The sequence below is a fragment of the Streptomyces sp. NPDC058650 genome (assembly GCF_042717315.1).
Taxonomy (GTDB): domain Bacteria; phylum Actinomycetota; class Actinomycetes; order Streptomycetales; family Streptomycetaceae; genus Streptomyces.
In genome coordinates this window covers 1-57,671 of record NZ_JBHXRL010000029.1, presented here as the reverse complement: position 1 = coordinate 57,671, position 57,671 = coordinate 1, and the positions used below count along the sequence as shown (strand labels likewise).

Sequence of the window (57,671 nt, the reverse complement as noted above, 5' to 3'; positions counted from 1 at the left end):
TACGCCTCCGCCAGAGAGCGGAAGTCCGACGGCAGCGCCGTGCCGAGGTCCGCCTCCAGGACGGCCCAGTCGACGCTACGTCCGCCTGCGACGCGCCACCGCGTCATCGAAGGAAGCGCTGCTTCCAGCTCTTCGACCCTCAGCACGTCGTCTGCCAATCCGTGATGTTCTTGACCACAATGTTCTCGAACAGTACTCCGTCCTCGGTGTAGGCGGACATCGTGATGCTGTCCGGTATACCCGTGGTGTGGCTGTAGTTGACCTTTCCTGTGTACATGACCCATTTCTGGGCGGCCAGCTGCTTCTCCATCTTGATCTCGCAACGCCGCATGCCACTCTTGTTCATGCGCGAGAACCCGGTGAACAGGTTCTCGTCGACCCAGTCGCCGCCCACCTTGTCGCCGACGATATGGGTGCGGTCGAAGATGTTCCCCTTGCCCGACCTGGGGGTGTTCTGCGCGCCGTCCGGGAATCCGTACACATTCACCGAGCCGGTGTCCCTGTCCGCGAGAGGGGCCTTGAGGTCGCTCGGGCAGATCAGCGCAGTCGCTCCCTGGGCCCGCCCGGCGCCGTCGAGCGGCTGGTACTGGAAGCGGGACGACTTCGGGTCGGAGTCACACCGCTGCTTGTTGTCCGTGTCCGTGCCCGAGCCGTCACCCGGCCGGGGTCCGGGACGCGGTTGCGTTGTCGGAGCAGGAGCCGGAGCCGCCTCGTCGTCGGCTTCCTCCATGGCTTCGTCGATGGCGTCACCGATGGCGTCGATGGTGGCCTCGACCGCGACGGTCACGGCTGCGGCCACGATGGCCGCCCCGATCGCGGCGCCCACGACGGCGGCTACCGGCACCAGAACGGCGAACCAGACGATATGACCGTCCAGTTCGACCAGGCTGGTCGGATTGCCGCCGGTGAAGGCGTACCTGTTCCCGGTGTACGGGTCCATGCCGAGGTTCATGTCGGCGAGGGCGCCGGTGTACATGTCCCGGGTGGTGAAGCGGTTCAGGCCCGGGCTGTAGTCGCGGAAGCCCATGTCGTACGTGCCGGACTGGGTGTCCCAGCGCTTGGAGTTGTACCGGTAGGGGTTGTACTCCTCCTTGCCGGGGTTTCCGGCGTCCGGCTTGTCGACGCCGGTGAACTCGGACGTGTCGTCGCTGCCGTAGGCGGTGTAGCCGTACGTGGACTTGGTGTTCCCGTTCGCGTCGGTCACCGCGTCGACGTCCGTGCGACGGTTGTAGCTGTAGTAGGCGTCCTCGGTCGTGCCGTCCGTGTTGCGCTTGACCTGGGAGAGCCGCTCGCCCCACGGGCTGTACTGGTAGGAAGCGGTCAGTTGGCCCGCGACCTCCTCACCGAGCACCTCGCTCGACAGACCGAGGTAGCTGAAGCTGGTCGTCTTGCCGTCGGCGGTCTTGGACTGCGTGCGGCCGAGGGGGTCGAAGGCGTACTTCGTCGACTGCATCGCGCCGGTCCCGTCCATCTTCTGGGACTCGACGACGTGGTCGAAGCCGTCGTACACGCTGCGTCCGACGACCTTGCCCGCACTCGTGACCGTTTCCTGGCGGCCGAACGGGTCGTAGTTGTACTGGAACGACGTGCCGGCCACCGACGCGCTCAGCAGTCGGTTGCGGTCGTAGGTGAACGTCGTGGGTGTGCCCTTGACGTTCTGGCTGACGACGTTGGCGTTGTCGTCGTGGACATAGGTGTCCGTGCCCGCGCCGTTGCCCGTCTTGACCGACTTGGCGAGGCGGTCGACGGGGTCGTAGGTGTAGTCGGTGGTGGAGTCGAGGTACGCCGCGTGGTTGTCGGCGTTCATCTTCTTCGCCACGTCCTGCGCCACGTTGCCGTGGGCGTCGTAGGAGTAGGAGTGCGAGGCGACCAGAGAGCCGGCGGCCTTCTTCTCCGTGGTGCTCCTGACCGCGCCGTCGAGGTAGTAGGCGTAGTCGACGGTGTTGTCGTTGGCCTTGGTCTCCCGCAGGACCTGACCGCGGTCCGTGTACGTGTACGACGTGACCTTGGGGGCGGGGTCCGTGGGCGTGTTGCCGATCGAGACCGTCTTGGTCAGATCACGTATGTCGTACGTGTACTGCGAGAACTGGTCGGGATGGGTGACCGAGAGCGGCTGGCCGGTGGAGTCGTAGGTGTAGGCGGTGCTCTTCTTCTCCTGGCCCGACAGCGACTCGGTGACCTTCTGGATCTGGTCCAGGCCCGTGTACGCGATGGCGTACGTGTCGATCTTGGCGCCCGGTGTGGTGTCGTCGATCGACGTCAGGTTGCCGTTGACGTCGTAGGCGTAGGCGAAGGTCCGCTTCTCGTTATCCGTTTCGCCCGAGTTGTTGCGAACCAGCTTGACGCCGTCGGCAACGACCGCGCCCGTGCTGTTCTGGAACAGCTGGAGCTTGGCCGCGTTGCCCTGGGTGAAGGCGAACGAGCCGAGGCTGACCCAGGCGCCCGCGTCCTTGCTCTGGTCCCGGACCACGTCCGTGGTCGTGCCGTCGGACTTGGTGAGCGTGTACGTGGCGGCTGTGGCCGCGCCGGCGACCTGGGGATACCTGACGTAGGCCGTGTAGGTGCCGTCCTTGGGGATGTTCAGCGTCCAGGTGAACGCGTCGGATCCGGTTCCGGCGGCGTGGATCCGGTGGTCGTAGCCCTGCTGCCCGGTCAGGTTCGCCTTCGTCCACGTTCCGGTCGAGGCGGTGTTCTGCGTGTCGGAGTTGTCCACGAGGGTGACGCCGCTGCCCACCGGCACACCGGCGTCCGACTTCGACTTCAGTTTGCCGTCCGGGTAGAACGACCACGTCATCGTGCGGTTGGACGAGCCGCCCGCAGAGGTCAGGGTCCGGGCCGTCTGGCGACCCAGCTCGTTGTAGTCGTACGTGGTGACGATGTCCCACGGGTCGGTGGTGGACTTGGTCCAGCCGTTGTCGTAGTAGCTGAAGGAGGTGTCGTTGCGGACCGTCTGGCCCTCGGACGGCGGCGTCGAGGTCTTCTCGACCCGGCCCACCGCGTCGTAGAACGTCTGGGTGTAGACGTTCGGGTCGTTGTAGCGGGCATCAGCCGGGTCGTACGGCTGGAACTGCTTCACCGGGCGGTTCATCACGTCGTACTCGGTACGCATGGTGAAGTCGTCCGTGGCGGCCGTCTCCGTACCGCGCGGTGTGATCACCTTGACGGTGTTGCCGGCCTGGTCGTACTCGTACTTGGTCGTCCGGTAGGTGATGTTCGGGCTGGTGCCGGTATGCGGAGCCTTGATCTGTGTCTTCTTGCCGCGCTCGTCGTAGGTGACCAGGGTCTTGTTGTTGTCGGCGTCCTCGGTCGAGACGACCAGCGAGTCCTTGTCGTACGTACGCGAGTTGGTCTTGCCCAGCGGGTCGGTGACCGAGACGGACCGGTGGTTCAGGTCGTATGCGGTCTTGGAGGTGTAGTCGGTGGTGTCGGTGGTCGCGGTCTTCTTCGGGTCGATGACCGTGACGAGGTTGCCGACGTTGTCGTACTCGTAGGAGATCTTGTCACCGGCGAAGTTGACCACCGAGGTGAGTTCGTAGATCTCGTTGTAGTGGTGAGTGGTGACGTAGTCGTCCGGGTTCGCGGTGGTGGCGGTTCCCTTCGGCTGGGTGGTCTTCCTCAGGTGACCGGTCTTGTCGTACGTGTAGTCGGTCCTGCGCTCCGGACCGGTCGGCGTGTCCTTGGGGTCCGACGACGAGACCATCTGGTCCGCGGCGTCGTACGTCGCCGACATCACCGCACCGTTGGGAGCGGTCGAGGACAGGACGTTGTCGTTGGCGTCGTAGACCGGGGCCGGGGTGGTGACCACGACACCGGATGCCTGGTCCTTGGGCACCGTCTTGCCCAGCGGACGGCCGAACGTGTCGTACGTCTGCGTGGTGCTCTTGTCGAGCGCGTCGGTGACCCGGGTGACCTGGCCACGCGCGTCGTAGACGAAGGCCGACGTCTTGTTCAGTGCGTCCGTGATGGTGCTCGGGAAGCCGACCGGGCCGAAGCCGCCGTAGTGGGTCGGGTTGCCGTTCGGGTCGGTCGACTTCGTCAGCTGGCCGAAGGCGTCGTACTCGTAGGACGAGGTGTAGTCACCGGCGGTGGTGGTGGCGACGCCCTTGGGGTCGGTGACTGTCTTCAGGTTGCCGAACGGGTCGTACCCGAACTGCCAGGTGCGGCCCTCCGGGGAGGTCTTGCGGAAGAGGTCGGCCGAGAAGCCGTCCAGGCGGATCTGGTACTCGAACTTCTGCGCGTTCGCCGGGTAGATGCCCGGGGCGCAGTCACCGGACGGGGGGACCCCGGCCTTGTTGTTCTCCGCGTCGCGCTTCCAGAGCGGGTAGCCCGTCTTCGGGTCGTAGCAGTACGCGGTCTTGGCGCCGTTGGCCTCCTCCAGGTAGACGACGTTGTTGTCCGCGTCCCACGACATCTTCGTGGACTGCGACTTGGCGTTCGTCGTCTGGACCGGACGGCCGAAGTCATCCGCCACGTAGTCGGTGGCGCGCGACTCGGCGTCGGCGACCCTGGTGTCGGTGAACTTGGGGTTCGTGGCGTTCACGGCATAGGTGAAGCCCGTAGTGCCCTGCAGACGGTCCGTGACCGACTTGGCCCACCAGTGGTACTTCGGGTCGTCACCGGTCTGCGGCGCGTAGTAGGCCAGGTTCGTCGCGTTGCCTCGCGGATCGGTGGCCTTGACCAGCTTGACGTTCTTGTTCCCCTGCGTGGCGTCGTAGGTGAACGTGAAGTCCTTGGGCTGGCTGGAACCGACGCCGTCGGTGATCTTGCCGAGCAGACCCTTGTCGGTGTAATGGAAGGAGACCTTGCGGCCGGAGATGTCCGTCATGGACTTCACGTGGTCGTAGATCTTGGAGTTGGTCAGGTTCGAGCCCGTGACCTTCGCGCCCAGGTCGTTGACGTACTCGTAGGACGCGTCACCCTTCTTGAAGTAGTCGACGGTGAGGGACTGACGGCCGGCCGGGTCCGTGACGTAGGTCAGGAACTTGGTCGGCTTGTTGTTGGACTTGCGCTCCTCGTAGGTGAACGTCTGCGTGTTGCCGTTCTTGTCCACCGTCGAGGTCAGGTAGCCGTCGCAGCCGAACAGGAATCGAGTGCCGTCCGGGCGCGTGAGCGTCCAGGCATCGGGGACCGGGTCCTTGGTGGGCTTGCAGTCCAGGCCGGCCTTCATCGTCAGCTTGTAGTGGACACCGGCCGGTGCCTTCCATACGCTGCCGGCGGCGTCCCAGCGGAAGACGTGCGTGGTGCCGTCACCGTCCGGGAGGCGGATCTCGGTCGGGTGCGGGTTCGGGTGGAAATCGAGCGGCGCGCCCATGCGGATGGGCCCGGAAGCCTGGAACGACCAGCCGTGTCCGGCGACCGTGTCACTGGTGTCGAGGCTGTTGTACGCGAACCGGACGAAGGTGCTCAGACCCCGGCCGGGATTGGTGAACGCGTTGTACTGCCACACGCTGTTACCGGCGGCCAGGTTGTTCATGACCGTGGATCCCGCGCCGGTGTTCTTGCCGGTGTAGTTGTAGAACTTCTCCATGCCGAGGCTGTTGGAGGTGGGGTCCTCGACCGCGACGTTCTGCTTCAGCGACGGGATGCCGCCGGTGCCGGCGGAGAGCCAGCTGCCGTCGGAGATCCTGCGGACGTCCCAGCCGAGCACGTACTCGTTGCGCTTGTTGCCGGAGTCGGAGTTGATCGGGGTGGCGACCTTGGCCTGGATGGTGGCCGACTTGCCCGGCAGCAGGGCCGGGATCGCGGTGGACAGCTGGTTGCCACCGGTCGTGACGTCCGTGCCGTCGGGCAGCTTCCAGGTGTACGACAGCTGCCGCTCACCCGCTGCCCACGCGGTGGACGTGGTGTTGGTGACCGTGAACTCCACCGTGTACGTGGTGTTCGGCGTCATCCGGGCCGGAGTGGTCGGCGCGTAGTACGTGTCCTCGGTGGTCGAGTCGACGTAGATGACCTGCATGTACGGCCGCAGCTGCGGGTCCGAGGCCTCGGCGGACAGGAACAGGGTGCGCTCCTGAGGGCCGGTGGTGGTCTCGTCCTTCAGCTTGACCAGGACGCCCTTGTTGTTCGCGGGGGTCTTGACCCAGGACTGCATCAGTCCGGTGGCGTCCCACCAGTGGCGGCCGACCTCGTCGGTGATCTGCGGGACCGTGTCGGAGACGGTGGCGGAGAAGTCACCGCCCGCGGTGGTCCACGGGGTCGTCGAGTTCGCGTTGTTCCACGTGGCCTGGGTCTCGGTGAAGTCCCGGCTCAGTGAGTGGAGTTCGTAGATCGCACCGTTGGTCGTGCTGGTGGTCTCCGCACCCCACATGTACATCTTGTTCTCCAGCACCGTGGCGGTGGTGGGGATGGATGTGGTGGGGAACTTCAGGGCGGCGCGGGTCTTGCCGTAGGTGCCGGAGTTGTTGCCCACGCTCAGCCAGGTCTGCGCCTTGCCGGAGACCAGACCGTCGTGGTTCACGGTCGGCTGCTGCGACGAGAGCGTGGTGTCGACCTGACCCGCCTGGATGATCCTCATCGTGCGGCCGGCCTTGGGGATGCCCACGATCCGGGTCGGCGACCCGAGCAGCTGCCCGTTCTTGGTCTTGACCGCGAGCTGGTAGTAGTACGACTTCCCGATCTCGCTGGAGCCGGAGTCCGGCGTCGGCACCGCCGTGGTGTCCGTGTAGGCGGTGGCCGTGGACGCGATCGGGGCGATCAGCGTCGCGGCGGACGGGGCGAAGACCTGCTGCGTGGAGCGGTGCAGCTGGTACTCCACGATGTCCAGACCGGTGTCACCATTGCCGTTGGCGTACGCGGGCCAGGAGAGCTCCGGACCGGTGGAGTGGACCACGGTCGGCGAGTTGAGCGATGTGCCGACAGCGCCGTAGGTCACCGTCAGGCGCGGATACGTGGACGTCTCGTCGCCGTAGGTGTTGCCGTCGGCGGCCTCGTAGCGCGGGCCGCCCTGCGGGGCGGTGCCCGACTCGTCCTTGGCCTTGAGCACGAAGCCGTGGTTGGCCGCCGTACCGGAGACCCACTTCTGGACCGTGTCGGCGACCGGGAAGTCGTGCCACTTGTTGTAGTCCCAGGCGGCCTTGGTGATCTCGGCGGGGTTCGCCAGCCGCACCGAGTCGGCCAGCGCACGGGTCGTGGCCGAGCCGGTGTCACCGAGGGCGATCTTCCCGGCGTTGCCCTTGGCGAAGCTGAGCTCCGCCGCGTCGAGGGTCTTCCAGACGCCGCCGGTGCCGGTCTGGTTGACCGTGTAGTTCTTGGTGCCGCCGTTGTGGGTGACCGTGTACGGGGCGGCCGTGGCCGCGTCCGCGGCGGCCGGGTAGTGCACGTCCACCCGGTAGGTGTCGGTCTCCGGGACCCTCGGCTGCCAGGTGTACGACTCGCCCGTGAGGGCGTTCTTGTTGGAGGCGTAGTCGTCGTTGGTCGCCGCGCCGCCCGTGGTCGTACCTCGCGGCCATTCGCCGACCGCGGCCGTACCGGCGTCACCGTCGTCCAGGGACACGGTGGTGCCGGACAACTCACCGACCAGCGCGCTGGTGTTGGACCAGGTCGCGGGCGAAGCACCCGCCTCGCTCCATGCCCCGGTGGCCCGGTGCGCCTCAAGAGCGACAGCGTCGCCGTTGGTCGTGTGCGACTGGTCGTAGTACAGACTCAGGCGAGCCGCGTCGACCTTCACCCCGGCCGGGATCTCGCTCAGCGGGAACTTGATCAGCGAGCGGGCGATGCCGGTGTCCGTCTTGCCGACCGACAGCTTCCAGGTGTTGTTGAAGTTCACCGCCGGCTGGTCCGACAGGACCATCGTGTCCTCGGAGACCGAGGCGATCGGCGTGATCGTGATCGTCGGGTCGATGACGACCGGATACTGGCGCTCCTTCGCCGCGAGCCACTCGGCATCCGGCGTGACAGTCAGCTTCCAGCCCTTGCCGTCGGCGTCCCGCACCAGCTTCTGGGTGACCCTGGTGCTGTACGTGCCCCCGGTGACCGACTGCGGATCCTTCTTGGCGTCCGTCATGTACGGAGCTGGGATCACCATCACCGGAGTACCCGGGGCCTCGCCGAAGAAGGCGATCGAGCCGTCCTCGCGGGTCTTCGGCGTCAGACCGCCCTCGGTGTCCAGGGTGAAGGTGAACGACACCGGACCGGCCGGGCGTTCGGCGAGGACGATGTCCTCCTTCACCTGGCCGTTGCCGACCCGGTACGACAGGTCCGCGCCGGAGACGGCGTCCTTGTAGACGACCCGGTCGCCCTCCGCCTCCGGCTTGAGCGCGCCGGCACCGGTCAGGCCGAAGGTGACCGCCCCGCCGCCCTCCGCCTCGAAACGCATGAACCTGCCGGCGTCGGTGCCGAACCAGCTCTTGCCGGCGTTCGCGGTATTGGCGAAGTCGAAGCCCTTGTCCTGGGTGGAGCGCACGGTGGTCTCGACGGGCTTCCAGGAACTCCCGGACCTGTACGACGTCGGCACCGCCGTCAGCTCGGCCTCGATCCGGCCGTCCGAGAGCTGCCAGAAGCGCGCCTGCGAGGTGCGCTTGCCCGTCAGCTCCTTGACCCGCTTCGCCTTCGGGAGCTTCTCACCCTCCGGCAGCTTCTCCCGGCTGGGTATCTCCAACGCCCCGCCGACCGGGGGCCTCTTCGCCTCCTCACCGTCGTCCGAGAACCAGCCCGCGATCGTGTCGAAGACACCGGTGCCGTCGCCCGTGGACGACGACGGTTGAGCCGCATAGGCGGCCTGCGGCAATAGCGTGCCCGCCACCGCCGATACGACCAGACAGGAGAGGAATCTCCTGTGTGGAAATTTCACCACGATACCTTTCGGTATCGGCGTACCCGAATCGCCGCACGCGAAATGGGCACGCCGAACGAGCCGGAGCGGATGTTTCCGCCCGGCTTGGAGCGATGCGCGATGACCGCGAGAAGCAGAAGGACGCGAGCTCGCGGAGTCGCAGGGGGGCTTTCTAGCCAGCCTTATGACGCCAAGTCAACCCTGGTTACATAAGGGACAATCGCATGCGCTGGAGAGGTGCTGTTCGCCCGATTCTTCCGCCCGCTCGCGCTTGACCGGTGGCGTGGTGTATAACCGCCCGGTTCATCTGTCAGTTCACCGAAAGCCGGGCTCTTCCATGTCATCCAGTGAAATCACGGAAAACGCCGCACAGCAGGAAAGCGAAATCGAAAGCGCCGAGGGCTCGCCGGGCCGACGGGGGCTGCTGGTCGCCGGTATCGTCGTGCTCGCCTGTCTCGGGCTCGCCGGCTACGGCGTGCTCGACACCGATGAGCAGCCGAAGCCCCAAGCCGCGCCGACGGCCGAGGTGACGTACGAGGTCACAGGGGCGGGGACGGCCGAGATCTCCTACCTCGCCCGCAGCGAGGACGGCGCGGCCACGGTCGAGAAGAGCGTCACGCTTCCCTGGAAGAAGTCTGTCCAGGCGCCCCTCGGCAAGGCCCCGACCGTCGCTGTCGTCCTCGACGGAAAGGGCGGACAGGCGGCCTGCACGCTGGCGATCCGCGGCAAGCACGTCCAGCGCGCCACCGCCACAGGCGAGTTCGGACGTGCCACGTGCTCTGGCGAATCGCTTACCGGCAACGCCGAGAGGTGACGCGTCGCTTTTGAACACGTGCTGTCCGGTTTGCGTGTCCGGGTGTGCCGGAGTGGGCGCGTCGTGTATAACCGCTGCGCTGTGCGGCGGGAATGCGGGGTCCGAACTCCCCGAGGCAAAAAAGGGATTGACATTACAGGCTCTCCGAAACTGTACTGCCGCCCCTCGTTTCCCGTCCCACGACATACGGATCAGCTGCGACGCACAAGGGATGGGACATGAGTCCGAGAGGTGCCCGCGCCAGGCGGGCAAACGGTAAGAAGCGCGTCACGTGGATCGTGGCGGGAGTCGTCGTCCTGGGAGGAACGGGTGTGACCGCCGTCGCCGCCTCGGCAGGTGGCGAGGACGCAGGGCCCGGTGACGGGACAGGGCCGGCGAAGGCGCATGTGCTGGCCCTGGGCGGCAAGGACCCGAAGAGGCGCGCGCTGCCGCGCACCGGGACGCAGACGTTCTCGCTCATCGGCGTCTCGTGGGAGGACGGCGGCGACGCCTTCGAGGGCACCGCTCAGATTCGTACCCGCAAGGCGGCCACCGGCGAGTGGAGCGAGTGGCGCGATCTCGACTTCGACGTACGGGCGCCGGAGTCCGCCGAGGGCGAAGAGTCGGACGTGCGTGGCGCCTCGGAGCCGCTGTGGGTCGGCCCGTCGGACGGGGTCGAGGCGCGGGTCGTCGCGGACGGCGAAGAGACCGCGGTGCCCGACGCGCTCCGCCTCGACATGATCGACCCCGGTGAGACCGTCAAGGGCAAGGACAAGAACAGCGGCAGGAAGGAGAGCGGAAAGGGGAGCGGCAAGCCCACCGCCTACCCCGACGCCACGCAGACCATCCCCGCCGACCCCGCGCCGCAGCCCTCCGATCCGGTGCCGACCGACGCGCCGACGACGGCCGAGCCCGGCGCCGATCCGAGCGACACGACAGGAGACCCCGGCAGCGGCGAGGCATCGCAGCCTCCGACCGAGGAGCCGACGGATTCGACCGGCGCGCCCCAGGACCCGGCCCCGTCCACCACCCCGACCGTGTCCGCCCCGGGCACGGACCCGACGGAAGGGCCGACGGACGAACCCACCGGACCCGCTCCCACGACCGAGCCCGGCCGCACCCCCGAACCCAGCGCCACCGCTCCGACCGCCCCCGCTATCGTCGGCCGTGCCGGCTGGGGTGCGGACGAGTCCCTCGTCCAGGACCCGCCCTCGTACCTGAACAAGGTCGACGCCGTCTTCATCCACCACACCGCCGGTACGAACGACTACACCTGCGCCGACTCTCCGGCCGTCATCCGCGCGATCCTCACGTACCACGTGCGGACGAACGGCTGGAACGACATCGGCTACAACTTCTTCGTCGACAAGTGCGGCACGGTCTTCGAGGGCCGTGCCGGCGGCGTGGACCGGCCCGTCCTCGGAGCGCACACCTACGGGTTCAACAGCTATTCCTCGGGCATCTCCCTGCTCGGCGACTACGAGAACGGCGGCACGCCGACGGCCGCGGCCAAGCAGGCCATCGCCGACCTCGCCGCCTGGAAGCTCGGTCTGTACGGCATCGACCCGGAGGCGAAGGTGACACTCACCGCCGCCGCCGACACCGGCGTGTGGACCAAGGGCCAGGCCGCCACCTTGAACACCGTCTCCGGACACCGCGACGGTTACGCCACGCTCTGCCCCGGGGCGACCCTGTACTCCGCGCTCCCAGGGATCCGTACGGCCGCGGGCAGTTCCCCGTACGCCACCGGAAACTGACGAGCACGACCACCACGAACCACAGCGGCCGGGAACTCCACAGAGCCCCGGCCGCCTGGCGTCGCACGGCGCGCCTCAGCCGATTGTCGTCCGCGGGTTCGCCGACGGCTTGACCGGCCCATGCCGACGGGAATCGCCGTGAGCGGACCGCGATCTGTGGCTCGCTCCCGAGCGTGCCGACGCCGTCGCGGCGACGGCGTCGATGGGCGCGGCGGTTGTTTGGTTCGTGGTGGAGGCCGACCGGCACGGTGTTATGGGTAGTTGTGGGTGTTGCCGAACGCCTGGTGACCTGTCTCCAGTCGCAACGGCTGCCGGAGCGAGCATGCCGCGGGTCCGGTGAAACCGCCACAACGTCACGTTCCTCGACGGCGTCCGAGAGCCCGCCACGAACCGCGACGCCTGCCCGCCGGAGCCCGTCAGCGCCGGACCGTCCAGCTGACCGTGGACCTCATCGTCCGTGCGATGCCGCGGTCCCGCACCGAGGGCGTACGGTCCTCGGCGGTGAGGGACAGTGTGTGCGTCCGACGATCGAGCCGCCGCAGGGCCAGGTCGGACACTCGTACGTCGGTGCGGCCCGCGAGAGACTTCATCTCCCGCCCGTCCAGATACCAGCGGATCGTGAGCTGACGCCCGTCCGCCCCCGTCAGCCGGGGTACGAGGGCTTTGGCGGTGTCGCCCGTGCGGAGCGTGCGATCGGTGGCCGTGACGGGGGAGGCGATGCGCGCCTCGCGGTAGAAGCCGGCGATCATCGCCTCCACTCCGGGCAGATTGAACGGCTTGCCGAGGGAGCGCATCAGGGAGTTCTCGGTGGGGCGCCGCAGCCCGGTGACGTAGTAGCCGCCGCCCTCGTACGTGCCGACGGTGCCGCCGTCGGGAGACTGCTCACCGAGCCAGCGGTGCCACTTGGTGCCCCGGGCGGCCATCTCGTCGGCGGTGAGGGTGGTGATGTTGGAGTCGGCGGGCTCGGGGCCCAGGTACCGCTCGTAGCCGGGGTAGTCGGGGTAGAAGTACTCGTCGGCGAGCTTGCCCAGGGAGTGGCCGGTCTCGTGGATCGCGACCTGGCCGGACTTCTCGTTGCCCGCCGAGGCCGTTGATATGCCCTCGTAGCCGAGGGTCTCGCTGCGCTCGTTGTAGCCCGCGCCGCCGTACTTGGCGCTGTTGGCGAGGACGAGCACCAGGTCGGCCTCCGGCGCCTTCGCGACGTATCCGTCGACCTTCTCCTGGTCGATGCAGAGCAGCCGCTCGATGTCGTCGCACCAGAAGTACGAGCCGAGGGCCGTGTCCCGGACGGTGTCGGGAGAGGGGTCGCCGGAGACGCCGGACTGGTTCGAGACGGCGTCGACGGTCCAGACGTTGAAGAGGTTGCGGTAGGTGGTGTACGGCTCGACGGCCGTCAGCTCGGCCCATTTCTGCTGGGCGTCGGCGTGGAAGCGGGGCAGTTCGGCGACGGTGTAGCCGTCTCCGACGACGACGATGTCGAGCCGGTCGGCGGTGGGGCCGTTGTCGACCATCTTGGCCACCTCGCCGTCGGCGGCCACCTCGGTCGAGGTCAGGCGGGAGGCCGTCTGGTTCCGACCCTCCGGCGGCACATGCGTGTGGCCGGATCCGGCGAGCGTCCCGTGTTCCGGCCCCGGTATCTCGACCTCGACTCCGGCCGTGGGGGGTGCCGTCGGGTTCGCGGCGGCGCTGCCGGGTGCGGCGGCGAGTACGGCCGTGAGGGCGACGGCCACTCCGGCCGTCATGGCTCCTCGTCGTGCTGAACGCATGAAATCAGCCCCTTGCCAGGCGAGTTAAGTGCATCAGTAAATGTGTTGAACGAGTCGCTTAACCTAGGGGGAAGGCGAGGGCGTGCGCAATGCCTACTGCATCTGGATACTGGGCAGTTCACGAACCAGGGGGGTCCGCATGGACGATCCGGCCACGATCGGCCACCGAGTGCAGCGACTGCGCGCTCAACGCGGGCTGACACAGCGGCAGTTGGCCGAACCTTCGTACACCCCCGCGTACGTCTCGACGCTGGAGTCGGGCAAGGTCAGGCCCTCGGAGACCGCACTGCGCTTCCTCGCGGAGCGGCTCGGTACGTCGTATGAGGAGCTGGCCACCGGCCGGCCCGCGCACCTCGCCACGGAGCTGCGGCTCGCTCTCGTCGACGCGCGTCGGCAGCTGGCCACCGGGACGGCGCAGGAGGCCGCCGTGTGCTACCGGCGCCTGCTCACCGACGCGGAGCACCTCGGACTCGTTCCCGAGCAGGCCGAGGCGCTGCTCGGGCTCGGCGACTGTGCTCTGGAGACCGGTGAACTGGTCGACGCGGGCCACCACTTCCAGGCCGCCGAGCGGCTCCTCGCCGAGGAGCCGCTGCCCCGCCGCGTACGCGCGATCCGGGGCCGTGCCGTCGCACACCTCCTGGCCGGGGAGCTGCGTTACGCCTGCTACCTCCTCGAGTCCACCATCGACGAGCTCGGCGCGAGCGGCCTGGCCGACCCCGAGGCGCTGGTCGTCCTGTACGCCGCCGTGATCGGCCCGTACATGGACATGGGCGCCCACGCCCGTGCCGCGCACGCCGCCGAGCTCGCCCTGGCGCTCGCTCCGCAGGTCGACGACCCGGCGCTGGTGGCGGGCATGCACCGGCAGGTGGCCCGCACCTTCCTCGCCGAGGGGCGCACTGCTGACGCGGACGCCTCGCTGGCCAAGGCGCAGGCGATCTACCAGCAGCTGAGCCTGCGTACCGATCTCGCGCACTGTCATTGGATGCGCGGCTACGTCCAGGCTCAGAAGGGAGAACTGGCGGCAGCCGAACAGGAGTTGCGTGCCGCCCGGGACATGCTGAACGTCAAACGCGCGGCGCTGTTCACCGCGCAGGTGGAGGTGGAGCTGGCCGATGTCCTCCGGCGGCTCGGACGGCACGGCGAGGCGTCGGATCTGCTTTCCGCGTTTCTTGAGCTGGGTGACCGGCACGGCGCGGTGCACGCGGGGGGTGCGCACAGGCTGCTCGGGCTGATCGCCGAGGAGCGGGGGGACAGCGAGACCGCGGAGGAGCACTACGTCATGGCGCTGGGGCTGCTGGAGCGCAGCGGTGCGAGCGGCGACCTCGCCGATCTGTGCCGTCTGCTGGGCGACCTTCTGCGCCGCGGCGGCCGCACCGAGGCCGCGTTGGACGCGTACCGCACGGGGCTGGGGCACCGGTCGCCCCCTGGCACGACGACGCTGGGGCCGGCTCCGACGGCACTGGCGTTCCCGCGGCACTGACGGCCAGGTCGACCTGACGACGATGACGTCGCACACGGTCCGCGCAACGGACTGCCGGGGCTTCCGTGAGGTCAGGCGCCGGGGCTGTGCGCTGCCAGGCTCGGCGACCCGCGTGTCACGCTTCCGGCCCCGCCCCTCCTTGATCCCGGAACCACCTACGACCGGCACGCGATCGACGTGAAGCCGCACCCCCTGCATGCGCCGCCCTTGACGTGCAAGGGGTGCGGCATTCCGGTGTCGGCCCGGTCCTCCCACGCGGACGGCCCCGAATCCCGGTGCTCCCACTACGTCAAGCCGCCCGGCCGCGACCACACGTCGACCTGTCAGGGACTGGCGGAGTCAGCGGAGGGCGGCCGCCAGGCGTGCGGGGGACCGTTGCGGCGGTGTTTGCCGAGGGCCTGGCCGAAGCCGCGGACGGCGGCGAGCCGGCGGTGTGTTGCACGTGCCGGGTGCCGACCGGGACTGTAGGGGCTCCGGTCGGCAGATCGTAGAGCCCTCCTCGGATGACGAAGACTCGCTCTCTCCCGGACGTGCCCGGCCGCGGTTCCACGAGGCTACGCATCCTGACGCGCGGCACAGCCGGGCTGTGTCCGCTCTCTGGTGGGTGACGGCGCGGTGCGGGGTGCCGGCCCAGGGGGCGCGACAACCCGATGCGTGCGGGTGCTCGGGATCGTTGTCTGTCTGCCGGGAACACCGGCGCGGCGGTGCCTTCCCCGCGGGGAGGGCGGGCCGCGCGCCGTCCACTTGTGTTCCCCGCCCCTCGCCCGGCGAGTGGGCCCTTACGGAAGGCGGAGAATGACCACACGCAGAAGCTTCCTCGGCCGGACCACCGCGGCCGGCGTCATGGCGGGCCTCGCGGCCTCACCGGCGGCGGCCGAGGACGGGAGCGGGGCACCCGCCGGAGACCCGGCCGTTCGGCGCGGTCGGGCCCGCGACGCGATCGTGGCGGTCAACAGCGGTATGCGGGCGCACTACGCCGCGCTCAAGTCGGATCTGATCGCGCAGCTCAGTCCCGTCCTCGTGGTCCAGAACGACGCCAGGGGCGGAAGGTTCACCCTCGTCCACGACGGCACGCAGGAGTCGCTGCATCCCGTGGGGGAGGTGTTCGAGCTGGCGAAGTCCGTCAGCCATGTGCCGCTCGGCGTCTTCTCGATCATCGCGCCCCACCTGAGCGACAGGATGCCGAACCTCCCCGGCGCGGACCGCATCGATGCGCACGACCTCGCCATGGTCGCGTTCAAGGACACCGCGACCACCGACTGGATCACACCGCTCCGGCAGTACGCCGACACGCTGGCCGCCGCCCGGCGGCAGCTCGACCAGGCCGGCATCCCGCCGGAGATGGTGGTCTCGTGCGCGCGGGTGCTCGACGGCGCACTCTCGTTCATCGAGGTCTCCACCACGGCCCGGTCCTTCGACATCAGGTCGTTCGAGGACTTCTCCGCCAGCGTGTACGCGGGCATCCGCACCAACATGAGGTACGCGGCCGAGGCCCAGATCGCGGGCGTGCAGGGCGTCCTGCGGAAGTGGCGGGCCCGGATCGGCGAGGAGGCGTGGCAGGACCTGTACACGGTCGTGCTGTCCCAGTGGGCCACGTCCGAACTGAACCAGAACTCGATCATCATCAGGCCGTGCATGAACCCGGCGAAGGTGGCCACCCATCTGATCGACCTGCCGGCCGCCGAGCCGCTCTCGGACCCGGTCTTCGTGGCCCTGGACAACCTCGCCAGGATCGTGCAGGACAACATCGCGGCCGAGTTGGTCTTTCCTTCGGACCGGGCGGCCGCCGATGCGCTCAAGGGCCCGCAGGATCTGCTCGCCGACGAGATCCTGGACCAGCTCGGTGCGGCGACGCCGGGCACGGCGGCGTACTCCGCGCCTGTCGAGGCCGGGAGGGGCGCCTGTCCCGTCACCCGAAGGGGCCCGGCTTCTCCGTAGGGGGTACGGCGCACGTCCTCTGAGGCCGGCTACGCCTCCGGGGCCGCCCCCGCCGGCAGCAGCGCGCGGGTCAGCCGGTCGAGGCCGCTCGTGCTCGACGGCGCCGTCCCCGTAGGGTGCCGGCTCGCGCCTGGGCGGGGGGTCGCCGTACCGATCCGGGTGTCCTCCCGCTCGCTCCAGCTCGGTCAGGCGGCAGGTGTCCGGCCGCGCGGCGGTTCGGTGGAGAGTGGCGACCAGATCCTGCGGCCTTCGTCGGAGGCGTCGGCGCCGCGGCTCACCGTGCCGGTGACGCCGGCGACTATGGTCAGTACGGTCTGGTCGGGCTCGGCCTCGGTGTGGCTGAGGACGACGACGAGGATCATGCCGTCCAGCAGCCAGGACCCAGTTGAAGGTCTGCGAGAGAGTGCCAGTGAAGAGTCGTCATCGGGTCGTCAGCGGTGTAGCCCGAGCGACCTGGTAGTTGGTGCTGACAGACCGTGGCGGACTGGTGCCGACATGAGTGACGAAGAGCCATGACATTTCCACGCAGACCATCACTGCGGGTTCAACCAGCAAGCTCATTGTTCGGCTGCCGTGCGGTGGTGTTCCTCGCGGTGGGCGAGTACGTCGGTCATGTGCGTTTCGGCCCAGTCCTTGAGGCCGGCCATGACGTGGTTCAGGGACAAACCGAGGTCGGTCAGTTCGTACGTGACGGTGACGGGCACGGTGGGCGTGACGGTACGGGTCACCAGGCCGTCGACTTCCAGGGAGCGCAAGGTCTGGGTGAGCATCTTTTGGCTGGCGCCCGCGAGCCGGCGGGACAGTTCGGAATAGCGCATCGCCCGGGGCCCGTCTTCGTGGTCGACCCCGGGGCGGTGCGGGCCGTCGGCGCCGAGCGCCGCGAGGATCAACGCGACCCACTTGTCGGAGATGCGGTCGAGCAACTGGCGGCTGGGGCAGCCGTCCATGAACGCGTTGTAGCTCGCTTTCGCCTCGGCCCGCTGCTGAGCCGCCGTCTGCGTCGACATCGATCGCCCCTTCCGTACCTGGAGGCAGCTTACGCACTTCCAAGTGCCTTCTTCCGCTGCGGAATCCACGAAACGAGCATGGAGCACGGAAACGATCTCCCCACCGCAGAGGAACAAAGTCATGGGCACCCCCACTTTCCGCACCGCCGTCGTCCGCGTCCCGAACGGGCCCGATTCGATCGAGGTCATCGAGGTTCCAGTCGTCGATCCTGGCCCCGGCCAGATCCGAGTCGCCATCGCCGCTGCGACGGTCAACCCCACCGATCTCGGCGTCGCGGCGGGCTTCTTCCACTCGATAGGGCTGGTCGATCAGCCCGAGCACACGGGCCTGGGCTGGGAGTTCGCCGGCGTCGTGGACGCGTCAGGGCCGGGCGTCGACCTGGCCATCGGCACCAGGGTGGCCGGTCTGGTGGTCGGCTTCGACCGCGACTACGGCACGTACGCCGAGCAGATCGTGGTGGCAGCGGCCGACGTCACCCCGATCCCCGACGAGCTGGACCTGCTAGCCGCGACCACGGTCCCCCTCAACGGGCTGGCCGCTGCGCAGGCCGTCGACTTGCTCGGCGACGCGCCCGCCAGGGCCGCCCGGCTGCTGGTGACCGGAGCCGCGGGGGCGGTCGGAGCGAACGTCGCCGTCCTCGCCCGGGAACGCGGCTGGCAGGTGACCGGGCTCGCCCGCGCCGGCGACGAGGAGTTCGTCCGCGGCCTCGGCGCCGACTTCACCACGCACGCCGAGCCGGAATGGGACGCAGTCGTCGACCCCGCCCAGCTGAATGGAGCAGCGCTCAAGCTGGTCCGCGACGGCGGAGCCTACGTCGGGCTGCGGCCAGGCCTCGAACCGTCCGCCGAGCGCGGGATCTCGGTCGCCTCCGTGGTCACCGCTTTCGACAGCGCACGACTGGCCGACCTCCTCACCCGCACCGCCGCGGGCGAACTCTCGGCCCGCGTCTACGCGGTCGTCTCGCTGGACCAGGCCGCCGAAGCCCACCGGGCCACCGCCAAGGGCGGCCTCCGCGGCCGCTACATCATCTGCCCCTGACCAGCCCCGGCGCCGAGTGCGCCGCCGACCGGGCCCACCGGCACCGCCCGCCGGAAACCTCCAAGGCCAGCGGCCGGCCCATGCTGCGCCGCCGACCGCCGACCGCCGACCGCCGACCGCCGACCGCCGACCGCCGACCGCCGACCGCCGGCCCGGCCACGACATCGGCGGCATCGCCGAAACCAGCGAGCAACAGCAGCCCCAGCCATCAGGACGTTGCTCGGGACAACGCCGAGACGCCCGGGCAACAGACGAAGTCCCCTCCCGCTCCTTGCTGTCAGTGATGCGGCTGCGATGCCTCGCAAGGCGATCCGATGCCCGCCGCCGACCCGTTCCGTCCCGCTCCGCCGTACGACACCCTCAGGAGACCCGCCATGACCATGAAGCGCCTCGCCACCGTCCTCGCCGTCCTCGGCGGCCTGTTCCTCCTGTACACCGGGATCAGCTACCTGCTCGCACCACAGGCGACGGCCGAAGGGTTCGGGCTGCCGACCTGGCCACAGGACCAGGGGAAGGGCTTCTTGGCGGTCAAGGGCATGCGGGACATCGGCTTCGGGCTGGTGATACTCGCGCTGCTGCTGGCCGGGCAGCGCAAGGCGCTCGGGCTGGCGATGGCGGCCATGGCCGTCGTCCCGGCCGGCGACATGCTGATCGTGCTGAACGCAGGCGGCCCGGCGGCGACCGCGTACGGCGTCCACGGACTGGCTGCCGCGACGGTCGCCGTGACCGCGGGACTGCTGCTGCGCGACCGGTCGGCAGCCGCCTGATACCCGCCGCGAAAGTGGATCTTGGTCCGGGGTGGCCGTCGGGTGGGACGGGGAGAGCCGTCCCCCTCGCATCGCTCCTGATGTGGGCGCGCCCCTTTGACGACAACTTCTAACGAGCTCGTGCATGGTTGTGGGTGGCGCGTCGAGAACTGCGGTTTGCCGTCGGGTTCACATCCGCGGATCGCCAAACAGGGTGGCGGTCTGCTGGTGTGAGAGCAGTCCGGCGACGGCTTGGACAAGGTCGGTCATGTGCTCGCGGCGGCCGTGGTGGCGGGCGAGGGGCCCGCCAGGTCTTCAGGTGCGCGATGCCGTGTTCGACCCGGATCCTGCGGGAGGAATGGGCCTTGCGTTGGCGTTCATACATCTCCTCGTACCACTCCGGCGGGTCCTTCTTGAACTTGCGATGCGGTGGTGTCACCACTTGGCCGCCAGTCTGGGCGCCCAGGCCCTGGTAGCCGGCGTCGGCAAGGATCTCCACGCCCGACCGCCTGGTCAGCAGCCTGACCAGGCCTACCAAAACGTCGTGGGTGACTCCGTGCCGCAGATGGACCAGCGTGACCAGCAATCGGTCGATGAAGACCAGCTTGTGTTTCGCCCCGGCACCGACCGCCCGCCGCCGGGGTCGTGCCGCGAGAACGGTCTGGTGCCGCTCATGCCACAACGGGCCTATCTCGGCGACCAGTTCAGCGATGACATCGGGCGACAGGCCCGTGATCCGCTGGCTTCGGATGATGGCCGCACGCGCCCGAATCCCCACCAAGCCAATCATGATCCACGATCATGGTCTCGACGCGCCACCCATGACCATGCATGAGCTCGTTAGGTGCCCGGGGTGGTCAGCAGTCCTATCCAGTGCCCGGCTTCGATGTAGGGTGTGGCCGCGCCGCCGATGGGCTCGTACGACAGCTTCCGTTTTCCCTTCTCCTCGCTCTTCCGGAAGGACAACGAGGGGGCGCTCTTGGCGCAGCCCGTCGGCTGCTTGCTGTCGGCGAGCTCCGCGGGCGTGGTGCGGAGCAGGGCCGGCTCCTGGGAGAACGCCTGCGCCTTGTACACGCACCTCTCCCCTATCACGCTGACGGACACGAGACGGATGTCGCGTTTCGTCGCCCCCTGGCCCATCGTGATTTCGAAGCGGTAGGTGCCGTCCTGTCCCCGGCCGCCCCACGAGCCCCGATAGTTCTCCGGCAGCGCGCCCTTGGCGGACGGTGCCTCCACGAACGTGTCAGGTTCGTAGAGGGTGTGCCCGTCGTCGTGGTGGTCGTAGTAGCCCTGGTCGTCCTCCCACTTGTACGTCCCGTTCCATATGGCTACGAACGACCCCGTACCGTCCGGGGCGGAGGAGCCGTAGTCCCCGGTGTTGTCCTCGCAACGATCCGCCTCGGACTTGGGGCTTGCGCTCTTCAACCGACTCGCGCCGAGCCTGATCGCGTCGCTTTTGGTGTCGGTGATGGTGCTGTCCCAGACACACAGCCGGTCCTTGCTCAGCAGGGAGTACTCGGCGGTGCCCGTCGCGTCGATGAGCAGGCGTGCGGTCACCCACTCTATGCGGAGGCCGTCGCTGTCCCTCCGGTCGAGAGCCGCCTCCCAGCTCCCCTGAAACGCTTTCGGAGCACTCAGCGACGGTGATTCCCCCGTCCCGCGCCAGCCGTCCTGCCACGGGCGGAGCGCGAGCAGTCCGCCGATGGCGACGAGCACCACGACGACTGTCACCCCCGCCACGACGACTGGGCGACGCGGCCGGTCGGGGGTGTGCGTCGGACCGTACGAGCCTGCCGTTTCGTCGTATCCCGGCCCCGCCGTGGGCGCGTACGCGAGCGCGTCCGGCGGGGATGCGGGAGGCGCTTGCACCGGCTGAGGTGCGGCGGGCGCTTGCACGGGCCGGGGCGTGGGCGCGGTCCGGGCAGGCACCGGCGGGGTGGGGCCCTGGACCGGCACGAGGGCCGTGTGCGGGCGCAGCGGGTCGAAGTCCAGCAACTGTGCCGCGTGTCGCCCCAGTCGACCGAGCAGCGTGCCTGGCAGCCATTCGTCGGCGCCTACTGTGGCGGTGCGGGCGGCGACCTGCTCCGGCGTGGGGCGTTGTGCCGGGTCCTTCTGCAGGCACTCCCGTACGAGTCCGAGGAGGGCCTCCGGCAGCCCGTCCAGGTCCGGCTCTTCCTCGGCGACCCGGAACAACTGGGCGTGCAGCCCGTTGCCGGTCGCCCCGAAGGGCTGGCGGCCCGTGGCGGCGTAGGCGAGGACCGAACCCAGGCTGAACACATCGGAGGCGGCGGTGACGTGGAGCCCGCGCGCCTGCTCCGGGGACATGAAGCCGGGCGAGCCGATCACCATGCCCGTACGGGTCTGCAGGCTGTCCCCGCTGATGCTGTCCAGCGCCCGGGCGATGCCGAAGTCGATGACCCGGGGCCCGTCCACTGTGACCAGGACATTGGACGGCTTGAGGTCGCGGTGGACGAGGCCCGCCTCGTGGATGGCCTGCAGGGCGAGCGCGAGCCGGTTGGCCAGGACCCGCACCGAGTGCTCGGGCAACGGCCCGTGCTGCTCGGCCACGACGGCGTGCAGATCGGGCCCGGGAATGTACTGCGTCGCGACCCAGGGCGTCTCGGCGTCCGTGTCCGCGTCGAGCACAGCCGCGGTCCAGCCCCCACCGACCTGCTTCGCTGCGGTGACTTCGCGTGCGAACCGCGAGCGGAATTCGGCGTGTTGGGCGAATTCAGTCTGCACGACCTTGACCGCGACAGTGCGCCCGCCTTCGGAGCGGGCGAGGTAGACCCGGCCCATGCCGCCGGCGCCTAAGCGGGCGATGAGGCGGTAGGGGCCTATGTGGGGCGGGTCTTCGGCGGTCAACTGGTCCACGAGGAAGGAGGGTAGCCCAACTGTCCAACCGTGATGGGTCAGACGGTTTCGCTGAGAACAGGTGGTCGTTGGTCCGGGTGCGAAGTCGACTGACGTGCAGTGGGCGCGGACCGCCCCCTGCCCAGCAGGAAATGGCTTGTGCACGGACACCGCCGCCCACAAGCCCAGCCGCATCCTGCTCGTGCGGAGACCCCGCGCCGACCAAAGAGACAGGCCCTACCGTGCACGAGCTCGTAAAGCGTGTTGCAGAAGGTTGTGTCCGGGCAGGTCGGGGCCGGGATCGTGGCCGTCGGTTCATGCGGCCAGGGTGAGGTTGTGCACGTGGGCGACGGCCTGGACTGCGTGGTGGAGGCCGGGGCCGCGCTGTCGGCAGTCGCGGAGGATCTTGTAGTGCTTCATGCGGGCGAAGGCGTGCTCGACGCGGGCCCTGACTTTGCGGTGTTCGGCGTTGTCTTCCTCTTCGCCGGGCAGCAGGGCTCGGCCGGGGGCGTTCGCGGTGCGGGATGACGAGTCCGGTGTTGATGTACGCGCCGTCGGCGAGCACGGTGACGCCCGGCTCGATGGCCAGCAGCGGGCGCAGCCGCTGGATGCCCCGGCACACCGTCGCAGGAGAGCATCCGAACAGCGGCGCGAGTTGCCGCATCGTGAGGTTCGTGCGGTAGTACACGGCCACCAGCAGCACCCGGTCGGCCAATGGCAGACACCACGGCCGACCGTTCCTGCCCCGCTCACGCACGACCTTCAGCAGCCGCTCGAACTGCCGCATCCGCAGACCCGTGAACGTCTCCACCCACAACGACCAAGCCCTCAACGCCCCACGCATACACGGGAAATGCCCGCAACGCAGCCTTCTGCGACACGCTTTAGGCCAGGTGTAGGTAGCCCCACACTCAGGTCGGAGGTTGGCCGCATAGACCAGCCGCCCGTCATCGCGTTGGATTTCGTCACTGGGGCTCCAGCCCCCGGCCTCTATCCGAACGGAAGGCGCCGTCTCCTTCAGCAAGGGGCACCTCATGAACAGCTTCGACTCCCTGCCCCCGCTCACCGGCGCACCGCGACGGCAGATAGGCGTCCTGACCGCGGTGACCATGGCACTCCTGGCCGCCTTCTTCGTCGTGCCCAACTCCCTGGCCCATCAGGGCGTCGACACAGGGAACCTCAGGGCGTCATTCCGTAGCGGCATGGTCGGATACTGGGAGTCTGGCAGCCAGGACTTCCCCCGCCAGTTGGAGGCCACGGTCGCCTTCTGGCTCCGCTTTCACCTTGTCAAGGCCGGTGTGTCGGCCCTACTCCTCGCGGCGACGGTGGCCCTCGGCATCGTTCTGTGGCGGCAGTGGCGCCGGGTGGCTGTCGACCGCCCCAGCCGCGTCCTCCTCGTGCCGCCCGCGCTCCTCGCCACGCTGCTCGGGCCCTTCGCTCTCGTCGCGTTAGTGGCCAACGTCCAAGGCGCGACAGCACCGTTCGCGTCGCTTCTCCCCCTGCTCACCAACGGTGGCGCCGACGGTGAACTCACCACCACCCTCGCCCAGATCCGGCAGCAGCTCGCCGACTACCCCGCCGGCCCGCACGCACCCGCCCTCACCGCCATGGTCAGCGACCTCGCCCTCTATCACGCAGTCCTAGCCGCGATGGCTGCCCTTGTCACCGTCGCCTTGGCCGCCATCGCCGTCGTGCAATGGCGGCAGCACAGGGCCACCTCCGACGCCCGGTCCCGGCGCGCCATGAAACTCGGGATCACGGCGTCGGTCCTCCTGTCGGGGGTTGCCTTCGTCGTCGCATTCGCCAACACCACCACCGCCACACACTCGCCCGAGGCACTCGCCGGGCTCTTCAACGGAGGCTGGTAAGTAGCCCTCAAGACAGTCGCCAACGCGAAGCCAGCTCGCGCCACCACGCGTTTCAACCAGCACCCCGAGCAGGAATTTCCGGGTTTGTGAACTGTACGAACTCCTCGGCAAGCCCGAGTGGCGGTCGCGAGCAGGCTCAGCAGCGGTATCGAGCCGCATCGTGATCCAGTCAGCCGCGAGCTCCAGCTTGACCAAAGCCTTCCGCGCGGCAGGAAGTTGCTGCTGGACCAGCTGCCGAGTCGGTATCCGAGGGCGTGAGGGAGCCGGCAGGGACGCGTACGTGGAAGGCCCGCGGGGCGAGTGCCAGAGGGCCTTTCGGGAGTGCTGTGCGGCGGCTACCCCGGAACGGGTGCCCGCGCAGGAGGCGCCAGCGTGCCGATCGCGGAGCAGGGAAGACCAGGTGCGTCAGTGAGTCCCTGACCGATAGGAAGGTTTTGCGTAACCAGGGCGATGCGGCGGGGATGGGGAACCTGCGCTGGGTGATCGTGATGCAGCCCGTCCTGGAGACTTACGGCCCTGACGGCTTCGGCCTCTGGCCTGTCGCCAAGCTCGAGCCGTTCGGCTTCCTTCCTCTCAGCGGCAGGCTCTCGTCCGCTGAGGTCGGGACGGCGGTGATGCGCATCGCCGGCTGCAATGCCCCCGACCCCGACCCCGACCCCGCCCCCGCCCCCGACCCCGACCCCGACCCCGACCCCGACGGCGACCGCCCGCCACGTCCGGCCGACGCACTTGACTCGTTCCTTTACGGGCTGCTGACCTTCGAGACCCTCTTCGCGGCCGTCGGCCGGCGAGTCACCGACGACTCCACAGGTGTCACTTCCTGCCCGGCTGCTGCGATGGGCTGGATGACCGGTGCGACTGGCACCAGTTCGTCCAAGGCGGCGACCCGCCCGGTGATCGAGCTGCCCGTCACCGAACTCCGCCGCCTGCTCGCCGGTGTCGAGCGTGACCGGTCAGCGCGGGCACGATGAGGTGAGACACGGGCGTGGTCCGCTCTCACGCCAAAGAGCATCATCGCTGGTCAGCAGGCCCCACGAAAGCAAGATCCAATGAGACGGGACAACTGAGCTCATGCAGAGTCAGCGCCGCGGCGCAGCGTGAACCAGAAAGTCGGGACCGGGTTCGTGCCGGGCGTCACGTCGTCCAGCTGCCACCCAGCGAACCTGGCGCTGAGTTCGTCCGCAGTGACGCCGGACCACGAGTCGTTGAACGCCCCGGGCCCGTACCCGAACATCAGCAATCGCGCACCGGGGGCGGCACGCTTGGTGAGGCCGGCTGCGTAGGCGTCGCGGCGGTGCGGTGGAATCCCGCAGTAGCAGCTCAGGTCGAAGAATAGGTCGTACGGACCGGGCACGCCCACCTCGTCGAGACGGGTGGCGTCCCCGCACAGCACCGTGACGTCCGCTCCTGCAGCGTCGGCCTTCTCCCGAGCCTGCCGTACCGCGCGGTCGACCAGGTCTACGGCCGCCACCCGCCAGCCGTGCCGGGCCAGGTACACCGCGTTGGTCCCGGTGCCGCAGCCGAGTTCGAGGACCTGGCCCGGCATCAGCGCACCGGGCCCCTCTATCAGGGCAACCAGCTCGGGCGGCGTGATGCCGCTGTCCCACGGCGGCTTGCCGTCCCGGTAGAAGTCCTCCAACACGCGGCGCACAAAACCCTCTTGCTCGAGCTCCGCAGCCGTCCGAGTCTCACTCATCGCTACCCCTCCAAGAAATTAGAGTTCATCTCTAGTGACTGACTCTAGAGATAGACTCCCGGCATGGATGCGGTCAAGGGATCCGACGGACAGAACGTCAAGCGCCCCGACAAGAGGGCCGAGCGCTCGCGGCGTACCCGCGAGAAGATCGTTGCGGCGGCGCGGGAGCTGTTCGTCGCGCAGGGGTACGGTGCGACAAGCCTTCAGGAGGTTGCGGATCGCGCGGGTGTGGCCGTCCAGACCGTGTACTTCGTGTTCCGAAACAAGCGCGCGCTGTTCAAGGACGTTGTCGACACGTCCATCGCGGGCGACGTCGAACCGGTCGCCACGATGGACCGCGACTGGTTCCGCGCCGCGTGCGCCGAGCCCACCGCGGCCGGGCAACTGCGCGCCCACGTACGGGGTGTACGCGACATCCTCGGCCGGGTCGCCCCGATCATGCCGTTGATCGCGGCTGCGGCGGCCACGGACCCGGAGATCGCCGCGCAGTGGCCCGCCGGCCCCGACCCGCGCTATACCGTCCAGCACGCCGCAGCGAAGGCACTGACCTCCAAGCCCGACGCCCGCCCCGACGTCGATACCGCCCGCGCCGCCGACCTGCTGTACGGGCTGCTCAGTCCGGAGCTATACCTGATCTTCGTCCGCGACCGGGGCTGGTCCCCCGACGCCTGGGAGGAGTGGGCATGTGCGGCCCTGACTACCCACCTCTGCACAGACCACGAGTAGGCCACCGGGCCCTTCGGCGACAGCCGGCAAAGCAGAGTCCGCGACCGGCTACGGCTGCGGAAGCTGACCGGGACGCTCACGCCGCTGCACCGTCGTCATCATCGTCAAGCCCGGCAGCGTCCGGGTCGCGCAGCGGCCGCAAGGCCCCGCCGGCCGGGGCGGAGGCGGTGAAGCTGTAGCGGCCCGGCCCCGGAGTGGGACGACCTGGTGGTGTCGGCGCTGTCCGGCGTCGTCGCCGAGCACGGCGTCGTACCCGTGACGGTGATCTGGAACGAGGACGCCCGCCACACGATGGTCCAGCGCGACAACGGCGTGACGTGGGGCGTCGCCGAGGCGGCCGCCGATGGCGTCGTCATTCGCGACGTGCGTGACTGCATACTGACTGTCCGGCTGGTCCCCATGGCCGGGCTCGCGGGTCCGGGTCGACTACAGCGGTGAGCGGCCCGTACTCGCGGTGAAACTGCAGGAGTTGTTCGGCTGGTCTGCCGCCTTCGCGCTGGCGGACGGGCGGGCACCGCTGACCGTCCACCTGCTCTCCCCGGCTGGGCACCCGGCCGCCGTCACCGGCGACCTCGCGTCGTTCTGGCGCGAGGGCTACCGCGCCGTGCGGGCCGAGCTCCGCGGCCGCTATCCCCGCCACCCGTGGCCGGAGGACCCGGCCGCGGCCGAGCCGACCCGGCGGCTCAACACGCCCAACCGGGGAGCGCCACGGGCAGCCCGGGGTCAGCCGCCACCCGAGCCGGCCGAGGCCGAACCACCGGAGGTCCAGCCGGAGTTGGGCTGCGGCCGATCGCGCGTGCTGCGCTCGGTGCGCAGCTCCACCACGACCCCAGCCGGGCCGAGCAGGGCCTTCAGCGCGTCGGCGAGCCGCTGCGGGTCGCCGCCGAACGGGAGCACGAGCCGCTCCCGGACGCCCCGCAGGACGAGTTCCAGCGCGAGCGTGGAGACGGCCGGCTTGTAGTCCCCCTGGTACGGCTCCACCACCTTGTGCGTCAGCCGCACCTCGCGCAGGGTCTTGACGGGCAGCCAGTCGTCCGGCCCGGCGGCCCGGACCAACCGCAGAGACGCGGGCACCCCGGCCGGCGCGAACTCCACCCGCAGGATGTCCCGGGCCCGGGAAAGGGCCAGCGCCAGCCAGCCGATCAGGTACTCCAGCCCGGCGATCACCCCCACCACCACGAACACGGTCGACGCCCGCGCCCCGGCCAGCGCCATCCAGAAGGCGACGAGCAGGGTCGGCACGCCCAGAGCGAGCGGAGTTAACAGCGCCTGCCCCGCCGAGGTCAGCGCGTTCCACGTCGGCCCGGCCGGGCCGACGCGCAGGACCAGATCCGTCGAGTCGGGGCCTTGTCTCAGCAAGGGATCGGTGGCCATGCCTCCAGCGTAGGTCCGGTCCGCAAGAGCGCCTCGACCATATCCGGCCGATGGGGCACGACTTCTGACGGTCGTAGCCCACAGCCGGCGGGCGCGGCGGGCTCCCAGGGCTCGAACCACGGGTCGGGCCACTGCTCGGCGGCGGCCATCAGCGGGTAGAAGGTGGCGCCGTCCAGGCTCTCGCGGATGATGTCGGCGTGGCCGCCGTGGCGTGCGGTCTCCTCGATCAGGTGCAGCAGCACCCACCGCACCGACCACTCCTCGACGTCGGCGGGGAACCACGGCACACCCCGGGGGGACGGGAACGCCCTGGCCGAGGTCGGCGATGCCGGCGACGGCCTCGTCGGTCTCCCCAGTCGCCAGCTCGTAGTCGGCCAGCAGCCCGGCTAGGCCGTGTGTTGAAAGTGGCCTCCGTGCCTCGTCCCACATCGTGATGATCTAGGTGTGGGGCGAGGGGATCCTTCTGACGAGCAGTGGTCGGCGCTGGAGCCGTTGTTGCCGGTTGTGGTGTTGGGTCGGCCGCCGGTGGGCCGACGGAAGTTGATAGACGGGATCCGCTGGCGGGTGCGGATTGGTGCTCCGTGGCGTGATCTGCCGCGGGAGTACGGGCCGTGGCAGACGGTTTACGGACTCTTCCGCCGCTGGCAGCGTGACGGCACCTGGTCCGTGCTGCTGACCAAGCTGCAGGCCCAGGCGGACACAGCGGGGCTGATCACGTGGGAAGTCAACGTCGACTCCACGATCTGCCGGGCCCATCAGCACGCTGCAAGCGCCCGCCGTGTCGGACCGGGCCAGGAGGAGCCACCGGGCGGTATCCAGGCCGAGCCCGGCGACCACGGACTGGGCCGGTCCCGGGGAGGCTTCACCACCAAGATCCATCTGGCCTGCGAACAAGGCCAGCGGTCGCTGGCCCTGCTGGTCACAGCCGGACAGCGCGGCGACAGCCCCCAGTTCACAGCCGTTCTTGGAGGCATCCGGGTCCCTCGCATCGGGCCGGGCCGTCCCCGTGTCCGTCCACTGCGAGTGCGGGGCGACAAGGCCTACTCATCCCGCGCCAACCGGTCCTACCTGCGCAAGCGGGGGATCCGCTGCACGATCCCCGAGCCGGCCGACCAGGCCAGGAACCGCAAGCGACGCGGGAAGGCCGGCGGGCGGCCTCCCGCCTTCGACCGCGAGGACTACAAGGCCCGGCACGCCGTCGAGTGCGGGAGCAACCGGCTCAAGCGCAACCGGGCGGTAGCCACACGGTTCGACAAACTCGCGGTCCGCTTCGAGGCCACCGGTCTGATCGCCGCGATCGGTGAATGGCTATGACCCGGCAGAGCTGTCGTTGCCGCATGCCATGCTGACCGCGACCAGGTTGAGCGGGACAGGGGAGACATCGCAGATGGGGGCTCGGTACTACGGCGCCGACAGCGAGAACGGCGACCGCATCGACGACACGTCCGAGGATGCGCTGTTCATGATGATCAGTGACCTCAATGCCTCCGACAACACCTTCGTGGTCGTCCAGCCCGACGAGGACGACCCGGTCTGGTTCGCCTCCGTGGCCGTGCTGGACGAAGGCGGCTACGAGGTCGTCCGCTGCGACACCACCCGAAACGAGCACGAGGTCACCACCTCGACCAGCATCAACGACATCGCCCGCGACCTCACCATCTGGACGGCCGCCCGTAGTACCAGTTCTCGCTAGCCCCGATCTCTCCCCGGCGTCGAACCTCTGCAGCCTGCCCCCGCGCCGCTGTTGCCTCCGCTCTGGCACTGACCCGGTCCTCCTCGAAGACCAACACACAGGCCAACGCGTCCAACGCCTCAGCAATCCTCTCCCGCCAGTCAGCGAACTCGACGGAGTCCGCATCGGACGGTTGCTGCGACTTCACAGAGCAGAGATGGCGCAGGGCGCGCTTGAGAACGGGGTCAACCACGATGCTTCTTTCGATCGGTACGCGGTCGACCCCATCGTGCCACTTTCAAAACACGGCCTAGCCGATCATGATCGTTCTCAGCGCCAACGGCTGTACCGATGTTCCGCAAGGCCGCTTTCGATCCCGCCGGACCCGAAGGACGACGGGCCCGATCGCGCGGGTAGGAAGACCCGGGACCCTCACCGTCAAGAGCTACGAGACCAGCAAGGACTACGTCGCCGCCACCGGCGAGGATCCCGCAAGATGCCGCTGCCGACTCGCGCCCAGTCACCTGAGCGTTGTCTCACAGCGATGTCGGCCCGCTTCTCGTCCGCTTCCACTCTTGAGAACGACCAGGCCACCGAAAAGAGAGTCAGCATCTCCCGCCTACCAGCCCCGAATGGCGAAATGACATCATGACGGCCGGAAAACATCGCCATACAGCGACACGGGAGAAGGAACGAGCGTGACCCAGGGGCGGATGACGTACAACGTGCGATACGGGACGTCCTGGCCGGTCGTCGTCCGCCACGGCGACAGCGTGGGACGCGACAGGGACACTGCCATCGCGCTGCTCTGCCGCGTGCCCGACGGCCACGGAGGCGCCGTGCACCCCTCCGCCCGTACCTTCGACCTCGTCGGTGAGGGGCAGACCGCGATCGCCCGCCTGTCGACCGAACAGACCAGCTCTCGCATGAGCGGGTGCCCCGCCGTCTACCGCGTCGACGACCCGTACGGCGCCCCGCTGGGCCGGATCACGTACCGGCCCGGACGGGCCCTGCGCGGCATCCGGGCGTGCTGGACCGTCGAGTCGGTGACCGGACACTCCGTGCGCGGCTTCCGCGGGCGCCTGTTCTGGTGGGCAGTGTGGTGGCCCGTCGGTCTGCCCGTGAGCCTGCTGTGGCTGATCCTGTCCCTTCTGGGCGAGGGCGACGACGCCTTCGGCAAGCCCCGCAGGGTCATCTGGCGCGACTCCTCACGCAGGGCGCATCTCGTCTTCCGGGGAGTCGCGGACGAATACCGGGTCCTCGACGGGAGCTGGGACCCACGGTTGGTCGCCGCGCTGCTCGGGCTTCACCAGTCGTACGACCCGTCGGAAGGTGGCGGCGCGAACAGTTGGTACAACGCCCCGTCCTGAGCCGCGCACGAACCCAGGGCGCCCCCGGCTATATGGTGCTCCGGTTGCCCCCGAGCCTCCTCGGGGCTGGCTCCACGACCCGACAGGACCTCAACACCGACGCTGCGCTCGGCGACTCCACGTGGGGCGGTACGGGACGCAGACGCCGAGGCCGCGTTCGACCGTGTCGCCGACCGGCTCGCCGCCACCGGTCCGGCCCAGCCCGTGGCCGGTGTTCCACCCCGGGCGCGCGTGTCCGGACGGATGCCGCAGGCCGGCGGCCAACGGGTCGTCGTGAAGGCCATCCCGGTCCCGGCAGACGACCCGTTGGCCGCCATGTACCGCACCGAGGTGGCGATCACAGCGCCCTGCCCCAGGGCCAGTCCTGCGGCTGCTCGACGAACTCGACGAACTCGACGAACCCGACGAGCACGGCTGGGTCGTCTGGCAATCGAGCACGTCGACGGACAACACCCCGACCTCTCGCCGGGTTCGCCGGACCTGCCGCTCGTCCTGGACGCCGTCGCCGCGTTTCACGCCCCGATCACCCCGTGCCCTACCCGAACGCGCCGGCTTTCACCGACCACCCGGTCGTCGAGCGGGCAGTCGCTGTGTGGGGTGTTGTGTCTGTCGGGGTGTGCGTGGGGGCATGGTTTTGTGTGTTCCCTCTGTGTCGCTGATCGTGTGGTGTCAGAAGCCGTTGCCATACCGATCATGGAGTCTGTCGATCGAACGGGAGACTCGATCGGGTGATCGCGGGCACTGCCCGGCATGAGAGCCGGTCCTGGCGGTATGCGGGCAAAATCCAAAGGAACGGAGGGCCGCGCGCCGCTACGGTCGGGCGCTATGAGCTGGCTCCCCGATAACTTCGTCCATCCCGTCCTGGTACCGCTGCCGGGCAGTGGTCATCACCTGCGGCCGATCCGGGAGGCGGACACCCCGCTCGACTATCCGGCTGTGATGGGTTCGCGCGAGCGGCTGTGGACCATCTTCGGCCCAGCCTGGGGCTGGCCTGCGGCCACCATGACCTACGAGGCCGACCAGGCCGACCTGTTGCGGCACGAGAAGGAGATCGCCGCACACCAGTCTTTCAACTACGCGCTGCTCGACGCGGCGGAGACAGCTCTGCTCGGCTGCGTCTACATCGACCCACCGGAGAGGGCCGGCGCGGACGGCGAGATCTCCTGGTGGGTGGTGGACGAGCTGGTGGACAGCAAGGTCGAGCAGGCCCTCGATGAGCTGGTGCCGCAGTGGATCGCCGCCGACTGGCCGTTCGAGCAGCCGCGCTTCCTCGGCCGAGAGATCTCCTGGTCGGACTGGCTCGCCCTGCCGGAGCACTCCGACGCGTAAGTAGCATTTGTCGTACCGAGAGGTTCGGTTGCGGGTCGAACTTGGGTGCTCGGTTGGTGATCGGCTCGTGGCCGGTGAATGAAAGCAGGGCCTCCCGCACAGCTCATGGGTGTTGAAGTCCATTCGAGCGTCAGGAGGCTCTGTGCCTTAGTCTTCCGTGCCGGTGTCCGTGGAGTCCAACCCTGATATCCCGTCGTGTGTCTGTCTCGCCCATGTGTACGGGAACGCGGTCGACCATGGTGAGCGGGTACGTCACCAGGAATGGGTCCAGGTCCGTGCTGCGATGCCGGTGCCCGGCTGGCTGGAGGGCCGTGGCGGGCAGCCGGAAAGCTATTGCCACCGGCAGATGATCGACGCGATCCGCTTCCTCGTGGACAACGGAATCAAGTGGCGGGCGATGCCCGCGGACTTCCCCGCCCGGCACCGGGTCTACGTGTTCTTCCGCCGCTGGCGGGACAAGGGCCTGGTCAAAGAGTTCCATGACCGGCTGCGGGGGAAGACCCGTACTGCGGCCGGCCGGGGCCCGGAGCCGACCGCAGGCATCATCGACTCCCAGTCGGTCAAGGCCGCCGCGTCCGTGCCCGCCTCCTCCCGCGGCTTCGACGGCGGGAAGAAGATCAACGGCCGCAAGCGGCACATCGTGGTCGACACGACAGGGCTGCTGTTGACGGTCATGGTCACCGTGGTGAACGTGACCGACCGGGAGGCGGCCCAGGTTCTACTCACCCGGCTGACCAGGAGGTTCTTCCTGCTCAGGCTGGTCTGGGCCGACGGCGGCTGCACCGGTCCTCTGGTCGACTTCGCCGCGAAGGCACTGCGTCTCGCACTCACGGGGTCGTCAAACGCGATGCGGACCTGTCGGGTTTCGTGGTGCTGCCCCGCAGGCGGGTGGTGGAGCGGACGTTCGGGTGGCTGATGCGCTCGCGCCGGCTGGCACGCGACTACGAGAGGCGGACCGAAACGGCCGAGGCGATGGTGCTGTGGTCAATGACCATGGTCATGAGCCACCGCCTCGCGAAACAGCGACGCTGAAGGAGCCCGGGGTGTCCTCGGCAAGCCAGCCCCGCGCGGCCAGACGCTTCGCCTTGGACCGCACCCGTTCGATCTTCGCCGGAACCGACGGCATCTGGCACCTCCACTAAAGAGAGAACACGACGTGTCATCTCTATTGCAGCGGAGGCAACTTCACGTTTGACCAGCGGAAACCCGGCCATCACACCCGGAAAGACAACAGATTCTCAGCGGTTTCCTTGCGGGTGTTCGTTGTGGGTTCGGGGCTGGCGCGTGTGGTGGTGTTGGTGCGCCATTCTGCGTAGGGCTATGAGGGCTGGTTCGAGGAGGATGGTGAGGAGTAGGACGTGTTCTGCGTGTTCCTGGGGGTTGAGGTCTCCCAATTGTTCGAGGTCTGTGGCTGTGGTTTGTTCGGCGAGTTTGGCGTACGTCAGGAGCGTTTGATGGTTCAGGGGTATGCCGAGTCTGTGTAGTGCTGTAAGGGTTTCGGCGAGTGTGGTGCGTGTGGGGGCTGTGCTGTGGATGTCCCAGCCCAGGTCTTGGACGAGTGCGTCGACTTGGGCGAGTTGTGTGGTGTCGGGGGCGGGTTGGCCGGGGTGGCGGATCGCGTTGAGGGCGATGGTCATGGTGTGGCCGGTTTGGGTGTTCTGGTTGTCGGCCAGTGCGTGGAGCACTTCTTTGGTGGTGTTTACCGAAAGCCCACGTGTGGTGATCAGGGCGCGTATGAGGTGCAGCCGCCGGAGATGTCGGTTGTCGTATGCGGCCTGTGTGGTCGCGGTCGGTGTGCCTGGGGGCAGTAGTCCTTCTCGTATGTAGTACTTGATGGTGGCGACGGTGACTCCGCTGTGCCGGCTGAGTTCGGAGATGCGCATCTGGCCGCGGTTCAGGCGTTGGTGGCGTGGTTGTGTGGTGAGTCTTCCGCGTGTCTTTCGCGGCTCGGTACCGGTGTCACGGCGGGGGGCGCGGTCGGGGGTGTGTCGGTCGTGCTTTGGGGTGCTGCCTGCCTGTGCGCCGGTGTCAGACCGCTGAGAGCGGGGGAGGGGTTCCCTTTCGGCATGAACGTGCCTTTCTTCGGCGGCGGTCTCGGCTCCTGTGGCGGCTGAGGGGCCGTTATGTTCGCACCCCTGTTGGTGGGTTGGCATCTTCCAGTGTGCGGAGTGTGACGGGCGGGGGCTTGCTGGTTGTTTGGAGGAGGGCAAGGGGGAAGTGGTTTTTGCTGTGGCGGTCGTTCACACTCGGCTGGCGTGATGTTCGATGCGCCGAGCTTGAGGAGGGTATTCGCGTGGGCGAGAAGGTCGCGGAGTCGGTTTCTGTTGGGTTACGTCCTACGTCGTTGTTCGTTTCGGGAAGTTTTCCGCGGAGGCGGGGGCTGATCGTGCTCCTCAGCCTGATCGGGGGCGTATTTATCGCCTATGCGTGGTCTGCCAAGTTCGTTGATCACGAAATAGGGTTCAGGACCGCTGACACGCTGTTGGGGCACAACCCCGAGACGACGCCGATCGCTGGTGTGGCGGCGGGGGTGGTGTTCGCGTTCGTTACTGGCTTGGCCGGTACGTTCACGGCCTGCAATATCGCGGTCTTCGGGGCTGTGGGGCCCTTGGTCGGGCGGAGCGAGTCGCGACGGAGCCGGTTTCTTCAAACGGTCAAGCCGTTGGGGTGGATGGCTGTCGGGATGATTCCGGTCTCGGCGGTGTACGGGGTGATCGTGGGGTTGGCCGGGACAGGTATGCCGCAGTTTTCGGCATCCGGGGGCGTCGCCGGCGGGATTTCCCCTCGGATCGTCCAGGCAATGATCACTTTCGGTTTGATCGGAGTGATCATGACTGTTCTGGGCCTTGCTGCTTTGGGCGTGGTCGGCGATCCGCTGGCTTCTGTGTCCCGGCGGTTTCGGAACGCTCCGCTGGTGTTGACCGGCGCACTGGCCGGCGCGTTCCTGATAGGGCGGCCGTATCCGTTGTTCCGTAGTCTGTTCCGGCACGCCGCCGTCACTCATGACCCGCTGTACGGGGCGGTAGCGTTCTGTCTGCAGTCCATTGGCAACGTGCTGGTCATGGCGGTGTTATTCCTTGCCCTGTCCTACGGTGTGGGCGGGCGCCTTCAGCGCTGGCTTGCGGCGAAGCCAGGCAGGGCTGCGACGTTGACCGGTTCGGCGTTCCTGGTCGCGGGTATCTTCACTTTCGTCTATTGGACCCTGCGTATTCTCGGCAGGTTCGATTACATCTGGTTCCCGACCGCGCCGTGGAACGGATGACGGTGTGTGTGGTGTTAGGGGGTGGGTGCGCCGTAGGTGATGTTGATGCCTTGTGTTTGGGCGGTTTGGATGATGTGGGGGATGGCGCGTTCGGCGAGGGCGGAGATGGTGAGGGCGGGGTTGACGGTGAGGGCGGCGGGGACGGCGGAGCCGTCGGTGACGTAGATGCCGGGGTGGCCGCGGAGTTCGTGGTGGTCGTTGAGGGCGCTGGTGTGGGGGTCGTCGCCGATGCGGCAGGAGGCGAGGGGGTGGACGGTGTAGGCGCCGACGACGTCGTTGGTCCAGGGCATGACTTGGGCGAGGTTGTCGCGTTCGAGGATGTTTTTGACGACGGCGTCGGATTCGGTCCAGGCGCGTTGGGTGTTGGCGGTGGGTCGGTAGTGGATGGGGCCGCGGCCGAGCATTTGTTGGGAGATGCGTTGGGCGTTGCCGGTGGGGGGTGGGGGGCCGAAGGTGCCTTCGTTGTCGTCTTCGACCATGGTGAAGATGGTGAGCCAGGAGCGCCATTGGCGGATGAGTTCGGTTTTTTGTGCGCCGAACCAGGTGGGGCCGTGGGTGTTGGGGACTTGGGCGAGGATGGTGCCGAAGCCGGGGGGGAAGTAGAGCTGTTCGAGGGAGAAGCGGGAGTGTTCGGGTAGGCGGGGGTCGAGGTTGTCCCAGCTGGCGACGACGGGGCCTTTGCCGATTTGGTTGGCGAGGTAGGCGGTGTTGTCGCCGCGGTCGAGGCCGAGGAGGTCGCGGGCGCGTTCTTCGTTGATGATGGCGGTGTTGAGGCGTTCGCCGTTGCCGGAGAAGTAGCGGCCGACGGCGTGGGGCATGGGGCCGAGGTCGGGGGCGGAGCGTTGGAGGATGACGGGGGTGGCGCCGGCGCCTGCGGCGAGGATGACGATTTTGGCGTCGATGGTGCCGCCGGTGGTGTGTTTGCGGTAGTCGGTGTCGTCGATGATGTTGTAGTGGACGCGGTAGCGGCCGTTGTCGGTGCGGGTGAGTTTTTGTACTTCGTGCAGGGGGCGTATCTCTGCGCCGTGGGCGGTGGCGGCGGGGAGGTAGTTGAGCAGGAGTGAGCGTTTGGCGTCGAAGCGGCAGCCGGCCATCATCCAGTTGCAGTTGGTGCATTTGGAGGTGTCGACGGCGGTGGGGACGGGGTTGGCGGTGCGTCCTGCGTGGTGGCAGGCGGCGGCGAAGAGGCCTCCGGCGTAGGTGACGTCGTCCCAGCTTTGGGTGGTGACGGGGAGGGCTTCGCTGACTTTGTCGTACCAGGGGTCGAGGGTGTCGCGGGTGATGGAGGCGGGCCACATGCGCCGGCCGATGCTGCCGGTGCGTTCGAAGACGAAGCGTGGTGCGCGGGGCATGGCGGCGAAGTAGACGACGCTGCCGCCGCCGACGCAGTTTCCGCCGAGCAGGCTCATGCCGTCGCCGACGACGAAGTCGAAGATGCGGGTGTAGGAGGAGCCGAGGAGGAAGTCGTGTTCGAAGTCGTCGGATTCCAGCCAGGGGCCTCGTTCGAGGACGGTGACTTTCGCGCCGCCGGCGGCGAGGTGGTAGGCGGGGATGGCTCCGCCGAAGCCGCTTCCGACGATGAGGATGTCGGTGCGTTCGGTGGCGGTCATTTCAGGCTCCCGGAAGGCGTGGTGTCGGGATGGAGTCGGGCGAGGGGGCGGCCGTAGGAGTAGGCGGGGAAGCGCCACAGTCCGTCGGCGTCCGGTGGGGCGAAGCCGATGGCGGTGAGCCCGGGGTGTCCGGCGGCTATCGCCTCGGCGGTGTGCAGGTGGGCGCCGGTGTCGAAGGCCATGTTGCTGAACAGGGCGAGGCTGACCCAGATGTCACGCTCGGGGTGGCCCGGCGCGGTCAGCACCGTCACCAGGCGGGTCCGCTCCGCGTAGGACAGGGCCACGAACGGCGGCACCCCGGAGCCAGGACCAGGACCCGCACCGGAACCAGGATCATTGTCGGGACCGGGGTCCGAGTCGGGGCCGGAACCGGAGCCCGGGGCGGGGCTGGGGCCGGTACCGGAGCCGGAGTCGGTGGCGGGGCTGGGGCCGGTGCCGGTGGCGGGGCTGGGGTCGGAGCCGGGGCCGGGGTCGGGGTCGGGGTCGGGGCCGGGGCCCGGACGGGGACCGGAGTCGGCGGCGGGGCTGGGGGCGGGACGACCGGAGCCGGGGTCAGGGCTGGGGGCGGGACCGCCGGAGCCCGGGGCGGGGCCGGGGCCGGTGCCGGGGCTGGGGCTCGGACGGGGACCGGGTCCGGCGGCGGGGCTGGGGCCGGGGTGGGGGTCGGGGGTGAGTGTGTTTTGGGCGGTGTGGGCCTGGGCGTGGGCGTTGAGGGCCCGGGCGAACTCGTCCAGGGATTCGGACAGACCGGTGGCCGGGTTCTGCAGGAGCTCAAGAGCGCCGGCGGCCACGGCGCCGGGGCCGGTCACGGCGCCCGCGACCGCGTAATCGTCCTGATTTCGCTTCTCGCCGGGGACTATCGTGTCGGCGAACGCCTCCAGTGTGCTAATTGTGTCCTGTTTCGGGCCTGGTTGGTCCTGTCGCATCGCTGCTCCTTTTCGGCCTGCGGGACGCAAAAGCGTCCATGGGCTGGTCGGAGGGGGATTCCATTGGGCGCTGCTGGTGTCGATTATCGACCGCCCGGGCGGCCCGCGGCATCTTTGTCATTGCGGTCGCCAGGCCCCGGCGGAATCCTGATGTATTCCCGTCGTGTGTATGCGGCAAACCTGACGGGTACGCTTGATCGGAGCGTAGAGTGCCGTTAATAATACATTCGGCGAAGCTACTTCCGCTTGAGTGAGATGGTCGCTGCATGCGCCACGGCCCACGTTCTGGTAATCGGATTCTGGTCTCGGCTACGGAGGAAGAATGGGTAGTGAAGGGTGTGCGGTCGCCGGCATCGAGAAGGCGGTGGAGCGGTCGATCGAGGAGATGAAAAGAAGGCTCTCCGAGTCCCTGAGCATCGATGACATGGCACGTGTTGCCATGTACAGCAAGTTTCACTTCTCTCGGGAGTTCCACCGGATCACGGGGATCTCGCCCAGGCGTTTTCTCTCCGCTCTGCGGATCCAGGAAGCGAAGCGGCTCCTTCTGACGACCAGCCTGACCGTCACCGAAATCAGTTGCACCGTCGGCTACAGCAGCGTCGGGACATTCAGCTCGCGCTTTGCGAGCAGTGTCGGTCTGCCGCCTTCGGTGTACCGCAGGCTGGGCGGATTCGTACGCAGGGTGGATTCCGCGAAAAAAGGTGAGGCCGGCGGAGCGGTATGCGGCTCGGTGGGTGCCCCGGTCGCCTCCTACCCGGGTCTCATATTCCTCGGCTTGTTTCCTACTCGAATTCCTGAGGGGAAACCTGTCAGCTGTGCGGTCTTAACCTGTCCCGGTCCTTTTGAATTACGGGACGTGCCGGCGGGGACGTGGTATCTCCTGGGGCACTCGGTGCCGGCCGCGGCTCAGGAGGCACTCACCGACAGTCAGGCCGTCCACGTCGGTTCCGTCGGCCCCCTGGAGATCGCTCCCCGGGCGGCCCGCGTCCCTGTCGACTTCCGGCTGCGGGGGGCGAGCCCCCTGGACCCGCCGGTACTGCTGGCACTGCAGCGGGTACGCTCGGCCGCCTTCGAGGAAGGCCTCGTGCCGGCCGCCGGCTGACCGGCCGGGTGTGACGGGGCACCCGCCCCGCCACACCCGCCCCACCACACCCGGCACCTCGCGACACCGCGCTTCGCCGCCCGGCATCTCGTGGCACTGGGCTTCGCCGCCCGGCATCTCGTGGCACTGCGCTTCGCCGCCCGGCGCCTTGTGGCACTGGGCTTCGCCGCCCGGCATCTCGTGGCACTGCGCTTCGCCGCCCGGCGCCTTGCGGCACCGCACCTGACCGCACGAAACTTCGCGGCACGGCATCTCGCGGCACTGCGCTTCACCGCGCGGCACTTCATCGGATTTCATGGTGTGGCGGCGTGTTTGACGGCATGGCATGGCACGGCGTTTCACGGCACTGTGCGGACTGTTACTTCGAGTCCGCCGCGCACCCCCAGTGACAGCATCGGTTCCGGGACGACTCGTTGTCCGGGCACTTTCTCCAGGCTCAGCTCCCGGCACAGCAGTGCCACGGTGAACACGGCTTCCATCAGTCCCAGGCTGCTGCCGACGCAGACGCGTGGGCCCGCGCCGAAGGGGATGTGGGCGTATCGCGGGCGTTCGCCGCGTTGTCCGGGCGCGAACCGTTCGGGTATGAACTGCCCTGGGGCGTCCCAGAATTCGGGGTGCCGGTGGAGTGTGTAGGGGCAGATGAGTACGTCCGCGCCGGCCGGGACGCGGTAGCCGCCGATCTCGTCGGCGGCCTGTGCCTGCCGGGGCAGGATCCATACCGGCGGATACAGCCGCATCACTTCCTCGACCACCATGGCCGTGTAGGTCAGCCGGCGCAGGTCCTCGTATTGCGGGAGTCTTGTGCCCAGGACCTCCTGTGCTTCCTGGCGCAGTTTTTCGCGTACCTCGGGGTGACGGTCGATCAGGTAGCAGGTCCAGCCGAGGGTGGACGCGGTCGTCTCGTGACCGGCCAGCAGCAGTGTGATCAGTTCGTCCCGCAGCCGCCGCTGGCCGGTGCGCGGGTCGGCCTCCGCGCGTATCGAGGCGATCAGCCGCGACAGGGCGTCGTCTCCTTCGCCGACCGCGCCGCGTGCGATCCGCTGGGCGGCGAGCTGTTCCACCACCCGCTGCAGGCGGACCCGGGCCCGCCGAAACCGCATCTGGTGGGGCAGCGGGATCCACATCGGCACGACGCCCATGGAGATCATCTCGAACATGGCCTGTTCCTGGACGGCTTCGAAGGCATGGCCGAGACCGTCGGAATCCTCCAGGCCGGTGTCCAGCAGGGTCCGGCCGAGGACGCCCAGTGTCAGACCGGTCAGCTCCCGTGTCAGGTTCACCGGCCCGCGTCCGGCGTGTGCCCGCAGCCGTGTCACGAGCGCGGCCGCTTCCTCGGCGACCGCTCCGGCCTGCTGGGCGATCCGCCGGTGCTGGAAAGCGGGCTGGATCACCTTGCGCTGGCGGCGCCACAGGTCGCCCTCGCTGGTCAGCAGGCCGTCCCCGAGAGCGCGCCGGGCCTGGGCCAGTCCGATGCCCTTGTGATAGTTGGCGGCGTTGTCCACGAGTACGTGCTTGGCGTAATCGGGATGGTTGAAGAAGTACAGCGTCTTGGGCCCCAGCGGCAGCCGCACCGCGTCTCCGTATCCGGCGGCGGCCGTCATCATCGCCAACCGGTCCCCGGCCAGCTGCCGCAGCAGCGACGGCGCGGCACGCAACGGCGGCGAGGGGAAGACCCGCGGGCCCGCGGGTACGCCGGTCACCGGCGTTCCGTCCCGGCGATGAGCCGCTCCGCGATGGCCTGACGCCACACCTCGTACGCCGGCACCGACCCCGCCCCGCCCGACCCCGCCCCGCCCGACCCCGCCCCGCCCGACCCCGCCCCGCGCGAGCCCGCCGCGGCCGCTGTTGCCGCGCCTGAGCCTGCCTCGGCCGACCTCGCCCCGCCCGAGCCTGCCGCGGCCGTTGCTGCCGCGCCTGAGCCCGCCTCGGCCGGCCCGGCCCCGCCTGAGCCTGCCGCGGCCGTTGCTGCCGCGCCCGACCTTGCCCCGCTTGAGCCTGCCGGGGCGGTTGTTGCCGCGGCTGATGTTGCCGACGGGCGGAGTTCCTGCGTGACAGCGGCGGCCTCTTCGGGTTCCAGCCCGCACAGCACCCGCGTCGCCAGCCCCGTGTGCGGCACCATCAGCCCGGCGCGCAGCCGGGTCTCCGCGGCGAACGCACTGCCCTGCGCCAACGCCCCTTGATGAGGCCCCGCCTGCTTCCACAGCGCCGTCAGTTCCTCCTCGCCGCACCCTCCCGCGTACGTGGCGGCCAGACCCACACCGCTGTACAGATCGGAATGACGCGCCGTGGGAAACGTCTCGATCGTCGCGGCGACGACACCGGGATCCGTACCGCACACGAACCACAGAGCACGGCCGATGCCCTGGTCGATCGCCCGGCCGGTGTAGTGCGGGAAGTCGTGCGCGGGCCACGCGAAATGCTCGTCGGTGTGCTGCCGGCGCACGTACCGGTCGGTGTGGAAGTACGCCTGATGGAAGCCGTAGCCGTCCAGGACCAGCCAGCGCAGCAGCGGGTCCAGCCTCTCGACATCCGCCCACCAGCGCCGCGGGAGGCGGCCCATCGACCAGCCGATACCGACGTACACCATGTAGACGTGCGCGCCGCCGCGGCCGGCCAGCAGCCGTTCGACACCGCCCGTGCCCCCGCCGGGTATCGCGTCCAGGACCGCGTACGCCATGCCCGCGCCCTCGTAGGCGAAGCCGCGGAACCGCTCCGGTATCGCCTCCAGGTGCGTCTCGGCCTCGGCCGTGGTGCGGGCGGCCATGGCGTGGCCGTAGCCCTCCAGGAACCGGCCGCCGATCGTCTCGAGCAGGTCTTTGGCCTCGGGCGTCTTGTGGTGGAAGCCGCGGGTTTCCAGCAGGGTCTGGCTCACGCTGGGCGTCAGTAACCGGCGCCGTAGCCTGCCGATGGTGCTTGGCATGTCTCTCCCCTTCGTCGGCTGTGTTCCTGGCGTGCGACCGAGATCGTCACCGGCTCATGGCCGTTTCGGGCCGGAAGTGGGCATGGACCGCACGCCGCCAGTGCTCATAGGCCGGCACCGGCCCCGCAGCGTCCTCGGTGACGGCGCTGCTGTCGGCGAGCGCGACCGCGGCCTGGACCGAAAGACCCGTCAGCGCGCTCGCGGCGACGGCCGTGTGCCGCGGCACGTACCCCGCAAGATCACGGGCACGGATCGCGAACACCGCCCCCTGGGCCAGGTCCGGCGCATGAGGACCGGCCAGGCGCCGCAGCGTGTCGAACGTGTCCGCCCCGCAGCCGCCGGCGAAAGCGGCGGCGAGCCCCGCACCGCTCCACAGATCCGGCCACCGGTGCCCGGCGAAGGAACGGATGGCCGCCTCGACGCGCTCGGGCCGGGCGCCGTGGATGAACCACAGGGCCCGGCCGATGCCCTGGTCGACAGCGCGAGGAAAGTACTCCGGCGCGCCCTGCCACGGATAACTCGCCGGCACCCGCTGCTCGTCCACCCAGCGGCGGGTGTGGAAAAAGGCCAGGTCGAAGCCGTAGCCGTCCACCGCGAGCCAGCTCATCACCGGATGAAACGGCTGCCCGGTCAGATCGGGCAGCACCTTCTTCCACAACACGCGCGGCAGCCGCGCCATGGCGAAGCCGATACCGATGTAGGCGAGCAGGATGTGCGGCCGCCCCGGACCCTCCAGCAGCTCCCGGGTGCGCTGCCCGCGGCCCATCACGTCCGTGACGGTCAACGCCATGGTGGCGCCCTCGTAGCCGAAGCCGCGCTGCTCGGCATCCAGCAGTTCCAGGCGGTGCGCGATCTCCGCGGTGCCGCTCGCCTCCATGGCCCATTCGAAGCCGCACACGACGGCGCGCGGTACGTCCTGAAGCCGGGCGGCGCCATGGCCGGCGGGCAGTGGTGCGAAACCGCGCCGCGCGAACGACACCTCGGCCAGGTCGGGGGCCAGCATGATGCGCCTCAGCGATCTCAGAGCCTTCGCCACACTCGCCTCCACGAACGACCCGATGGTCGCACCATCATCGCCACCACGACAGGCCGATGGCTTCTTTGTGGTTGCGCCTGCGGGCCGGTGGTGCGCCGACAGCACGGACAAAGAAGTGGCCGGGCCTCGCCTCGCCGCAGACTGGGCCCCGCGACAAGCCGCCCGGAGAGAGGAACGAGGCATGACACAGCACAACGATGTCCTCAGCGATCTGGTGGAGGAGGGCAACGCCCTGGACTCCTTGCTCGTGGATGCCGACGAGAGCCAGTGGGCGCGGCCGACACCGGCCGAGGGATGGACCATCCGGCACCAGATCGGCCACCTGACCATGGTGTTCGGCATGGCCGAGAAGGCGGCGGCGGACCCCGCCGGGTTCAAGGCGTTCACCGCTGCCATCACCAATTTCGACGAGGCCGTCCAAAACGGCCTGAAGCCGTATCTGTCCCTGGACGGCCCTCAGCTGCTGGACGCCTGGCGCACCCAGCGGACGGCCACCGAACGGGCGCTTCACCAGGTGCCCCTGGAACAGCTCGTGCCATGGCTGGTCCGCCCCATCCCGGCGGCGGTGCTGGCGAAGGCGGGCATGATGGAAATGTTCGCGCACGGCCAGGACGTCGCCGACACCCTCGAAACAGACCGCCAGTACACCGACCGGATCCGGCACGTCGCCGAATTCACCGCCCTCACCTGGGAGTTCGGCTACGAGTCCCACGGCCTGCCGCAGCCGGTCAAGGGGTTCCGCTTCGACCTGACGGCACCCTCCGGCGCGGCATGGACCCTCGGTGCTCTCGACGCGGAGCAGCGGATCACCGGCCCCGCCGTCGACCTGTGCCTGCTCGCGACCCGGCGCCGGCACCGCGACGACCTCGCGCTCACCGCGTCCGGACCGGACGCCGACCAGTGGCTCGACATCGCCCAGGCGTTCCGCGGCCCGGCCGGGCCCGGACGCAAGCCGGGCCAGTTCGCACAGGCCGGCCACTGACCCAGCCCCCATGCCCGCCGGCTCGTGGCACCCGAACACCGGGCGCCACGAGCCGGCCGCCGGTGCCACGACCAGCCGCCGGTGCCATGAGCAGCCGCCGGTGCCACGAGCAGCCGTCGGTGCCACGAGCAGCCGTCGGGCGCCACGACCGGCCGTCCCGGCACACAGCCCCCGACCCAGCCACCCCCGGCCCCAGCCACCCCCACGCCGCGCCAAGCCGTCGACCACCATCCCGGTGACGCCGACCCACGACCTCCCGGCGCCCGCGGGGGAGGGGAGGGAAGGGAAGGGGAAGGGAAGGGGAAGGGGCAGCCCGGCTGGGTGCCGGGTGGGGTGTACCGGGCAGGTGTACCGGCCGGGTGCTAGGCGGGTGTACCGGCCGAGTGCCGGGCGGGGTGTACCGGGCGACGCGCCCGGACACCGAAAGCGACGCACCCGCCGGGCCGGCCACACCCCGCCATCCCGCGGTTCCTCCCGCCGCCGCGCCACCGCCCCCGCCGCCCCGCCCCCCGCCGCCGCGCCGCCACCCCACCGCGTCGCCGCCGCGCCGCCCCGCCACCCCACCGCGTCACCGGACCGCGTCACCGCCGCGCCGCCACCCCACCGCGTCACCGCACCGCGTCGCCGCCGCGCCGCCCCCTGCCACCGCGCCCCGTCGTCGTTTCGAAAGCGGTGAGTTCCGCGAGCGTTCCGCCGTATTCGGCCGGTGCACGGAAAACGTGTTCCGTCGCCACCCCACGGCATCCAAAGCCATCTCAAGCCTCAAGCCATCTCAAGGCATCTCAGGCCGTCTCGAGTCGTCTCGAGGCATCTCAGGACGTCTCACGGCATCTCGCCGAAAGCGGCCCGCGTCAGCGAAAAGAACGCCTTCGCGGTGAGCACCGAGCGGTGACCGAACACTTTCGCGACCCCGCCGCCGCGGCGCTGCCGCGACCCCGCCGGATCTCCTGAAGTGCGAAGACCCCGGCTAGCAAGCCGGGAGATGCCACCCGCACGGTGAACCCGGATCGTATCCATAGAACAATCCCGTGATTTGCACGCCGACCCTGACTTCCACAAGAGAGAGAGGGGGGAGCATCGTGGCATACAGCCAGAAGATTCGCAGACTTGTGCCGGGGCTGGTGACGGTTCTCGTCGTGACATCGCTGTTCTTCGCGACCCGGGCATCAGTCGCTGTTCCTGACGGCACAAAGGTGGCCGCCGCCTACCGGTTCAAGGAAATGCCCATCGCCATGCCCCCGGGCTACGACAAGCTGCCCAAGCGCAGCGTGCGTACCGTCAACCCGGCCTACGAGAAGATCCGTTCCTGGATCTCGTCGGTGGGCGCGAGCATCGCCATCAACGACGTCGCCGGCAACGGCCGCGCGTCGGGGATGTGCATCGTCGACACCCGCACCGACCAGGTCACGGTCACGTACACGCCCACCGCGCACCAGGCCGACCGGTTCACCCCGTTCCTCCTCGATGCCTCGCCGCTGCCCATGGACAACGCCATGGCACCCACCGGCTGCACCTTCGGAGACTTCAACGCCGACGGCCGCATGGACATCCTGGTCAGCTACTGGGGCCGCACCCCGATCCTCTTCCTGGCCCGCTCCGACGCGGCTGCACCCTCACCGAACGCCTACGTTCCGCGTGAGCTGGTGCCCTCGCAGTCGCAGGACGGCCTCTACCACGGACCGCGCTGGAACACCGACGCGGTACACGTGAGCGACCTGGACGGCGACGGCCACCCGGACATCGTCATCGGCAACTACTTCCCCGACTCCGACGTCCTGGACCCCAACGGCCTGAAGAACGTCGTGATGAACGACTCGCTGTCGAGGGCGGAGAACGCCGGCGGCGACCACGTGCTGCGCTGGACGTCCGCCACCACCGGCACCCAGCCCACCGCCACCTACACCACCGACCCCAAGGCGATCCCCTACGACGCCGCCACCGGCTGGACCCTGGCCATCGCCGGCGCCGACCTGACCGGCGACGTCCTGCCGGAGCTGTACATCGCCAACGACTTCGGCAACGACCACCTGCTCTACAACCGCTCCCGCCCCGGCCAGATCCGCTTCACCGAGGCCCTGGGCGAACGCACCGCCACCGCGCCCAAGTCGTTCGTGCTGGGCAGGGGATCGTTCAAGGGCATGGGCGTCGACTTCGGTGATCTGGACCGCACCGGCCGCTTCGACATGGTGGTCAGCAACATCACCGCGGCCTGGGGCCTGGAGGAGTCCAACTTCGTCTGGAAGAACCGCAGCACCGACGAAGCGGACATGGACCGCCAACTCGACGACGGCGTCGCCCCCTTCACCCAGGAGGCACGTAAGTACGGCCTGGCGTGGACCGGCTGGAACTGGGACGTCAAGCTGGGCGACTTCAGCAACTCCGGCCGCCAGGACGTCGTGCAGACCGACGGCTTCGTCAAGGGCAACATCGACCGGTGGCCGTGGCTGCAGGAGATGGCCATGGCCAACGACGTCCTGCTGTCCAACCCCGACATGTGGCCCAACGTCCAGCCCGGCGACGACATCGCCGGAGACGACAAGCTGGCCTTCTACGCCCGCACCGACGACGGCACCTACGCCAACATCAGCGACAAGCTCGGCCTCGCGGTGCCCATTCCCACCCGGGCCGTCGCCACCGGCGACACCACCGGGACCGGGGCCCTGGACTTCGCCGTCGCCCGCCAGTGGGGACCGCCCGCCTTCTACGCCAACACCGCCCCCAAGCGCGGCAACCACCTGACCCTGTCACTGGTACGCCCCGCCACAGGCGACACCGGCGGCTCGTCCGGCGCGCTGGCCGCCGCGGGCACCCCCGCCTACAACGCCACCGTGCGGGCCACCACACCCGACGGCACGGAGATCGCACAGCTCGACGGCGGCAGCGGCCACAGCGGCTTCCGCAGCTTCGACGTCCGCTTCGGCCTGGGCGACTACGACGGCCCCGTGACCGTGGACCTGCGCTGGCGCGACGCGGACGGCACCGTCCACCGGCAGCAGCGCCGCCTCGATGCCGGCTCCCACACCCTCATGCTCACCGGCGACGCCCAGGAGGTGCCGCGCACATGACCGCGTCGGTCGCTCACCCCACCGCGCAGCCGGCACCGCACCCCGGTGCGGCGCCGCCCGCCGCCAAACCGGACCCGCGTTACCTCGCCCTGCGCAACTTCGCCATCTCCATCAGCGTCTTCAACATCTTCGGCTACACACTCCTCGGCTTCGAGCAGCCCTGGCTCTGGCCCGTCCTGGCGGTGCTCTGCGGATACACCACCGAGCTCGTCCTCGAAACGATCAGCGCCTGGGCCTACAAGCGGGCCCCGCGCTTCAGCGGCCGGGGCGCCCGCGGGGTGTACGAGTTCCTGCTGCCCGCCCACATCACCTCGCTGGCCGTGTCGATGCTCACCTACGGCAACGACCTGTTCCTGCCGGTCCTGTTCGGCGTGGTCGTCGGCGTCGGCGGCAAGCACGTCTTCCAGGCACCCATCGCCGGCCGCATGCGGCACTACATGAACCCGTCGAACTTCGGCATCACCGTCTCGCTGGTCTGCTTCGGCACCTGGTTCAGCATCGCCCCGCCGTACCAGTTCACCGAGCACGCCAACAACTTCTTCCGGGTCGCCATCCCGCTGATCATCGCCACCGCGGGAACCGTCATCAACGCCCTGCTGACCAAACGCGTCGCGCTGATCGTCGGCTGGCTCGGCGGCTTCGCCATCCAGGGCGTGATCCGCCACTTCGTCTGGGACGTCGCGGTGTACTCCGCCGTCGGCGTCATGAGCGGCGTGGCGTTCGTCCTGTTCACCAACTACATGATCAGCGATCCGGGAACGACGCCGACCAAAGCACGCAACCAGTTCATGTTCGGCGCATCGGTCGCGATGGTCTACGGGGTGCTCATGGTCTTCAACGTCGTCTACACACTGTTCTTCGCCGTCACCATCGTGTGCGGCCTGCGCGGCGCCGGCTGGTGGGTCGCCCACCTGATACAGCGCCGCCGCAAGCGGGCCGCCGCCACGGCACCGACCGCCACGGCCGGCCCCGCCACCGTATCCGAGGCGGTGGCGGCATGAGCGGCCCACGCACCCGCATCGCCGTCGTCGGCATGGCCTGCCGCTACCCCGACGCCGACACCCCCGAGCAGCTGTGGCAAAACGTCCTGTCCGGACGGCGCGCCTTTCGCCGTCTGCCCGACGAACGCATGCGCCACGAGGACTACTACTCGCCCGACCCCACCGCCCCCGACCGCCACTACACACGCAAGGCCGCGGTCCTGGAAGGCTTCGAGTTCGACCGCGTCAGACACCGCATCGCCGGCAGCACCTTCCGCGCCACCGACATGACGCACTGGCTGGCCCTCGACACCGTCGCCCAGGCCCTCGAGGACGCGGGATTCCCCGACGGTACGGGACTGCCGGCACCCACCACCGGCGCCGTCCTCGGCAACAGCCTCACCGGCGAGTTCTCCCGCGCCAACCTCATGCGGCTGCGCTGGCCCTACGTACGGCGCACCGTCGGCGCGGCACTGCGCGAGCAGGGCTGGGCCGATGCCGAACTGGCCGAGTTCCTCACCACCCTGGAACAGCGCTACAAGCAGCCCTTCCCGCCCATCGACGAGGACACGCTGGCCGGCGGCCTGGCCAACACCATCGCCGGCCGCATCTGCAACCACTTCGACCTGGGCGGCGGCGGATTCACCGTCGACGGCGCCTGCTCCTCCTCCCTGCTGTCCGTCGCCACCGCCTGCAACGCCCTGACCTCCGGGCAGTGGGACGTGGCCATCGCCGGCGGCGTGGACCTGAGCATCGACCCCTTCGAAGTGATCGGCTTCGCCAAGACAGGCGCCCTGGCCACCGCGGACATGCGCGTCTACGACCGCGGCTCCAACGGCTTTTGGCCCGGCGAGGGCTGCGGCGCCGTCGTCCTCATGCGCGACGACGACGCCCGCGCGCAGGGACGTTTCCGCTACGCGACCATCGCCGGCTGGGGCTGGTCCTCCGACGGCCGCGGCGGCATCACCCGACCCGAGGCCGGCGGCCACCGCCTCGCCCTGGAGCGCGCCTACGACACCGCCGGCTTCGGCCTGGACACCGTCGGCTACCTGGAAGGCCACGGCACCGGCACCGCCGTCGGCGACGCCACCGAACTCCGCGCCCTGTCCGAGGCCCGCCGGGCCGCCGACCCCGACGCGCCGCCCGTCGCCCTGGGCACCATCAAGGGCAACATGGGACACACCAAAGCCGCGGCCGGCATCGCCGGACTCCTCAAAGCAGCACTCGTGGTACGCCACCAGATCATCCCGCCGGCCACCGGCCACCACGATCCCCACCCCGAACTCCTGGGCGACAACCCCGCCCTGCGGATACCCCGCGAAGCCGAAGCATGGCCCAAGAACACCCCCCGGCGGGCCGGGGTCTCCTCGATGGGCTTCGGCGGCATCAACGCGCACATCGTCCTCGAACACGCCGACGGCGTACGCCGCACCGCCCTGCCACGATCCACCGTCCGCCTGGTCCGCTCCCGCCAGGACTGCGAACTCCTCCTCATCGACGCCGACACCACCACCGCACTGCGCGACCGCCTCACCCCGCTCGCCGACCTCGCCGGACACCTGTCCTACGCCGAACTCGGCGACCTGGCCGCCTCACTGGAAAGCGACCTGGACGGCGCCGCCGTCCGCGCCGCCGTCGTGGCCTCCTCCCCGGAACAGGCCCAGCAACGCCTCACCGCACTCCAGGCACACCTCGACGACGGCGCCCACACCCTGCTGGACCCCGCCGCCGGACTCTTCCTCGGCCGCCGCGGCAGCACACCGCCCCGCATCGGCTTCCTCTTCCCCGGCCAGGGCGCCGGCCGCCGCGGCGACGGAGGCGCCCTGCGCGCCCGCTTCGCCGCCGTGGACGAGCTCTACCGGACCCAGGACCTCCCCGCCGGCGGCGACCAGGTCGCCACCGAAGTCGCCCAGCCCAGGATCGTCACCGCCTCGGTCGCCGGACTGCGCGTCCTTGCCGACCTCGGCATCCACGCCACCGCCGCCGCGGGCCACAGCCTCGGCGAACTGACGGCCCTGCACTGGGCCGGCGCCATGGACGAGGCCGGGCTGCTGCGCACCGCGGCGGCACGCGGCGCCGTGATGGCCGCGGCGAGCGACGGCGGAGGCGCGATGGCGAGCATCGCCGCACCGCCCGCAAGCGTGGAACCGCTCCTTGACGACGAACCCGTCGTGATCGCCGGCTACAACGGCCCCCACCAGACCGTGGTCTCCGGGCCCGCCGACGCCGTCGACCGGGTGAGCGCACGCGCCCAGGCCCAGCACCTGGGCGCGCAGCGCATCAACGTCAGCCACGCCTTCCACTCACCCGCCGTCGCCCCCGCCGCGCACGCGTTCGCCGAGCACCTGGCGCACGAGCGCCTCCAGCCCCTGCAGCGGAACGTGGTCTCGACGGTCACCGGCACACCCCTCGCCCCGGACACCGACCTGGCGCAGCTGCTGACCCGGCAGGTCCTGGACCCCGTGCGCTTCACCCAGGCCGTCACCGGCGTCGCCGCCGACAGCGACCTGCTGCTGGAAGTCGGCCCCGGCCGCACCCTGAGCGGCCTCGCCGCGCAGACCGTGGACGTACCGGTCATCTCCCTCGACACCGACAGCACCTCCCTGGCCGGCCTCTTCCACGGAGTGGCGGCGGCCTGGGTGCTCGGCGCCCCGGTGCGCCGAGCGGAACTCTTCCGCGACCGCTTCACCCGCCCACTGCCCCTGACCAAGCAGTTCCGCTTCCTGGCCAGCCCGTGCGAGTCGGCGCCCGGGGAAGACCTGCCGCTCACCGCGGACACCCCCACCGGCGCGGACACCCCACGGCCGGCAGCGCAGGGGCAGTACGCCGGCACGGAGCCGGCCTCCGGCAACGAGAGCGCCACCAGCCTCGACATCCTCATGCGGCTCGCCGCGGCCCGTGCCGAACTGCCGCCCTCGGCCATCTCACCGGACACCAACCCCCTGGACGAGCTCCACCTCAGCTCGATCACCGTCGGCCAGATCATGAACGACGCCGCCCGTGAACTGGGAGTCGACGCCGTCGCCACCACCTCCGCGTTCGCCACCTCCACCCTGGCCGAACTGGCGGTCCTGCTCGACGAACTGTCCGGCACCGCCCTGCCCGCCGACGCCGACCGCACGACCGCCGCGGCCGGTGTCGCGCCCTGGGTCCGCGCCTTCCGCCTCGACCTGGTCGAGACACCCGCCGCACCCGCACCCGCACCCGTATCCGTGCCGGTGCCTGGCCGGGCCGTGTCCGGCGAAGGCGGTGGCGCGCCGTGGGCCGTGTTCGCCCCCGACCGCCATCCGCTCGCCGCCCCGCTCGCGGCGGCCCTGCAAACGGCCGGGCTCGGCACGGGCGTCCTGCTCTGCCTGCCCGCCGACTGCGACGACGAGCATGCCGCGCTGATGCTCGCCGCCGCCCGCGCCGCCCTGCACCCCACCGCGCCCGCCGCCCGGTTCGTCGCCGTCGGCGACCGGCGCGGGGCCGCCGCACTGGCCAAGACACTCCACCTGGAGGCGCCCGCCACCGCCACCACCGTCCTGACCCTGCCGCTCAACAGCCTGCCGCCCCTCGGCGAGCTGACCGGCCGCATCGTCGCCGACATCGCGGCCACCACCGGCTTCAGCGAGGTCCACTACGACACCGCCGGCATCCGCAGGGTCCCCGTCCTCACCCCCCTGCCACCCGCCCCACCCACCACCCCCGCCCCGCCCGCCTCCTCCCCGCTGACCGCCGCCGACGTCCTGGTGGTCACCGGCGGAGGCAAGGGCATCACCGCCGAGTGCGCCCTGTCCCTGGCCAAGGACTCCGGCTGCGCCATCGGCCTGCTCGGCCGCTCCGATCCCGAGACCGACCGCGAACTGGCCGCCAACCTCGGCCGGATGGCCGCCTCGGGGATCCGCTTCCACTACGCCCGCGCCGACGTCACCTCCGCCGGCGACACCAAGGCCGCCGTCCACGAGATACGCCGGCGGCTCGGCCCCGTCACCGCCGTGCTGCACGGCGCGGGACGCAACGAACCACGCGCCCTCGCCGACCTCGACGAGGCGTCCTTCCGCCGCACCCTGGCCGTCAAGATCGCCGGCCTGGAAGCCGTCCTGGCCGCCGTCGACCCGGCCGACCTGCGCCTCGTCGTCGCCTTCGGCAGCATCATCGGCCGCGCCGGCCTGCGCGGCGAGGCCGACTACGCCACCGCCAACGACTGGCTGACCGAACGGATCACCCGGCTGCGCGAGGACCTGCCCGGCTGCCGGTGCATCGCGCTGGAGTGGTCGGTATGGTCCGGCGCCGGAATGGGCGAGCGGCTCGGCGTACTGGAATCACTGATCAGGGAGGGCATCGAACCGATCCCGGCCGACGAGGGCGTCGCCATGCTCCGCCGGGTCCTGGCCGACCCGGACACACCCGACACCCTGGTCGTCATGGGCCGCGCCGGCGGCCTGCCGACCATCGCCCTGGAAGAACGCGAACTGCCGCTGCTGCGGTTCGTCGACCGTGTCCAGGCCCACTACCCCGGCGTCGAACTGGTCACCGACTGCGAACTGTCCGCCGCCACCGACCCCTACCTCGCCGACCACCTCCTGGACGGCACCCTGCTGCTGCCCGCCGTCCTCGGCATGGAAGCCATGGCCCAGGCCGCCGCCGCCCTCACCGGCCGTACGGGAAGCGACGCCGTCCCCGTCCTCGAAGACGCCGAATTCCTGCGTCCCGTGGCAGTCCCACCCGACGGCACGACCACCGTACGGGTGGCCGTCCTGGCCACCGGCCCCGACACGGTCCAAGCGGTCGTCCGCAGCAGCGAGACGGACTTCCGCGCCGACCACTTCCGCGCCGTCCTGCGCTACGGACCCCACCCCACACCGCCGCAGGGGCCGACACCGCCCGAAGGCGTCGCCCCGGCACTCGACCCGGCCCGCGACCTGTACGGGCCGGTCCTCTTCCAGGGCGCCCGCTTCCAGCGCCTGACCGGCTACCGCCACCTGGCCGCCACCGCATGCGTCGCCGACATCTCCACCACCGCCACCGAGCCCTGGTTCGCCGGCTACCTGCCGCCCGACCTGGTCCTGGCCGACCCGGGCACCCGAGACGCCCTGATGCACGCCATCCAGGCCTGCGTACCGGACGCCACCCTGCTGCCGGTGGGCGTCGAACGCCTGCACCTGGCCGACCCCGCCACGCGCACGGGCCGGGTCGTCCTGCACGCCGCCGAACGCTCCCGCGACGGCGACACCTACGTCTACGACCTCGACGTCCGCGACGAGCACGGCACGATCACCGAACGCTGGACGGGCCTGACCCTGCGCGCCGTGCGCAAGCTCGACGGCTTCGGCCCCTGGGAACCCGCACTGCTCGGCCCCTACCTGGAACGCCGCCTCGACGCGCTGCTGCCCGTGCCGGTGCGCATCGCCGTCCACCCCGGCGCCGACGGCGCCGACGGCGACCTTGAGACACGCCGCGCCCGCACCGCCCACACCCTCGGCCAGGCACTCGGCCACCCGGTGACACTGCGTCATCGCCCCGACGGACGGCCCGAGGTGGACGGCGGCCCGTACGTCTCCTCCTCCCACGGCGCCGGGGTGACCCTCGCGGTGGCGGGGGAGTGGCCGCTCGCCTGCGACGTGCAGCACGTCGAGGACCGAGGACCCGAGGAGTGGGAGGCCCTGCTGGGCACCGGCGGCCTCGCGCTGGCCCTGCTGATCGCCGCCGAACACGGCGAACAGCTCTCGCTCGCCGCCACCCGGGTGTGGAGCGCCGTGGAATGCCTGCGCAAACGCGGCCGCGCACACGTCGAACTGACGGCGGACACCAGCACCAAGGCCCCCGACCGGTGGGTGGTGCTGCGCTCCGGCACGGCCCAGATCGCCACCGCCGCGGCCCTGCTGCGCACCACGCCGCACACGGCGGTGTTCGCCGTACTGACAGAGAAGGAGGGGTGAGGCACGGATGGGCGCACAACGCCCCTACTACGAACTGCGCCACCTGGTCGGCTTCGAGGAGACCAACCTGGTGGGCAACGTCTACTACGTCAACTACGTACGCTGGCAAGGCCGGTGCAGAGAGATGTTCCTCCACGACCGGGCCCCCGAGGTCCTCGACGACATCCGCGACGACCTGAAACTCTTCACCCTCTCGGTGGGCTGCGAGTTCTTCGCCGAGATCACCGCGTTCGACCAGCTCTCGATCCGGATGCGCCTGGAAGACCTGACACAGACCCAGATCGGCTTCACCTTCGACTACGTACGGCTGCGCACCACGCAAGGCGGCGGTGACGGCGAGCCCGTCACCGAGGACCTCGTCGCCCGCGGCCGCCAGCGCGTGGTCTGCATGCGCGGCCCCAACACCGACACCCGGCCCGCCCGGGTACCCGAGCAACTGCGCCGCGCGCTCGAACCGTACGCGCTGCCCGCGTCCGGCTCCGCTCCCCCCGGGCCGCTCGCGGCGGCGGCGGGCGGGGGGTGAGGGCATGGCCGACGGCCCCGTCGACGGCCCGCACCCCCCTGCCGACGGCCACGCGCCCGCGCCACGGGCGCACGGCCAACGCGAACTGCGCGGCGTACTGGGGTCCTTCGCGACCGGCATCACCGTCCTGACCGCCGGCCGCGAGATGCCGCGGGGCATGACGGCGAACTCCTTCACCTCCGTCTGCCTGGACCCCCCGCTGGTCCTGGTGTGCGTCCTGCGCACAGCGGCGCTGCACGACCTCGTGCTGGACGAGAAGGCGTTCGCGATCTCCGTCCTGGCCGCGGACCAGGAACACCTCGCGCGCCGGTTCGCCGACCGCGGACGACCGCGCGGCGAGCGGGAGTTCGAAGCGGTGGACACCGAGCCGGGCCGCCGTACCGGCGCCCCGATCCTCTCGGGTGCTCTGGCCTGGCTGGAATGCGGGCTGGAGGCGGTGTACGACGGCGGGGACCACTCGATCCTGCTCGGCTCCGTCCTCGACGCGGGCGGCGCGCCGGGCGCCGATGCCCTGCTGTTCTACCGGGGCGGATTCCACCGCCTGGCACCCTCCGCCGTCTGAGCGCAGCCCAGAGCACACCAGCCGGGCCGCGGCCGCCGTACCAGGGCGACCACGGCCCGGCACGCGTGCGCGCCGCGCCCTCCGGACTACCGCGCCCCCCGGATCACCGCGCCCCCCGGACTACCGCGCCCTCCGGACCAACGCGCCCCCGGACTACCGCGCCCCTCGGACCACCGCGCCCTCCGGACCACCGCGCCCTCCGGACCACGGCGCCCTCCGGACCACGGCGCCCCCCGGGTCACCGCCCCCGGGTCACCGCGCCCTCCGGACCACCGCGCCCCTCGGACTACCGCGCCCCTCGGATCACCGGCCCCCCCCGGATCACCGCGCCCCTTCGGGGCGCCCGTCGCCGACGGGCGCGCCGATGCTTTCCAGCGAGCGCCGGGCCGCCGCCGGATCGTCCCCCGCGCCCACCAGCAGCCCGTGCACCTGTGCGGCGAAGCAGCGCCCCGCGTCGTAGGGCGCGATGAGGAAGCCGCCCAGCTCCAGCGTCACCAGCCCGTGCAGCGCGATCCACATCTGATGGGCCACCAGCCGCGCGTCGCTCTGCTGGAAGCGGCCCGCCGCCATGGCCGCCGCCACCGCCCGGGCCACCGGTTCGAGGGTGTAGCGGCCGTGCTGACGGTCCTCCTCGGTGAGGCTGAACCCGCCGAACCCCACCCCGCCGAACATCACCCCGTACAGGTGCGGGTGCTCCAGCGCGTTGCCGTGGTAGGCGAGTCCCAGCGCCGCGATGTCGGCCACCGGGTCACCGCTCGCGCTGACCCCGCTCATCCGCCGGTCGAGCCGGGCGAACCCCTCGTGGACCATCGCCCGCACGAGGTCTTCCATACCGCCGAAGTGGGTGTAGACAGCGGTCGTCGAGGCACCCACCGCGGAGGCGAGCCGGCGGGTCGTCAGCGCCTGCGGCCCCTCTTCGGCCAGCAGCCGTGCGGCGGCCTCGACGAGATCGGCCCTGAGTCTTGGATTCGCCTGACGCGGACTCACTCTTGACGTCCCTTCGGTCGTCCCCCACCATATACCAAAACGATGTTACGTAACAGCGATACGTTATGTGGGGCGGAACGATGATCGCATCGAAAGCCGAACCGGCCGGCCTCTGCGCCGTCCCCCCCGTCACACGGGAGACCCTCGTCCCCGCACCCGGCGTCCTTGGCGCACTCCCCGCGGAGCTGGACGGCACCTTCCTCACCATCGGCGCCAACCCGCTGCGACGGCCCCCCGGCGAGCATCCCCTCGCCGGAGACGGCATGGTGCACGCTCTACGCCTGCGAGACGGCCGCGCCCAGTGGTACCGCAACCGCTGGCTGCGCACCGACCGGGCCGCCCGCATCCTGGGCGAACTGCCCGCCCCCGGCCCCCGCTACGGCCCGAACGACAACGCCAACGCCAACCTCGTCCACCACGCCGGCCGCACCCTCGCCCTCGGCGACGGCGGCCCGCGCCCGCTGCAGATCGACGCGACCCTCGACACGGTCGCCCGCATCGACTTCGACGGCACCCTCGGCGGCGGGTTCGCCGCACACCCGCAGCACGACCCCCTCACCGGCGAACTCCACGCGATCGCCACGTCCCACGAACCGCCCTACGCCACCTACCTCGTCGTCGACGTCGACGGCCGGGTACGCCGCTCGGTCCCGGTGCCGCTCAAGCGGCCCGTGATGATGCACGCCTTCTCCCTGACCGAGCACTACGCGCTCGTCTACGACCTCCCCGTGGTCTTCAGCCCCGCCGCCGCCGCGGCTGGCTCACGCGTCCCCTACACCTGGGACGACGGCCACGGCGCCCGCCTGGGGCTGCTGCCGCGCAACGGTGGACCCGACGACATCCTCTGGGTCGAACTGCCGCCGTGCTTCGTCTTCCACCCCGTCAACGCCTACGAGACGGGCCGCGACATCGTCGTCGACGTGATCCGCCACCCGCGCGTCTTCGACCGCGACCCCCACCGCCCCGGCGAGACACCCTCCACCCTGACCCGCTGGACGGTGGACACGGCCGCCGGCACGGTCGTCGAGGAACAGCTCTCCGGCCTCCTCCAGGAATCACCGGTGATCGACGACAGGATCCGCGGCACCCGCCACCGCTTCGCCTTCGCCACCGCCCTGGAATCCTCGGGCCGCGAACTGCTCGGCGGACCGGCACTGCTCCGCCACGACCTGGCCACCGGACGGACCGACACCCACCACCTGCCCCCGGGCCGCACGAGCGGCGAAGCCGTCTTCGTCCCGCGCGAGCCCCGCGCCCCCGAAGCCGACGGCTGGCTGCTGAGCATGGTCACCGACGAGCTGACGGGCCGCGGCGAGCTGATGGTCCTGGACACCGCCGACTTCACCGGCCCCCCGGCCGCCGTCGTGCCCCTGCCGGTGCGGGTACCGCACGGCTTCCACGCGACCTGGGTGGACGGCGGCTGACCACGACGGGGACGGACGGCGGCTTACCGCGGACGGGGCGGACGGCGGCTGACCACGACGGGGGGCGGACGGCGGCTCACCGCGAGCGGGGGGGGGGGGGGGCCGCCCGCCCCCCCCCCCCCCCCCCCCCCCCCCCCCCCCCGGGCCCCCCCCCCAACCCCCCCCCCCCCCAACCCACCCCCCCCCC

41 protein-coding genes and 4 pseudogenes (1 of these 45 running past the window's edge) are annotated in these 57,671 nt (G+C 69.9%); 27 read left to right on the top strand and 18 right to left on the bottom strand.

Annotated elements, in window-relative coordinates; genetic code table 11:
- On the bottom strand, positions 1 to 158 hold the 5' portion of the coding sequence (locus ACFWWU_RS34420) for a hypothetical protein (RefSeq protein WP_384152140.1). It extends 397 nt beyond the left edge of the window; only the first 158 of its 555 coding nucleotides appear in the window; its start codon is at positions 156 to 158; the stop codon falls past the left edge of the window.
- The gene (locus ACFWWU_RS34415; RefSeq protein ID WP_384152233.1) at positions 140 to 7,789 is read right to left on the bottom strand and encodes a DNRLRE domain-containing protein; all 7,650 of its coding nucleotides are present in this window, start codon (positions 7,787 to 7,789) and stop codon (positions 140 to 142) included. The genes ACFWWU_RS34420 and ACFWWU_RS34415 overlap by 19 nt, the downstream gene beginning before the upstream one ends.
- Before the next feature lie 1,318 nt (positions 7,790 to 9,107).
- On the opposite strand from ACFWWU_RS34415, the gene ACFWWU_RS34410 reads away from it, so the two are divergent.
- On the top strand, positions 9,108 to 9,584 hold the full coding sequence (locus ACFWWU_RS34410; protein WP_384152137.1) for an MmpS family transport accessory protein: 477 nt from the start codon (positions 9,108 to 9,110) through the stop codon (positions 9,582 to 9,584).
- A gap of 311 nt (positions 9,585 to 9,895) precedes the next feature.
- Positions 9,896 to 11,320 (top strand): N-acetylmuramoyl-L-alanine amidase, encoded by a 1,425-nt coding sequence (locus ACFWWU_RS34405; protein WP_384152134.1) that lies wholly within the window; start codon positions 9,896 to 9,898, stop codon positions 11,318 to 11,320.
- Positions 11,321 to 11,736: 416 nt separating this feature from the next.
- On the opposite strand, the gene ACFWWU_RS34400 is transcribed toward ACFWWU_RS34405, so the two are convergent.
- The gene (locus ACFWWU_RS34400) at positions 11,737 to 13,062 is read right to left on the bottom strand and encodes a M64 family metallopeptidase (protein ID WP_384152131.1); all 1,326 of its coding nucleotides are present in this window, start codon (positions 13,060 to 13,062) and stop codon (positions 11,737 to 11,739) included.
- A gap of 163 nt (positions 13,063 to 13,225) precedes the next feature.
- Between ACFWWU_RS34400 and ACFWWU_RS34395 the strand changes: the two genes are divergently transcribed.
- Positions 13,226 to 14,566 carry a tetratricopeptide repeat protein gene (locus tag ACFWWU_RS34395; protein WP_384152128.1) on the top strand — a complete coding sequence of 447 codons (1,341 nt, stop codon included), beginning with the start codon at positions 13,226 to 13,228 and terminating at the stop codon, positions 14,564 to 14,566.
- A 795-nt stretch (positions 14,567 to 15,361) separates the two neighbouring features.
- A complete protein-coding gene (locus ACFWWU_RS34390) occupies positions 15,362 to 16,504 on the top strand; it encodes a twin-arginine translocation signal domain-containing protein (RefSeq protein WP_384152125.1) in 1,143 nt (380 codons plus the stop codon).
- 185 nt (positions 16,505 to 16,689) lie between these two features.
- Here ACFWWU_RS34390 and ACFWWU_RS34385 read toward each other — a convergent pair whose 3' ends face one another.
- Complete coding sequence (locus ACFWWU_RS34385) at positions 16,690 to 16,866, bottom strand: hypothetical protein (RefSeq protein ID WP_384152122.1); 177 nt, start codon at positions 16,864 to 16,866, stop codon at positions 16,690 to 16,692.
- Positions 16,867 to 17,061: 195 nt separating this feature from the next.
- Entirely contained in the window at positions 17,062 to 17,511 is a 450-nt protein-coding gene (locus ACFWWU_RS34380; protein WP_384152119.1) for a winged helix-turn-helix transcriptional regulator, read from the bottom strand.
- Positions 17,512 to 17,632: 121 nt separating this feature from the next.
- On the opposite strand from ACFWWU_RS34380, the gene ACFWWU_RS34375 reads away from it, so the two are divergent.
- From ACFWWU_RS34375 to ACFWWU_RS34365, 3 genes are all read left to right on the top strand, one after another.
- Positions 17,633 to 18,550: an NADP-dependent oxidoreductase gene (locus tag ACFWWU_RS34375; RefSeq protein WP_384152116.1), complete on the top strand. Its 918-nt coding sequence runs from the start codon at positions 17,633 to 17,635 to the stop codon at positions 18,548 to 18,550.
- 374 nt (positions 18,551 to 18,924) lie between these two features.
- Positions 18,925 to 19,317, top strand: a complete 393-nt coding sequence (locus ACFWWU_RS34370) for a DUF4267 domain-containing protein (protein ID WP_384152113.1) — start codon at positions 18,925 to 18,927, stop codon at positions 19,315 to 19,317.
- A 421-nt stretch (positions 19,318 to 19,738) separates the two neighbouring features.
- The gene (locus ACFWWU_RS34365; protein WP_384152110.1) at positions 19,739 to 20,131 is read left to right on the top strand and encodes a hypothetical protein; all 393 of its coding nucleotides are present in this window, start codon (positions 19,739 to 19,741) and stop codon (positions 20,129 to 20,131) included.
- Positions 20,132 to 20,136: 5 nt separating this feature from the next.
- Here ACFWWU_RS34365 and ACFWWU_RS34360 read toward each other — a convergent pair whose 3' ends face one another.
- Both ACFWWU_RS34360 and ACFWWU_RS34355 read right to left on the bottom strand, forming a co-directional pair.
- Positions 20,137 to 22,170 carry a protein kinase gene (locus ACFWWU_RS34360; protein ID WP_384152107.1) on the bottom strand — a complete coding sequence of 678 codons (2,034 nt, stop codon included), beginning with the start codon at positions 22,168 to 22,170 and terminating at the stop codon, positions 20,137 to 20,139.
- Positions 22,171 to 22,464: 294 nt separating this feature from the next.
- A pseudogene (locus tag ACFWWU_RS34355) lies at positions 22,465 to 22,993 on the bottom strand (transposase family protein).
- 190 nt (positions 22,994 to 23,183) lie between these two features.
- On the opposite strand from ACFWWU_RS34355, the gene ACFWWU_RS34350 reads away from it, so the two are divergent.
- Positions 23,184 to 24,017, top strand: coding sequence for a tat (twin-arginine translocation) pathway signal sequence (locus ACFWWU_RS34350; protein WP_384152104.1), 834 nt, complete (start codon positions 23,184 to 23,186; stop codon positions 24,015 to 24,017).
- Between the two features lie 479 nt (positions 24,018 to 24,496).
- Positions 24,497 to 24,988, top strand: coding sequence for a hypothetical protein (locus tag ACFWWU_RS34345; protein WP_384152101.1), 492 nt, complete (start codon positions 24,497 to 24,499; stop codon positions 24,986 to 24,988).
- A 98-nt stretch (positions 24,989 to 25,086) separates the two neighbouring features.
- On the opposite strand, the gene ACFWWU_RS34340 is transcribed toward ACFWWU_RS34345, so the two are convergent.
- Positions 25,087 to 25,713, bottom strand: a complete 627-nt coding sequence (locus tag ACFWWU_RS34340) for a class I SAM-dependent methyltransferase (RefSeq protein WP_384152098.1) — start codon at positions 25,711 to 25,713, stop codon at positions 25,087 to 25,089.
- A gap of 63 nt (positions 25,714 to 25,776) precedes the next feature.
- On the opposite strand from ACFWWU_RS34340, the gene ACFWWU_RS34335 reads away from it, so the two are divergent.
- From ACFWWU_RS34335 to ACFWWU_RS34325, 3 genes and pseudogenes are all read left to right on the top strand, one after another.
- Positions 25,777 to 26,439: a TetR/AcrR family transcriptional regulator gene (locus ACFWWU_RS34335; RefSeq protein WP_384152096.1), complete on the top strand. Its 663-nt coding sequence runs from the start codon at positions 25,777 to 25,779 to the stop codon at positions 26,437 to 26,439.
- A gap of 207 nt (positions 26,440 to 26,646) precedes the next feature.
- Entirely contained in the window at positions 26,647 to 26,877 is a 231-nt protein-coding gene (locus ACFWWU_RS34330; protein WP_384152093.1) for a hypothetical protein, read from the top strand.
- Positions 26,846 to 27,130 (top strand): annotated as a pseudogene (locus ACFWWU_RS34325) (ATP-dependent helicase C-terminal domain-containing protein); the annotation flags it as partial. The gene ACFWWU_RS34330 and the pseudogene ACFWWU_RS34325, both read left to right, overlap by 32 nt.
- A gap of 32 nt (positions 27,131 to 27,162) precedes the next feature.
- On the opposite strand, the gene ACFWWU_RS34320 reads toward ACFWWU_RS34325, so the two are convergent.
- Together ACFWWU_RS34320 and ACFWWU_RS34315 are read right to left on the bottom strand one after the other, a co-directional pair.
- Complete coding sequence (locus tag ACFWWU_RS34320) at positions 27,163 to 27,813, bottom strand: hypothetical protein (RefSeq protein WP_384152090.1); 651 nt, start codon at positions 27,811 to 27,813, stop codon at positions 27,163 to 27,165.
- Positions 27,792 to 28,100, bottom strand: coding sequence for a DUF664 domain-containing protein (locus ACFWWU_RS34315; RefSeq protein WP_384152087.1), 309 nt, complete (start codon positions 28,098 to 28,100; stop codon positions 27,792 to 27,794). Before ACFWWU_RS34315 ends, ACFWWU_RS34320 begins: the two co-directional genes overlap by 22 nt.
- A 157-nt stretch (positions 28,101 to 28,257) precedes the next feature.
- Between ACFWWU_RS34315 and ACFWWU_RS34310 the strand changes: the two genes are divergently transcribed.
- The 6 genes from ACFWWU_RS34310 (at position 28,258) to ACFWWU_RS34285 (ending at position 33,216) form a co-directional block, all read left to right on the top strand.
- On the top strand, positions 28,258 to 29,127 hold the full coding sequence (locus ACFWWU_RS34310; protein ID WP_384152084.1) for an IS5 family transposase: 870 nt from the start codon (positions 28,258 to 28,260) through the stop codon (positions 29,125 to 29,127).
- Between the two features lie 28 nt (positions 29,128 to 29,155).
- The gene (locus ACFWWU_RS34305; RefSeq protein ID WP_384152081.1) at positions 29,156 to 29,506 is read left to right on the top strand and encodes a hypothetical protein; all 351 of its coding nucleotides are present in this window, start codon (positions 29,156 to 29,158) and stop codon (positions 29,504 to 29,506) included.
- 677 nt (positions 29,507 to 30,183) lie between these two features.
- Complete coding sequence (locus tag ACFWWU_RS34300) at positions 30,184 to 30,855, top strand: hypothetical protein (RefSeq protein WP_384152078.1); 672 nt, start codon at positions 30,184 to 30,186, stop codon at positions 30,853 to 30,855.
- An 825-nt stretch (positions 30,856 to 31,680) separates the two neighbouring features.
- Positions 31,681 to 32,184 carry an N-acetyltransferase gene (locus tag ACFWWU_RS34295; RefSeq protein WP_384152075.1) on the top strand — a complete coding sequence of 168 codons (504 nt, stop codon included), beginning with the start codon at positions 31,681 to 31,683 and terminating at the stop codon, positions 32,182 to 32,184.
- A gap of 283 nt (positions 32,185 to 32,467) precedes the next feature.
- Positions 32,468 to 33,100 carry a transposase gene (locus ACFWWU_RS34290; RefSeq protein ID WP_384152072.1) on the top strand — a complete coding sequence of 211 codons (633 nt, stop codon included), beginning with the start codon at positions 32,468 to 32,470 and terminating at the stop codon, positions 33,098 to 33,100.
- Positions 33,100 to 33,216, top strand: coding sequence for a hypothetical protein (locus ACFWWU_RS34285; protein WP_384152230.1), 117 nt, complete (start codon positions 33,100 to 33,102; stop codon positions 33,214 to 33,216). Before ACFWWU_RS34290 ends, ACFWWU_RS34285 begins: the two co-directional genes overlap by 1 nt.
- A 206-nt stretch (positions 33,217 to 33,422) precedes the next feature.
- On the opposite strand, the gene ACFWWU_RS34280 is transcribed toward ACFWWU_RS34285, so the two are convergent.
- Positions 33,423 to 34,067, bottom strand: coding sequence for a MerR family transcriptional regulator (locus ACFWWU_RS34280; RefSeq protein ID WP_384152069.1), 645 nt, complete (start codon positions 34,065 to 34,067; stop codon positions 33,423 to 33,425).
- A 410-nt stretch (positions 34,068 to 34,477) separates the two neighbouring features.
- Between ACFWWU_RS34280 and ACFWWU_RS34275 the strand changes: the two genes are divergently transcribed.
- Complete coding sequence (locus ACFWWU_RS34275; protein ID WP_384152066.1) at positions 34,478 to 35,446, top strand: hypothetical protein; 969 nt, start codon at positions 34,478 to 34,480, stop codon at positions 35,444 to 35,446.
- A 14-nt stretch (positions 35,447 to 35,460) separates the two neighbouring features.
- Here ACFWWU_RS34275 and ACFWWU_RS34270 read toward each other — a convergent pair whose 3' ends face one another.
- The 3 genes and pseudogenes from ACFWWU_RS34270 to ACFWWU_RS34260 form a co-directional block, all read right to left on the bottom strand.
- Positions 35,461 to 37,056, bottom strand: coding sequence for a GMC family oxidoreductase N-terminal domain-containing protein (locus ACFWWU_RS34270; protein ID WP_384152064.1), 1,596 nt, complete (start codon positions 37,054 to 37,056; stop codon positions 35,461 to 35,463).
- Positions 37,053 to 37,352: pseudogene (locus tag ACFWWU_RS34265) on the bottom strand (DUF5987 family protein); the annotation flags it as partial. The pseudogene ACFWWU_RS34265 and the gene ACFWWU_RS34270, both read right to left, overlap by 4 nt.
- Positions 37,353 to 37,724: 372 nt before the next feature.
- Positions 37,725 to 37,982, bottom strand: a pseudogene (locus tag ACFWWU_RS34260) (DUF5987 family protein); the annotation flags it as partial.
- A 322-nt stretch (positions 37,983 to 38,304) separates the two neighbouring features.
- Between ACFWWU_RS34260 and ACFWWU_RS34255 the strand changes: the two are divergent.
- Complete coding sequence (locus ACFWWU_RS34255) at positions 38,305 to 39,084, top strand: helix-turn-helix transcriptional regulator (protein ID WP_384152061.1); 780 nt, start codon at positions 38,305 to 38,307, stop codon at positions 39,082 to 39,084.
- Between the two features lie 338 nt (positions 39,085 to 39,422).
- Here the strand turns inward: ACFWWU_RS34255 and ACFWWU_RS34250 are convergent, their stop codons facing one another.
- The 3 genes from ACFWWU_RS34250 to ACFWWU_RS34240 form a co-directional block, all read right to left on the bottom strand.
- Positions 39,423 to 40,688 carry a cytochrome P450 gene (locus ACFWWU_RS34250; protein ID WP_384152226.1) on the bottom strand — a complete coding sequence of 422 codons (1,266 nt, stop codon included), beginning with the start codon at positions 40,686 to 40,688 and terminating at the stop codon, positions 39,423 to 39,425.
- Between the two features lie 92 nt (positions 40,689 to 40,780).
- Positions 40,781 to 42,004 carry a DUF1702 family protein gene (locus ACFWWU_RS34245; RefSeq protein WP_384152058.1) on the bottom strand — a complete coding sequence of 408 codons (1,224 nt, stop codon included), beginning with the start codon at positions 42,002 to 42,004 and terminating at the stop codon, positions 40,781 to 40,783.
- Between the two features lie 46 nt (positions 42,005 to 42,050).
- The gene (locus tag ACFWWU_RS34240) at positions 42,051 to 43,040 is read right to left on the bottom strand and encodes a DUF1702 family protein (RefSeq protein ID WP_384152055.1); all 990 of its coding nucleotides are present in this window, start codon (positions 43,038 to 43,040) and stop codon (positions 42,051 to 42,053) included.
- A gap of 181 nt (positions 43,041 to 43,221) precedes the next feature.
- Between ACFWWU_RS34240 and ACFWWU_RS34235 the strand changes: the two genes are divergently transcribed.
- From ACFWWU_RS34235 to ACFWWU_RS34210, 6 genes are all read left to right on the top strand, one after another.
- Complete coding sequence (locus ACFWWU_RS34235) at positions 43,222 to 44,022, top strand: TIGR03084 family metal-binding protein (protein ID WP_384152052.1); 801 nt, start codon at positions 43,222 to 43,224, stop codon at positions 44,020 to 44,022.
- A 1,220-nt stretch (positions 44,023 to 45,242) separates the two neighbouring features.
- A complete protein-coding gene (locus tag ACFWWU_RS34230; RefSeq protein WP_384152049.1) occupies positions 45,243 to 47,087 on the top strand; it encodes a CRTAC1 family protein in 1,845 nt (614 codons plus the stop codon).
- Positions 47,084 to 48,088: a hypothetical protein gene (locus ACFWWU_RS34225; RefSeq protein WP_384152046.1), complete on the top strand. Its 1,005-nt coding sequence runs from the start codon at positions 47,084 to 47,086 to the stop codon at positions 48,086 to 48,088. The genes ACFWWU_RS34230 and ACFWWU_RS34225 overlap by 4 nt, the downstream gene beginning before the upstream one ends.
- Positions 48,085 to 53,988: an SDR family NAD(P)-dependent oxidoreductase gene (locus ACFWWU_RS34220; protein ID WP_384152043.1), complete on the top strand. Its 5,904-nt coding sequence runs from the start codon at positions 48,085 to 48,087 to the stop codon at positions 53,986 to 53,988. The genes ACFWWU_RS34225 and ACFWWU_RS34220 overlap by 4 nt, the downstream gene beginning before the upstream one ends.
- 7 nt (positions 53,989 to 53,995) lie before the next feature.
- Positions 53,996 to 54,511 carry an acyl-CoA thioesterase gene (locus tag ACFWWU_RS34215; RefSeq protein ID WP_384152040.1) on the top strand — a complete coding sequence of 172 codons (516 nt, stop codon included), beginning with the start codon at positions 53,996 to 53,998 and terminating at the stop codon, positions 54,509 to 54,511.
- Between the two features lie 4 nt (positions 54,512 to 54,515).
- Positions 54,516 to 55,073: a flavin reductase family protein gene (locus ACFWWU_RS34210; RefSeq protein ID WP_384152037.1), complete on the top strand. Its 558-nt coding sequence runs from the start codon at positions 54,516 to 54,518 to the stop codon at positions 55,071 to 55,073.
- A gap of 321 nt (positions 55,074 to 55,394) precedes the next feature.
- On the opposite strand, the gene ACFWWU_RS34205 is transcribed toward ACFWWU_RS34210, so the two are convergent.
- Positions 55,395 to 56,060, bottom strand: a complete 666-nt coding sequence (locus ACFWWU_RS34205; protein WP_384152034.1) for a TetR/AcrR family transcriptional regulator — start codon at positions 56,058 to 56,060, stop codon at positions 55,395 to 55,397.
- Positions 56,061 to 56,140: 80 nt separating this feature from the next.
- Between ACFWWU_RS34205 and ACFWWU_RS34200 the strand changes: the two genes are divergently transcribed.
- Positions 56,141 to 57,484: a carotenoid oxygenase family protein gene (locus tag ACFWWU_RS34200; RefSeq protein ID WP_384152031.1), complete on the top strand. Its 1,344-nt coding sequence runs from the start codon at positions 56,141 to 56,143 to the stop codon at positions 57,482 to 57,484.
- The last annotated feature ends 187 nt before the right edge of the window (positions 57,485 to 57,671 follow it).

What these genes read in the sequence shown, in the direction of transcription:
- ACFWWU_RS34320 (WP_384152090.1), bottom strand. Translation starts at nt 27,813, where the DNA reads ATGGCCACCGATCCCTTGCTGAGACAAGGCCCCGACTCGACGGATCTG.
- ACFWWU_RS34385 (WP_384152122.1), bottom strand. Translation starts at nt 16,866, where the DNA reads ATGATCCTCGTCGTCGTCCTCAGCCACACCGAGGCCGAGCCCGACCAG.
- ACFWWU_RS34415 (WP_384152233.1), bottom strand. Translation starts at nt 7,789, where the DNA reads ATGGTCCTGTCGGACCAGCCGGCGGTGAACTTCAACAACACCTGGAAG.
- ACFWWU_RS34220 (WP_384152043.1), top strand. Translation starts at nt 48,085, where the DNA reads ATGAGCGGCCCACGCACCCGCATCGCCGTCGTCGGCATGGCCTGCCGC.
- ACFWWU_RS34230 (WP_384152049.1), top strand. Translation starts at nt 45,243, where the DNA reads ATGCCCATCGCCATGCCCCCGGGCTACGACAAGCTGCCCAAGCGCAGC.
- ACFWWU_RS34245 (WP_384152058.1), bottom strand. Translation starts at nt 42,004, where the DNA reads ATGCCAAGCACCATCGGCAGGCTACGGCGCCGGTTACTGACGCCCAGC.
- ACFWWU_RS34410 (WP_384152137.1), top strand. Translation starts at nt 9,108, where the DNA reads ATGTCATCCAGTGAAATCACGGAAAACGCCGCACAGCAGGAAAGCGAA.
- ACFWWU_RS34235 (WP_384152052.1), top strand. Translation starts at nt 43,222, where the DNA reads ATGACACAGCACAACGATGTCCTCAGCGATCTGGTGGAGGAGGGCAAC.
- ACFWWU_RS34200 (WP_384152031.1), top strand. Translation starts at nt 56,141, where the DNA reads ATGATCGCATCGAAAGCCGAACCGGCCGGCCTCTGCGCCGTCCCCCCC.
- ACFWWU_RS34305 (WP_384152081.1), top strand. Translation starts at nt 29,156, where the DNA reads ATGCTGACCGCGACCAGGTTGAGCGGGACAGGGGAGACATCGCAGATG.
- ACFWWU_RS34215 (WP_384152040.1), top strand. Translation starts at nt 53,996, where the DNA reads ATGGGCGCACAACGCCCCTACTACGAACTGCGCCACCTGGTCGGCTTC.
- ACFWWU_RS34390 (WP_384152125.1), top strand. Translation starts at nt 15,362, where the DNA reads ATGACCACACGCAGAAGCTTCCTCGGCCGGACCACCGCGGCCGGCGTC.
- ACFWWU_RS34285 (WP_384152230.1), top strand. Translation starts at nt 33,100, where the DNA reads ATGCGCTCGCGCCGGCTGGCACGCGACTACGAGAGGCGGACCGAAACG.
- ACFWWU_RS34290 (WP_384152072.1), top strand. Translation starts at nt 32,468, where the DNA reads ATGCCGGTGCCCGGCTGGCTGGAGGGCCGTGGCGGGCAGCCGGAAAGC.
- ACFWWU_RS34340 (WP_384152098.1), bottom strand. Translation starts at nt 25,713, where the DNA reads ATGAGTGAGACTCGGACGGCTGCGGAGCTCGAGCAAGAGGGTTTTGTG.
- ACFWWU_RS34295 (WP_384152075.1), top strand. Translation starts at nt 31,681, where the DNA reads ATGAGCTGGCTCCCCGATAACTTCGTCCATCCCGTCCTGGTACCGCTG.
- ACFWWU_RS34280 (WP_384152069.1), bottom strand. Translation starts at nt 34,067, where the DNA reads ATGCGCATCTCCGAACTCAGCCGGCACAGCGGAGTCACCGTCGCCACC.
- ACFWWU_RS34375 (WP_384152116.1), top strand. Translation starts at nt 17,633, where the DNA reads ATGGGCACCCCCACTTTCCGCACCGCCGTCGTCCGCGTCCCGAACGGG.
- ACFWWU_RS34210 (WP_384152037.1), top strand. Translation starts at nt 54,516, where the DNA reads ATGGCCGACGGCCCCGTCGACGGCCCGCACCCCCCTGCCGACGGCCAC.
- ACFWWU_RS34250 (WP_384152226.1), bottom strand. Translation starts at nt 40,688, where the DNA reads ATGATGACGGCCGCCGCCGGATACGGAGACGCGGTGCGGCTGCCGCTG.
- ACFWWU_RS34270 (WP_384152064.1), bottom strand. Translation starts at nt 37,056, where the DNA reads ATGACCGCCACCGAACGCACCGACATCCTCATCGTCGGAAGCGGCTTC.
- ACFWWU_RS34370 (WP_384152113.1), top strand. Translation starts at nt 18,925, where the DNA reads ATGACCATGAAGCGCCTCGCCACCGTCCTCGCCGTCCTCGGCGGCCTG.
- ACFWWU_RS34255 (WP_384152061.1), top strand. Translation starts at nt 38,305, where the DNA reads ATGGGTAGTGAAGGGTGTGCGGTCGCCGGCATCGAGAAGGCGGTGGAG.
- ACFWWU_RS34395 (WP_384152128.1), top strand. Translation starts at nt 13,226, where the DNA reads ATGGACGATCCGGCCACGATCGGCCACCGAGTGCAGCGACTGCGCGCT.
- ACFWWU_RS34400 (WP_384152131.1), bottom strand. Translation starts at nt 13,062, where the DNA reads ATGACGGCCGGAGTGGCCGTCGCCCTCACGGCCGTACTCGCCGCCGCA.
- ACFWWU_RS34380 (WP_384152119.1), bottom strand. Translation starts at nt 17,511, where the DNA reads ATGTCGACGCAGACGGCGGCTCAGCAGCGGGCCGAGGCGAAAGCGAGC.
- ACFWWU_RS34350 (WP_384152104.1), top strand. Translation starts at nt 23,184, where the DNA reads ATGAACAGCTTCGACTCCCTGCCCCCGCTCACCGGCGCACCGCGACGG.
- ACFWWU_RS34225 (WP_384152046.1), top strand. Translation starts at nt 47,084, where the DNA reads ATGACCGCGTCGGTCGCTCACCCCACCGCGCAGCCGGCACCGCACCCC.
- ACFWWU_RS34335 (WP_384152096.1), top strand. Translation starts at nt 25,777, where the DNA reads ATGGATGCGGTCAAGGGATCCGACGGACAGAACGTCAAGCGCCCCGAC.